Source organism: Pontibacillus sp. ABV4_188, from assembly GCF_056311905.1.
Map to the genome: position 1 here is coordinate 2,879,292 of NZ_CM149975.1, position 57,671 is coordinate 2,936,962.

Sequence of the window (57,671 nt, forward strand, 5' to 3'; positions counted from 1 at the left end):
TATCAACGTTACGCGTTACTTGTTCCACCGTTTCGTTTAAACGAGTTAGAATCCAGTGATCCGCTACTGATTTCTCACCTGTTAAGTCGATTTCCTCGTAGGTGATTCCGTCCATATTCATAAGAGCGAAACGAGATGCGTTCCATATTTTATTGGCAAAGTTCCAAGTAGACTCTACTTTTTCCCATTGGAAGCGTAGGTCCTGACCTGGTGTTGAGCCTGTTGCTAAGAAGTAACGCAGAGAATCAGCACCATATTTATCAATAACATCCATTGGATCAACACCATTTCCAAGGGACTTACTCATCTTACGGCCTTCAGCATCACGTACAAGACCATGAATCAATACGTCTTTGAATGGGCGACGTTCTGTGAACTCAATGGATTGGAAAATCATACGAGATACCCAGAAGAAGATAATGTCATACCCCGTAACGAGAACGTCGGTAGGGAAATAGCGTTTATAGTCTTCATTAGCCTCATCTGGCCAGCCCATTGTAGAGAATGGCCACAGCGCAGAGGAGAACCATGTATCTAATACATCGTTATCTTGTTCCCAATTCTCAATATCTTCTGGCTCTTCACGACCTACGAACAGTTCCCCTGTTTCTTTATGATACCAGGCCGGAATACGATGGCCCCACCATAGCTGACGTGAAATACACCAGTCACGAATGTTTTCCATCCAGTTCAAGTACGTTTTCTCAAAACGATCTGGAACGAAATTCACTTTGTCGTTTCCTTCTTGAAGCTTGATGGCTTCTTCTGCTAAAGGCTCCATATTCACGAACCATTGTGTAGAAAGATATGGTTCTACTACAGCACCACTGCGCTCTGAGTGTCCAACCGAATGCATGTGCTCTTCAATCTCGAATAAGATTCCTTCTTCTTGAAGATCCTTAACAAGTTGCTTGCGGCATTCGAAACGATCCATACCTTGATACTTGCCGGCATTCTCGTTCATCGTTCCATCTTCGTTCATAACTAGAATACGCTCTAAATCATGACGATTTCCAATTTCAAAGTCATTTGGATCGTGAGCAGGCGTGATCTTTACAGCACCGCTTCCAAATTCCATATCAACATAGTCATCGCCTATGATTTCAATTTCGCGACCAACGATAGGAAGGGTAACTCTCTTGCCAATCAAATGCTTATAACGATCATCTTCAGGGTGAACAGCAACAGCTGTATCTCCAAGCATCGTTTCAGGACGTGTTGTAGCAATTTCGATATGGCCTGATCCGTCCGCTAACGGATATGTCATATGATAGAAGTGCCCCTGAACATCATGATAGATGACTTCAATATCAGATAGAGCTGTTTTCGTGGTCGGATCCCAGTTAATAATGTATTCGCCACGGTAAATATAGTCTTTCTCATAAAGGGTTACGAACACTTCGCGAACTGCATCTGATAGACCATTATCTAATGTGAAACGCTCACGAGAATAATCTAAGCCTAAACCAAGCTTCTCCCATTGCTTACGAATAAAGGTCGCATATTCTTCTTTCCATTCCCATGATTTCTTAAGGAATTGTTCGCGGCCCAGGTCATAGCGAGAGGTACCTTGTTCTTTTAGCTTCGCTTCTACTTTCGCTTGAGTTGCAATACCAGCATGGTCCATACCCGGAAGCCATAATACATCATATCCTTGCATACGCTTCACACGTGTGATGATGTCTTGCAAGGTTGTATCCCAAGCGTGACCAAGGTGTAATTTACCTGTTACGTTTGGTGGCGGGATTACGACCGTAAACGGTTCTTTCGTTTTGTCATCTTTTGCTTCAAAAAATTTGCCATCTACCCAATAATCATAGCGACCTTTCTCAATCGCATTCGGGTCATATTTCGTTGGAAGAGATACTTCATGATTCTCCATACGAGTTCCTCCTTTATCGCCTATACCGGAAAGGGAATGAAAACAAAAAAATCCATTTCATCCTTAGAAAAGGACGAAATGGATTCGCGGTACCACCTTTATTTTACAGACGACTCCTGTCATCTATACACTTTCCTTACATAACGGAGCATTCTCCGGCCTCTTCTACTATCGGTTTCAAAGAGACAGCATCTGGGGCGACCTTCTGAGCGCAAGAGCCTGGAAATCTCACAGCGAATGATTCCCTCTCTGATAGGCTTGCGTTTCATACTCTTCCCCTTCACGGCATTTATCGATTTTCTTGTACTTGTATTTTATCCACATTCCCTCTGTTAAGTCAACCTATTTAAACAAGTTTTTCAGTCACACTGACAGCCTGTAAGGACATATACTAATAAAAAGCAATAAAGGAGGTTATGCCCTGTGGCACGATTTTACCGCTACAAGTTGCCACCCTGGTGTCGCCAATGGTTAATTGTCATTGAGCGTTGTGTATTGCCAATCGCTTGTTTCCAACTCGTTCGAACACTCCTATTTCCGACTACGTTCGATGTTTTTATACTAGGCATCTTAATTGGTCTATACTTTGCATTCCATCTAGAATGGATTTAACTATTCTCTGCTTGTTGTTCTTGGTAGACCCTTGCTTGTTCAATTTGTTCCTGAACATCCATCGCATGCCGCAAAACATAATAAGACCGTTCTAACTTTTGAACTAGAAAAGGTTGCCCGCTCGCCTGGGCGCCATCTACATAAGCTTCAACTTGATGAATATACGGTTCTGGATTTAAAAGGAATAAAGCGAGTAAACACCTTTCGCTATTTAGTAAAGGGAGTTGCTCTTCATAGTACGAGAAAGTTGATATCAGTTGATCTACTGGAGCATCATGATAACGTAATACATGATAAAAATACGTCGTGATGTCATAAACAGGATAATAAGTTTTGGCTCGCTCCCAATTTAGTAGATAGGGAGTTGAATCATCATATAGGAAATGAGTAGGCTTCACGTTACCATGAATAAGAGCTGTACGAATTTGTTTATCCTCTTCTAGATCATCTAAGAAGCGATCACACCATTCCATTCCCATTTCACAAACCTTGTCAAGATCACGGTAGTGCGTGCAAATTTGTAATTCAACAGGAGACATATAATGACGTTGTTCAAACGTAGTCACCCATTTAGCTAATACTTCCCTGTAGTTCTGCAATTGTGTCTTCCTATTGCTCATCAGGTCTTCGTAATCTTCCCGCTTCACCACTTTGGTGTGAAGTGAACGTTTGTGCATCTGGCCAATCGTTCTATACAATTGTTCAAACGGATAAGGAGGTGTATCACGATTAGGCGTCTCGATCCAAGGCATCACATAGTAGATCGCTCCTTGATGCTCTACAAAAAGCTCCCTTTCAGAAGTCATATATAATGGAACTACGTGCTGAAATCGATAGTTTTCTATTTTCCTATAAACTTCAATCCAATCTTGAATTGTTTGTCTATCTAAACTAGAACGCTTCACCGCTACAGGCCCTACAGGGGTGTAAGCTTTATATACCTTATCAGACTGTACTTCGACCTCGTAGGCAGACAGCTTGTATAAAGCTAATACATCCACCACCACTTGTTCCAAAGTATTCACTCCCCCCTCTTTTTTTAGTTTACTTGAATGCATTACATCACTTCCCTATATAAAATCCTGCAACGAAAGCCGTTGCAGGATATGTGGAGCAAGTTATGCTTTAGCAGGTATATAAAGGATTTGACCTGCACTCACATCTTCATCACCTAAATTATTTACTCGACTGAGGTGAGTGGGTGGAATTTTATACTTATGAGCAATAGACCCTAACGTATCATCTTCTTGAACAATGCACATCCTCATCTTTGCGTAAGATTCATCATGTCGCTCAAACATCGACGTTAAATAGCGAGCGTCCTGTGGCGTATCTTCTTCATCACGACTTTCTTCTGACGACTCTTCTGAAGATTCTTCAAACTCGAAGCCGTCCATGCCTTCCTCAGACTCAGATTCCTCATCCTGAGACTGTTCTTCAACTTTTCCGAAAAACTCAGAGAATGTCTGGGATTGCTTATATTTCCAGCGTCCCCCTTCTTGTTCTACAAGCTCTCCTTCATCTTGTTCTTCTTCCATTTCAGCGTCGATATCTTCTTCATCCTCAACGTGTCTATCTTCTGCTGTTTCCACCTCTTCTTGATACGTTACATCAAAATTAAACGGTTCTGGCTTTACCTCTTCAGGTGAAGGTAGATCCGCTACTTCTTCCCCTCGAGTTTCCTCACTCACTCCATGAATTGCGACAGTTGCATTTAACTTTAATTGCCCTTTCTCCGGGAGCTCATAGTCAAAGGAATCGATACTGACTGTCACATCATCCATTGATTGAATACGACTTTTTGGAATTGAAATCTCGACAGGGAAACGGTGATAAAACTCACTTACACCATCATCATGAAGATCTACATTTTCAATCGTTCGCTTCGAAGCATGATCTCGTAAAGATAGAATCTGATCCTCTTCTTCATCCACATCCTCAGAAGATCGGAAGTACTCCCCTCCAAGCTCAATTACACCTCGTATAGAAACAGAATCAACGTATTCCTGAATGGAAATATCCGGCTCAAGAGAGATGCCCATAAACTCTTCAACTTCCTGTCCTCTTTTAAACCAAAGTGATTCATTTAAATGAAAGCTAAACACATTTTGTTCTTCATATGTCAAGCGTTTCTCCTCCCTTCAATGTACACGCAAGACCTTACGAGCGCCTATGTCATTCTAGATATATGAGAGGGAAGAAAAAAATATGCCTAAACGTAAATCTATAGAAAAACCCCCTCATCTTAGTACATGATGAGGGGGTTCGTTTTATGCCTGTATAGCAGCAAAAGCTTTCTTAGTGGCTTTAATTGTTTTTTCAATGTCTTCATCTGTATGCTTGGTAGATAGGAACATTCCTTCAAATTGAGAAGGTGGTAAATAGATGCCTTCTTCAATCATAGCACGGTAGTACTGTGCAAAACGATCTGTGTTAGACTTTTTCGCTGTGTCGTAGTTTGTCACATCGCCTTCGTTAAAGAAGAAAGCAACCATTGATCCAGCACGATTCACCGTTAGAGGAATATTGTTTTCTTCAGCTGCTTCTTTGAATCCTTCTACTAAGCGATCAACTTTTTTATTGATTTCTTGGTAAGATGTTTCTGTTAGTGCATTTAACGTTTCATAACCTGCAGCCATTGCAAGTGGATTACCTGATAAAGTTCCTGCTTGGTAGATCGGACCAGTTGGAGCAATCATCTCCATGATCTCTTTCTTTCCACCATACGCGCCCACAGGAAGACCACCGCCAATAACTTTTCCTAAGCACGTTAAGTCTGGCGTCACTCCATAGTAGCCTTGAGCACAGTTGTAATCTACACGGAATCCTGTCATGACTTCATCAAAAATGAGCAACGAGCCGTGCTCTTCTGTTATTGTTCTTAGTTCTGATAGGAATCCGTCATTAGGTGGAACGACACCCATGTTTCCAGATACAGGTTCTACAATCACACCCGCAATGTCGTCACCATATTCATTAAACGCATATCGAAGGCTTTCTACATCATTATAAGGAACTGTAATGGTATTCATAGCAATTCCTTCTGGCACACCAGGTGAGTCAGGTAAGCCTAAAGTAGCCACACCAGAACCGGCTTTAATAAGCAAGGAGTCACCATGACCATGATAGTTACCTTCAAACTTAAGAATCTTATTCTTTCCTGTATATCCTCGAGCCAGACGAAGCGCACTCATAGTAGCTTCTGTACCAGAGTTCACCATACGTACCATTTCAATGGACGGCACACGATCGATTACAAGTTTAGCCAAGTCATTTTCTAACTTTGTAGGAGCACCAAAGCTTGTCCCAAGTTCTGTGACTTCCTTCAAACGGGAAACCACCTGATCATCAGCATGACCTAAAATTAATGGTCCGTAACTAAGGACATAATCGATATACTCATTGCCATCGATATCATAAATTTTAGACCCTTTCCCCTTCTCCATAAAGATTGGGTCCATTCCTACTGACTTAGAAGCACGCACAGGAGAGTTGACACCACCTGGCATATACTCAACTGCCTTCCGATAAGCTTCCTTTGATTGATTCATCTCACGCATGACGAACACTCCTTTTTCGATTTATTACTCAGATAAGTAACGAGCTACATCTTTAGCAAAATACGTAATAATTAAATCTGCTCCAGCTCGCTTCATAGAGGTTAGTTTCTCAAGTACAATTTCTCTTTCATTAACCCAGCCATTTTGAGCTGCTGCTTTAATCATCGAATACTCACCACTCACATTGTAGGCGACAATTGGAAGAGGATAACGATCTTTCATTTCTCTCATTATATCCAAGTACGCCAATGCGGGCTTCACAATAAGAAAGTCTGCCCCTTCTTCTACATCAGATTGGGCCTCACGAATGGCTTCAAGTCGATTGGCAGGGTCCATTTGATAGGCACGTCGATCCCCAAACTGCGGAGAACTATGAGCCGCATCGCGGAATGGTCCATAGAATGAAGAGGCGTACTTAACAGCATAGGACATAACAGGGGTATTCACAAATCCTGCCTCATCTAACCCGCGACGAATCGCTGCAACAAATCCATCCATCATATTAGATGGTGCGATGATATCCGCACCCGCTTTCGCCTGACTGACCGCTGTTTCTACAATAAGTTCTAGTGATTCATCGTTTACAATCTCTCCATCACGAACAACACCACAGTGTCCATGGTCCGTGTATTGGCAAAGACATGTATCCGCTATAACAGTTAAGCTTGGAACATCCTGCTTCACTTGACGTATTGCTCTTTGAACAATACCTGTTTCACAGTAGGCTTGTGTACCTTTCTCATCTTTTTCATGTGGCACTCCAAACAGAATGACAGAACGAATACCAAGGTCTTCTAACTCCTGCATTTCTGCCGTTAGCTGATCTAATGAAACTTGATACACTCCAGGCATTGAAGAAACTTCATTTTTTATGTTCTCCCCTTCTACTACAAATATCGGGAAAATTAAGTCCTCTTTATTTAAATGGGTCTCCCGCACAAGAGATCTCATTGATTCTGTTGTACGAAGGCGACGATGACGTTTAAATTGTAATTCGCTCATTGATCATCATTTCCTTTCTCGCGAAAATAGCTTCCTAACGCTTCACACATGCCCTCAACCGTTTCTTGATCTGGTATTACTCTATGAGTAAACCCAGCTTGCTCAGCTTCCTGTTCAGTTGTAGGTCCAATACACATACAAAGTGTGGATTGAATGTGTTCAAACAATGAAGGTTCGATAAGCTGTTTAAAAGCTTTGACAGTAGAAGGACTAGTAAAGGTTAAGGCATCTAATTGATTTTCTTGTAGTGCTCTATTAAAAACCTCTTTTATTTTAACATTTACATGCGTTTCATACATAATTGCTGTTTCGACGTTCATATAAGGTCGAATAATTTCTACAACTTTTTGCCTGGCGAGATTGCCTTGCACCACTAACACTGATCCATCGTATCGTTCATTCAAAAAAGCTTCCCCTAAAGCTTCTCCTGTATATGTATCAGGCATAAAGTTTGTTTGTATGTTGTAATAAGCTAATGTACTAGCCGTTTTTCGGCCAACTGCAGCCACAAATCGTTCTTTTATGACTGATAGAGGGATTTGGTAACGCTCACATAATTCCATAAAAAAATGAACGCCGTTTGAACTGGTAAAGATGATCCACTTAAAGGTGTTTAGGCGCTTAAGTATATCCATATTTTCTAGAGACGGAACGCTTTTAAAATAAAGAAGCGGAATTTCTACTGAAATCCCGCTCTGTTGTTCAATACATTTTGTAAAAGAAGCAGCTTGCTCAGCAGATCTTGTAACTAAGATCCGTTTCCCTCTTAAAGGAAACATTACTGATCGAGCTCCTCTCTCACAGCTTCAATAATTTCAGCTCCACCTCGAGCTTTTATCTTATCTGCCGCCTCACGTCCTACCTCATATGGATCTTGGCCACGTACTTCTTCTTTAAGAACCGTTTTACCATCAGGAGTACCAACCATAGCTGTCAGGATGATATCGTCTCCTTCTAAATAGGCATATCCTCCGATCGGAACCTGGCAACCACCATTTAGTAAATCTAAGAATGTGCGTTCTGCCATAACCGTGCGATGTGTATAAGCGTGGTTTAGCGTATCCATCAAATCACGAATTTCCTCATCGTCTTCGCGGCACTCAATTGCTAACGCGCCTTGCCCAACAGCTGGAACACATACTTCTGGTTCTAAATATTCTGTGATGACATCATCTGACCAGCCCATGCGCTTAAGACCAGCTGTTGCAAGGACAATCGCGTCAAAATCTTCTTCTTTTAATTTACGTAGACGCGTATCAATATTCCCACGTATTGATTTGATATTTAAGTCAGGTCTCGCTGCCAATACTTGCGCAGCACGGCGAAGACTGCTTGTACCCACGATAGCCCCTTTAGGAAGATCACGAAAGGCTACATTATCATTAGCGATGTATGCATCACGGTGGTCTTCACGAATCGGAATACATCCAATTGTTAACCCTTCAGGCGTTTCAGCCGGCATGTCTTTCATACTGTGTACAGCCATATCAATTTCTTTATCATACATAGCCTGCTCGATTTCTTTCACAAACAAGCCTTTTCCACCGACTTTTGAGAGTGTTACATCGAGGATTTGATCGCCTTTAGTCACAATCTTTTTCACTTCATATTCATTTTGTGGTGCAATTTCTTTCAGTTTCTCAATCACCCAATCCGTTTGGGTTAATGCCAATTGACTCTTTCTGCTTCCGATTATGATTTTGCGCATAACAGTTCCTCCTGACAACATTTAAAAGTGAAAATTTGATAGAGAGCTAAATAAAAAGAAGTTCACTAATAAGAATAGAAAAGCTCCTGTGTTATAAAAGGCCATGGTTCGCCCCTGGTACCCTTTAACAACACGTAGGAACAAATAGATTAAGTAAATGAGTAAGACAACAAACGAACCTAACGTTTTGGAGTCATACCAGTAAAACTCATCCCCTGAAGTATATCCCCACACGAGGCCTAAAATAATTGCAATTAAAAGGAGTGGGACCCCTAGTATAACAGCCACATATGAAAACGTATCCAATCTCCCCAAATCACCTAAGCGTAACAACCTTTTATTCCACTTCTTTTCCTTTAACAAACGATATTGGAATAAATACATAAACGAAAATATACAAGAAAATGTGAAGAATCCATATGAAATGATGGCTAATGTAATATGTGTAGCCAATAGTTCACTAACCAACCGCATTGCCTTTTCAGTAGCGTCATACTGAGCACGGGTGAAAATGTGAAGTATCATCATAAAGAACCCTAATACGTTTGTAAAGAATACAAAGAAATCTATACGGAAGAGACGGTTTAGGATAAGAGAAAAGGTTACTAAAATCCATGCATAAAAATAGAGACCATCATATATGGTAACAATCGGAAAATGGGATTCTAATAAGGTTTGTCCTAATAAAAAAAAGGTTTGTAAAACCCAAACCATAGAAAGTAACCAGAAGGCAGCGCGGTTTGCCTTCCGGTTATTTTGAATAAAATCTATAAAGTACCCGATTAAACTCAGGCAATATATTACAATGATCAGTTCATATAACCATTTAAGATCGAACATAAGGAAATTCCTCTCCTAAGAATTAGCTATATTCGATGCTGGTTGAAAGGAAAATTTCCCATCAGATTCAAGGATGGCTTGTCTGTTTTTCTCATTTTGTTTTTGTATTTCTTGTTGCACTTCTTCTTCGATTCCAAAGATTTGCATAAACATATCAAGACTTTGATCAGCATTAGGCTGAGCCGAATATTCTTTTGCTTGTAAGATCGGCTGCTTTAGCATCTGATTAATAATACTTTTCGTATGCTTACTTAAAACCTTCTTTTCTCGCTCTGTTAAATCAGGCATTTTCCGTTCAATACTTTCCATGGTATCTGCCTGTATGGTAAGAGCTTTTTGACGAAGAGCTGAGATTACAGGAACTACACCAAGGGTCTGCAACCATTCTTTGAAAGCTACAATCTCACCTTCAATCATTACTTCAATCGCTTCAGCTGCTTCCTTACGAGCTTCTAAGTTAGCATCCACAATCCCCTGTAGGTCATCAATGTCATATAAGAAGACACTATCAAGTTCATCGATAGCAGGGTCCAAATCACGCGGTACAGCTATGTCCACGAGGAATAAAGGAAGCCCTTTACGCTTTTTATGGGCCGCTTCTAGATGCTGCTTCGTTAGCACATAATCGTTGGCACCCGTTGAACTGATTAGAATATCCGCCTTTTCCAACACACTACTTAGCTCATTAATTGGTTTAGCTTGACCACGGAACTGCGCTGCTAGTTGTTCCGCTTTCTCAAACGTACGGTTCATAACCGTTACTTGCTTCACACCAGATCCGTGCAGGTTCTTCGCAGCTAGCTCGCCCATTTTTCCTGCACCTAGAATCACAACGTGCTTATTCATTAAGTCACCAAAGATTTTCTTAGCCAGTTCTACAGCAGCATAACTTACGGAAACCGCATTTTCTCCAATTTCTGTCTCGTTATGAGAACGCTTCGCTAGAGTAACCGCTTGCTTGAATAACTGATTAAAGATTGTACCGGTAGTCCCCGCTTCTTGAGCACGTAAAAATGCTTGTTTCATTTGCCCAAGTATTTGAGTCTCACCAAGAACCATTGAATCGAGTCCACACGTCACGCGATATAAGTGCTCAAGTGCTCCATCTGATTCATAAATAGAAAGAAATGGTGAAAATTCCTCTTTATCAATGTTGAACCACTGGGATAGAAATTGTTTGATGTAATAACGCCCTGTATGAAGTTGATCAACTACCGCGTAAATTTCCGTACGATTACACGTAGAAATGATCACATTCTCTAACACGCTTTTCTGTTGATTTAACGCTTCCATGGCTTTAGCCAATTCTTCTTCTGAGAAGGTTACTTTTTCACGTATTTCAACAGGGGCCGTTTTATAATTTAAACCTGCAACTAAAATATGCACACCTTCACCCCCAAAAAAAACTACAAAAATCTACGTCCATCTTTATACTCACTGCTTCTATTATAACACGAGAACCAAAGTCTCAATTCATAAAAATGTGAACAGTTATTGAATGGTTATGATACCATATATCTATATAAAACTGATTCGCAATTTGAAATAAATACCGTTAGTACCGTAACACAATGACCCTCAATTAGCAAGAAATGAGGGCTGTTTTCAGAGGAGGTAAACCTTAGTGAAACGACAAAATACATTCAGTGGCCTCTTATTAATCGGAATTGGCCTTTACTTTCTTTTAAGAGAATTCCAAATCCCATTACTCACCCAATTTTATTCTTGGCCTACAATCTTAATGATTACCGGAATTGCCCTACTTTTACATAGCTATATAGCAATGGAGTATGACACCCTATTTTCAGGTGGCGTTCTACTAGGGTTGGGAATCCACTTCCATGGCCTACGCAACTACTCTTTCTGGATTGACCATTGGGGGATCTTCCCTCTTATTATTGGGTTATCCTTTTTGTTAAGGTTCCAAAAAACACGAAAAGGGATTTTCCCTGCTATTATTCTTATTACCCTATCTCTATTTGTTATATTCGCTCCCAACAAACCAGGCTGGTTTTACTGGATTAACGTCATCGTACACTTCATCGAAACATTCTGGCCCCTACTCTTAGTCGGTTTTGGATTATACTTATTATGGTTTAAAAAGAAATAAGTTATACAATTAAAAGTGTAGGCGTGGTGACCAGGACCGTACGGACAAGACAGCTTTTTGGAAAAGGCGTTTAGCCTTTGTAAAAAAGATGACTTGTCTCGCTAGGTCCTCCACGCCGGAACTAGATAAGAGCCTAGGGGAGATAGGGTTTCCGTTTGCTTTAATTGAGCATAAGGTGGTTCGGGAAATCACTCGCTTTCCGCGGCGAGCTGGAAAGCGAGTTGTCCCCGAGCAAGCCCAAGCACTCATAAACGTTACGGCCCCTTCCAAATTAGATGTCTCAGCTTCGAGTCTTCCGTGTTCAATGTAATATTGCTTGTTCGTTGAACATAAACGATACAAAAGAAGTCCTCTACTTATGGTAGAGGACTTCTTTATTCTATTATTTTTTTAGATAAGGTTTTATAATACCCCATGCTTCATCTTTTCCTTCACCAGTTTCTGATGAGAATGGCAGAAGCGTATCTTCTTCTTCCATTTCAAGAACCTCGATGATGCGCTTAAGCTGTTTGGCACGTTGACCTTTTTTGATTTTGTCTAACTTCGTAGCTACTACAGTTACAGGAAGTTCATAGTGCTTTAAGAAGTCATACATCAATTGATCGTCTTCTGAAGGGTCATGGCGAATGTCAACAATTAGCATCGCCATACGCAAGCGTTCGCGTGTGGAAAAATACTCTTCCATCATCTTTCCCCACTTCGCTTTTTCCTTTTTAGAAACTTTTGCATACCCATATCCAGGCACGTCCACGAACATGAAGGATTCATTTATTCTATAGAAATTAAGCGTTTGGGTCTTCCCTGGCTTACCAGAAGTACGCGCTAATGCCTTTCGTTGAATCATCTTATTAATGAATGACGATTTCCCCACATTAGAACGTCCTGCTAGAGCGATCTCTGGCATGGGGTCTTCTGGATATTGTTGCTGACTAACGGCGCTTATAACAAGTTCCGCTTGATTAACTTTCATGAATTATTTCTCCTCTACTAGTGCATGTTCTAACACTTGATCCAGATGAGTAACTGGGATATAGGTTAACCCTTCACGCACACTCTCTGGAATATCTTCTAGGTCCTTTTCATTTTCTGCAGGCATAATGACGGTTGTCAACCCAGCACGATGAGCACTAAGAGATTTTTCTTTTAGACCACCGATAGGAAGAACGCGGCCCCTTAACGTAATTTCACCTGTCATGCCTACTTCTTTACGAACAGGGCGTTCTGTAAGGGCAGATACTAATGCAGTTGCCATTGTAATACCAGCTGACGGACCATCTTTAGGCGTAGCGCCTTCAGGTACGTGTATATGAATATCATTTTTGTCATGGAATTCAGGGTCGATGTTAAGCTCCTCAGCTCTTGAACGGATGTAACTAAAGGCTGCTTGCGCTGATTCCTTCATTACGTCTCCAAGCTTACCTGTGAGCGTTAACTTTCCTTTACCAGGATACAATGATACCTCTATAGCAAGAGTGTCGCCACCAGCAGAAGTATAAGCAAGACCTGTAGCTGTTCCAATTTGGTCTTCTTTCTCAGCTTGACCATATCGGAAAATTGGCTTTCCTAACAACTCTTCTAACTTTTTCTCGGTAACCACTACACGCTTCTTGTCTTCTGCTACCACAATCTTCGCAGCTTTACGACAAACAGCAGCAATTTGGCGTTCCAATCCACGAACCCCAGCCTCGCGGGTATACTGACGGACTAACTTAAGTAAGCCGTCCTCCCTGAACTGAAGCTGGCTTTTCTTTAAGCCATTCTCTTTTAACTGTTTAGGAAGTAGATGTTCTTTTGCAATATGCAGTTTTTCAACTTCTGTGTACCCCGCTATTGAGATCACTTCCATACGGTCTAAAAGAGGACCGGGTATGGTTTGCATATTATTTGCAGTGGCAATGAACAGAACGTTTGAAAGGTCATACGTCTCTTCAATGAAGTGGTCACTAAATGTACTGTTCTGCTCGGGATCAAGTACCTCAAGCATAGCAGAAGAAGGGTCACCACGAAAATCACTTGCCATTTTATCAATTTCATCTAATAAGAAAACAGGGTTAACGGTCTCCGCGCGCTTCATCCCCTGGATAATTCGCCCCGGCATAGCTCCGACATACGTACGACGGTGTCCCCGAATTTCTGCTTCATCACGCACTCCACCAAGGGAAGCCCGTACGAAATTGCGATCCATGGAACGTGCAATAGACTTAGCTAAAGATGTTTTACCAACACCAGGAGGGCCCACTAGGCAAAGAATAGGGCCTTTTATGCTGTTTGTAAGCTTCTGTACAGCTAAATACTCAATGATTCGTTCTTTCACCTTTTCTAAGCCATAGTGATCGGCATCAAGCACTTCTTCAGCGTGAGGAATATGCAGGTTATCTTCTGTTTGTTCGGTCCACGGGAGAGAAAGGATCCAGTCAATATAATTTCGGATTACTGAGCTTTCAGCTGAACTACTAGGAATTTTTTCATATCGATCTAATTCTTTTAAGGCAACTTTTTGAACTCTTTCCGGTAAATTGGCTTCTTCAAGCTTAGCTTTAAGCTCTTCAACTTCTCCTGATTTGCCATCCTTATCCCCTAGTTCTTTTTGGATAGCTTTCATTTGTTCACGAAGATAGTATTCTTTCTGCGTGCGCTCCATCGAACGTTTAACACGTTGACCAATTTTCTTCTCAAGTTGCATAACTTCTTTCTCATTATTGATAAGATCAATGATATGCTCAATTCGATCTGGAACATGGATCATTTCTAGTACTTGCTGTTTGTCTTTAATCTTCAAAGGAAGATGTGACGTTACAATATCAGCCAAGCGACCAGGGATATCTATATCTTGTACAGATGAAAGTGTCTCATCACTAACCTTCTTAGACACTTTTATGTACTGTTCGAACTGTTCTAGAAGCTTTCGCATGAGGGCTTGTTCTTCTAAGCTTTCCCCGTGCGTTTCCTCCATTTCCCTAATTTCAGCCATTAATAATTCTTCATCTTCATCATCCGTATGATTGACCAGCTCCGCACGATACAATCCCTCTACTAAGATTCTTATTGTACCATTAGGTAACTTAAGCATTTGCTTAATCTTAGCCATTGTTCCCACTTGATATATATCATTCTCGGTTGGTTCATCAATATTTGTTTCTTTCTGAGCAGCTAAGAAAATGGTATGGTCTTGAACCATAGCTTTCTCTACTGCGTTCACTGATTTATCGCGACCCACATCTAAATGCATGACCATTGATGGATAAACTAATAGTCCACGTAATGGAAGGAGGGGGATGTGAATGGTATTTTGCTTCGTCATTTTTCTTGCACCTCCATGAAATTCCATAATAAAAAAGAGAAAAGAGAGCCTGCCATATAGACAATGCTCTAAGACTCATCAAACATATGGTTCTTTAAAAGTATAATGAAAACCATTTTCTTTGTAAAATGTTTCATTTGTGCGATTGGTTTTAAGAAGATTGAGACGATCTCTTTTCGACGAATCGCTTGTCGTCCAATAACGATTGGACATCGCCATGTAAAGCCAGTGCCAGCGCTTCTTTTATGTGAGTAACAGGCACAATTTGAACACCTTCTATTTCATTGAACATCTCTTGATTATTTTCAGCAGGAATCAATACTTTCGTTGCACCAGCCCTTTTGGCCGCCTTGATCTTAGCCATTACTCCCCCAACCGGTTTTATATGACCATGAATACTAATCTCTCCCGTCATGGCGACATTGTATCGTACAGGAAGTTTGTGAATTGCAGAATATATCCCAAGAGCCATCGCCACGCCCGCTGATGGACCATCGACAGGAATCCCACCTGGGAAATTTACATGAATATCATATTCATGTGCTGGGACACCTAACGAACGAAGGACAGTAATAACATTTTCGATCGATCCTTTAGCCATGCTTTTTCTACGTATGGATTTACTTTGTGTACCTATACTTTCTTCTTCAGCAATTCCAGTAATGTTAATAGTTCCTTGTTTTGAAGTGGTTGGGAGAACGGTCACTTCAATCTCAAGCAGTGACCCTGAATTAGGCCCAAAAACGGCAAGTCCATTTACTATTCCAACTTGGTCTTGATCCCCTATCTTCTTATCATACCTAGGTGCTAGCTGTGAGGCATCTACAACCCATTCAATATCCGATTTCGAAATGACTGTTCTGCCTGCTTTTTTAGCAATACCTGTAGCAATTTGGATCATATTGACAGCTTCTCGTCCATTACGTGCATAACCCGCTAGAGTTTCTAAAGCATCTTGATCTGAAGTAAATGTAATCTTCTCTGCCGCTCTCTTAGCTACTTCAACAACCTCTTCATGCTCGAGTTCTCTAAAGAAGACCTCTAGACAGCGTGAACGAATTGCTGGTGGAATCTCCTCAGGTCTTCTAGTAGTGGCTCCAATTAAGCGGAAATCTGCAGGCAGCCCCTTCTTAAATATCTCGTGGATATGTAAAGGGATTTGCTGATTCTCTTCACTATAATACGCACTTTCAAAGTAAACCTTACGATCTTCTAGTACTTTAAGTAATTTATTCATTTGAATGGGATGTAATTCCCCAATTTCGTCAATAAAAAGAACACCACCATGTGCATTAGAAACTGCCCCTTGTTTAGGTTGAGGAATTCCAGCTTGCCCCATAGCGCCAGCTCCTTGATAGATCGGATCATGAACAGATCCTATTAAAGGGTCAGCAATTCCACGTTCATCAAATCTTGCTGTAGTTGCATCTAATTCAACGAATACAGCATCTTGACGAAACGGGGAATCTTTATATTGCTTTGCTTCTTCGAGCACAAGACGAGCCGCAGCCGTCTTCCCAACCCCTGGAGGGCCATATACAATAACATGTTGCGGATTTGCTCCACATATTGCTGCTCTTAATGCTTCAATTCCGTCCTTTTGACCAATAATATCTTGAAATGATTTAGGACGAACTTTCTCTGAAAGAGGCTCAGAAAGCGCAATTTGACGCATTTTTCCTAATTCAGCCATTTCTTTTTTTGATTCTCGATCAATGGTTACTTTTTGTGAACGTTGATTTTTTAAGAGATTCCAAAAGTAAAGTCCAATAACAATCCCAAAAAACAGTTGAACAAATAAGACGATACCCGCTAATGTCATAAAGATTCCTCCTGTACCATACATCTTTTATGTTATCAGCTAGTATCTCCTCAAATAGTCACATTAAACCCAATCATTAAATTCCAACTGACGAAAAAGCATGAACATATAATGGGGTTCAAACAAAAAGAATCCCGGCACATAGACCGAGATTTATGATGAAACAAGAGAGGCTCTCCGGGTAGGAGAAACCTCTCTTTTTAACTTATAATGAACGCGCTCTTCTTATTAATTAAGCACTCTCTTTTGGAGTTTCATTCTCGTCTTGTACTGTACCATCGTTAAAAACAAGCTTAGGACGACCGTTTTCTTTCGTAACGGTGTCAGCAGTAATAATACACTTATCAATGTCTTCACGAGATGGTAGTTCGTACATTACATCTAACATGATGCCTTCAATAATTGAACGCAGACCACGCGCACCTGTCTTACGTTCAATTGCCTTACGAGCGATCTCACGAAGCGCTTCATCTTCAAACTCAAGTTCTACATGGTCAATTTGGAATAGCTTCTGATATTGCTTCACTAAAGCATTCTTAGGCTTCGTAAGAATTTCAACTAACGCATCTTCATCAAGAGATTCTAGAGCGCCGATGACCGGTAGACGACCGATGAATTCTGGGATTAAACCATAACGTAACAAGTCTTCTGGAAGCACTTTAGTGAGTACTTCTTTCTTTTCCATATCTTCAGCGGTTTCTTGTTCTGAGCCAAATCCAATTACTTTCTTACCAAGACGACGCTTTACAATTTGGTCAATTCCATCAAATGCACCACCAACAATGAATAATACATTGCCCGTATCGATTTGAATAAATTCTTGATGAGGATGCTTACGTCCGCCTTGTGGAGGAACGCTTGCAACAGTTCCTTCAAGAATTTTTAGAAGGGCTTGCTGCACACCTTCACCAGAAACGTCGCGTGTAATGGATGGGTTTTCAGATTTACGTGCTACTTTATCAATCTCATCGATATAAATAATTCCTTTTTCAGCTTTCTCAACATCATAATCAGCTGCTTGAATCAATTTAAGAAGGATGTTCTCAACATCTTCCCCAACATACCCAGCCTCTGTTAGAGACGTAGCATCTGCAATTGCAAATGGTACATTTAAAATCCGAGCTAATGTTTGAGCAAGAAGTGTTTTACCACTACCAGTAGGTCCAAGCATTAAGATGTTACTTTTGGCAAGTTCTACATCATCAGCTTTTGTAGCAGCGTTAATACGCTTATAATGGTTATAAACCGCTACAGAAAGTGACTTCTTAGCGTAGTCCTGGCCGATTACATAATCATCTAGAATTTCATTGATTTCTTGAGGTTTCGGAACCTCTTTAAATTCAACTTCTTCTTCGTTACCTAGCTCTTCTTCTACAATTTCTGTGCACAATTCAATACACTCATCGCATATATAAACCCCAGGTCCAGCAACTAATTTGCGGACTTGATCTTGAGTCTTACCGCAGAAAGAACACTTCAGTTGTCCTTTCTCTTCGTTAAATTTAAACATGCATTTCACCTCACAAAGTATATGTCACACTAAATCTATAAATAAACCTTTACAACCATTGGTTAAACATCCAAAACCTTTCTTTACGACATCATACCAAATATCATGAGTCACTAAAAGTAAAAAAGCTTCCCGGTCGGAAGATTATCTCACTTCCATTTGTATTCATTATGTACGTGAGTGTATGAATAGTCAACATATGTGCAGTAATCCAAAAGTATGTGTGGGCTGGAAATAAAGATCCAATATACTACTGATTTAGTATATATGTATTTTTCCATAGTAGGACTGATTCCATACTCTAAAAAGGAATTTATTATATGTAAAAACAAGGCACGAACGAATCGCGCCTTGCTTTCATTAACTTAAACCGCTGAAAGTCAGAGAGACTTCCTTATGCCGTTTTGCTTTCAGAATCTAAGAAGTCAATCGCTTTCTTGATCTTAAGATCTTCTTCAACTGCTTCTGTGTTACCACCAAGCATTTGCTTAAGGTTTTCAACATCTGTCTGATACATAGAAGCCATGTTTTCAAGCTCTTGGTTGACATCTTCTTCTGTAACTTCAACATTCTCGGCAGTAGCAATTGCTTCAAGAACAAGGTTTGTCTTAACGCGCTTACCAGCATCTTCTTTCATTTGCTCTTTAAGTGCGTCTTGGTCTTGACCTGTGAATTGGAAGTACATATCTAGTGTCATGCCTTGCATTTGAAGGCGTTGTTCGAATTCTTTCATCATACGATCAAGTTCAGTCTCAACCATAGCGTCAGGAATTTCGATTTCTGCGTTATCAGTAGCTTTATTAACTAGCTCTTCACGCTTAGCATTCTCAGCTTCCTGTGCTTTTTCTTGTTGTAGACGCTCTTTTGTTTTCTTCTTAAGTTCATCCATAGATTCAACTTCTTCGTCGACATCTTTCGCGAACTCATCGTCTAATTCAGGAAGTTCTTTCGCTTTAATTTCGTGAACTTTTACTTTAAACGTTGCTTTTTTACCAGCAAGGTCTTCCGCGTGGTATTCTTCTGGGAACGTAACTTCTACTTCTGTTTCTTCTCCAGCAGATTTACCAACAAGTTGCTCTTCGAATCCTGGAATGAACTGTCCAGAACCGATTTCTAATGAATAGTTGTCAGCTTGACCGCCTTCGAATGCTTCGCCATCAACGAAACCTTCAAAGTCCATAACAACAGTGTCACCGTTTTCTACAGTGCCTTCTTCTTTAACAACTAATTCAGCTTGCTTTTCTTGTTGTTGCTTAAGTTCGTTTTCAACATCTTCGTCTGTAACAGTAGTATCTTGCGCTTCTACCTCAAGACCTTTGTACTCGCCAAGTGTTACTTCTGGCTTAACTGTTACTTTAGCAGTGAAGATTAAGTTTTTCCCTTTTTCGATTTGCTCAACATCTACTTCCGGACGATCAACTGGAGTAATTCCAGCTTCGTCAATTGCGTTAGAGTACGCTTCTGGAAGAATGATATCTAGCGCATCTTGATATAGAGACTCTACACCGAAACGCTGTTCAAAAATTGGACGAGGTACTTTCCCTTTACGGAAACCAGGTACCTGGATATCCTTAACTACTTTCGCGAATGCTTTGTCTAAGGCAACCTTAAATTCATCAGCATCAACTTCAACTGTAAGTTGGCCTTCGTTACCTTCTAATTTTTCCCATTTTGCAGACATGATTTTCCCTCCAACATCTATTTTTCATACATTAATCGTTCATTAAATGTTCTTAAGTTTTTGTAACAAAAGAGTGAATGCGTAATTTGCAACCACCTTATTATAACATAATCTATTGTGCTTTCAACAATCTTCTATTAGCTAGAAAAGCGTGTATACTTTACAGTTTATTCCTCATCCAACACAGCAAAATACTGACTCTCATAGTACATGATCTGTTCTTTCCAAGCCCCTACTTCTTCTTGCTCTATGTACTGGTGCAAAGGAAACTCATGATCCTCTAACTGAAGAGATGATGATCCTAGCTCATAAAAGGCTTTTGCCAACGCAGGTAATTCGTGATCTTCAGGCATGATAGGAAACCGAACATACATGTAGCGAAACACGAGCTGTTGAATGAACTCAAACAATGTCGGATTATCTTGTTCCACTCGTTCTAATAAGTATAACAATTGCCTTGCTGAAGTGTGCGAAAGGATATCAGGTAGCTCCACAGGATTGACCATAACTTCCGCTCCGAGCTTTTTTACCGCTACTTTCCGGTCCACTTTTTGCTCTTGCATCCATTGGACAAGCGCAGTCTTGATAACGGGCTCTATTTCTTCCTTCGTTAAATAAGGGGCTATTTCCGTCATAAAAGGCTGGATATCTTGTTTGCGAAGCATAGATAGAAGCTGCCATTGTTTTTTAACATTATGTGTATCTAAAGCGATAAGCAGTTCATCAACTGCCTCAATATTTTCTGTTCTCGTTTCATCTGTACGAAGGTTTTCAGTTATATCATATAGTTGCCAGAATTGTTTACGAAGGTCTTGTGGAATGTCTTCCGATTTAAACACTTCATCTAGCAAATCAAGTAATTCTTCATATTTTCCTGTTTGGAATAAAACCGTTAAATAAATATGTAAGTATTGAAAATAATGTTCCTCGTCATCTCTCATTAGTTTTTGGCACAGTTCTTCTACTTCTTCGTACTGCCCCAATTCCATTAGGCAAATTAGTTTGCCAGTCATAATCTCTGAATTTGCCGCTTCAAAATCAATGAGTTTATTAAAAGATTGGAGTGCTTCTTTATAATTCTTTTCTTTTAAAGCGGCTAATCCGTCTTGCTCTAATGAAGATTTCCATTTGGGAAATATGACGACATCAGCCTTTTCTTGAGTCATGATCCATCCTCCCTCTATTCGGTATCACTTATGTACGTTAACCAATCCTCTTCATTCGCTCCCTAGCCTGCTACCCTCTTCATTCGATATAAACAAAGAATCTCCTTTTATCTATTCTATCAGGGATCCCTTTATCTTCTTTAAGGATACTGAAGTATTTTCAAAAAATCTAGTTTGACGAATGAAGTTTTACGCTACAGTGTCTCCATCTTTCCCTCCTTGTATACATGAAAATACTTATCGTATATAAGGTTTGGGTATGTAAAAAAAAGACTCTAGGAAGATCCTAAAGTCTTTTTTGAAAAATTTTATGTCCCAGGAGGGATTCGAACCCCCGACCTACGGCTTAGAAGGCCGTTGCTCTATCCTACTGAGCTACTGGGACGTAATATGAGAAAAATCAAAAGATATTAACATATAAGATTTTTGAAATACAATTATGTAAATTGGAGCGGGTGATGGGAATCGAACCCACGACATCAGCTTGGAAGGCTGAGGTTTTACCACTAAACTACACCCGCACGGTTAATATTTTTGTTCCGTCTGTCGAAGCGAACAAAATTTATTATAAGGACTATAAAGAAATATGTCAATACATTTTAGGCAGAAGATTTAACTTCTGCCTAAAAAAGTTGTTTCATATGTTAAGTCCGGACTTACTTCTCCTTCATCGTTATAGAACTGAACTCGAACAGACTGCCCTTCATCCCAGTTTACTATCGCATACGTTTTCTCGGGATGGTTTCTTGGTAAACGAATACTGCCGGGATTAATAAATAATTTACCACCGACCATTTCAGCACCTGCTATATGAGAATGGCCGAAACAAACAATTTGAGCACCTCGTTCGTCAGCCCGATAGGATAAAGGCATTAATGTCGATTTAACACGAAATAGATGGCCGTGAGTGACAAAAAACGACATGTTTTGTATAGATTCTTGTACTTCATCCGGATACTCGTCATCAAAATCACAGTTACCCTTAACCTTAATATAAGATTCCATCTCTGCAGAAAGGTAATCTAATTCTGAGTCTCCACAATGAATCATGCCATCTACCTCATGCGCATGACGGTCTTTTAGAAGCTGAACTTCTTCAGTTAATCCATGGCTGTCGCTCACAATTAATACACTAGGCATGAATTATCTCTCCTTATGAGAATAATTGTTGTATGCTGTCTTCGATTTTAGCTAGCGCACGACTCCGGTGACTGATTTTATTTTTCTCATCTGCCCCTATCTCTGCCATGGTCGCTTTGTAACCATCTGGGATAAAGATAGGATCATAGCCAAAGCCACTTTCTCCATGAGGCTTTTCTGTGAGATGACCTTCACACGTCCCTCGTTTGAAGACTACATTTTGACCAGGTACACTAAGAGCCAATACGCATACAAAACGCGCTGTTCGATTCTTTTCCCCTTTTAGTTCAGATAAAACTTTTTCGAGGTTTCTTTGATCATCTTTTGGTTCCCCAGCATAACGCGCTGAATAGACACCTGGGCTACCATCCAAGGCGTCAACTACAAGACCTGAATCATCTGCAATAACCGGTACATTTAATAGAGAAGAAATAGTGCTCGCTTTTAATTCAGCATTCTCTTCAAATGTTTCCCCTGTCTCCTCAACTTCAGGCACGTTTTGATCAAGGTCATCGAGTGATAATGTTTCTATATCGTATTTCGAGAATAATTGACGAAACTCGCGAACTTTCCCCTCGTTATGCGTTGCAACAACTATTTTTTTCATAATGCCTCACCCCTTATGACTGGTTGCGATTTCGATCGATATGGGCGCTCCATTCACCAATAGCTTCTTTCTGTTGGTCAAATAGCTCCCCAATGCCTCCTTGAGCTAATTCAATCATTTTCTGCAGCTGTGGGTATGAGAATGTGGCTTCTTCCCCAGTTCCTTGAAGTTCGACAAATTCGCCATTACCGGTCATGACCACATTCATATCTACCTGAGCTTTTGAATCTTCTTCATAACAAAGGTCCAATATTTCTCCTCCAGTAGGTAGGACTCCAACAGATGTGGCAGCAAGGAAATCTTTAATAGGTAGCTTTTTAATTGTACCTTGTTTTACAAGTTTCCCAAAAGCAAGAACCATAGCTACATACGCTCCCGTAATAGAAGCTGTTCTCGTTCCTCCGTCAGCTTGAATGACATCACAGTCTACCCATAGCGTACGTTCTCCAAATTGCTCAAGATCCACCACAGCTCTTAAAGATCGACCGATCAATCGCTGTATCTCCATCGTGCGTCCAGTAACTTTTCCTTTAGACGATTCTCTTATATTTCTTGATTCGGTTGCTCGAGGTAACATAGCATACTCTGCTGTAACCCACCCCTTGCCTTGACCTCTCATGAAAGGAGGAACACGGTCTTCTATACTTGCATTACAAATTACTTTCGTTTCTCCTACTGTAATTAAGACAGATCCTTCTGGGTGCTTTACATAGCCTGTTTCAATATGTACCTGTCTTAGCTCATTTTCATTTCTTCCATCCGTTCTCATGTTTCGTCCTCCTTCACTTAATCCTAGCTCATCTTAACATATTTTGAAGCAAAAGTTTACTGTAGTACCATGTCTGTTGAAGACGTTTGTTGATTTTTTTATCTGTTCCATATAAGCCCATCGGGATACTCAAATTTGAGATATTTCAGCTGGAAGGGGCCGTTACGTTTATGAGTGCTTGGGCTTGCTCGGGGACAGCTCGCTTTCCTGCGGGGAGCTGGGAAGCCTCCTCGTTCGCTTGCGCTCTCTGTGGGGTCTTCCCTAGGCTCCTTTCCCCGCGGGAGTCTCGCAGTCCCCGAGCAAGCCCTGTCTTTCAACATACGAACGGCCCCGCCGTTCGTATAAGGGGGACTGATGTCACCCAAGATGACATATTTTCGTTGACTCTTATATGGCAAAGATATGCCACAAGAAAGCAAGTGGTCTCTAAGATCACCATACACTCAATTAAGGCAAGGGGATAAAAACATAGTTAATCAAACAATAACCACGAAAAAAGAGGCTTCTTTGGATGCCTCTTTTTTCGTTTTATAGTATATGCTAAATCAGCTTATTAAAATCGACCTGTATTTACCATTTCAGGGCGAGTTACTGGTTTTGTAAATGCATTTCCTTCTTCATCATATAACTCTTCAAAGTCTTTAACCTTTACAGACACGGCTTCTACATTCTCATCCTCAGTTAAAGATAAGACAAGGGAATCCATAACTTTCTTCGAAATAATCGACTGATCTTCAAAGTTACTTAAAACATTTTCATTGAATGTTAGAGTCAAAATACCATCTTTAACGGTAGGCTCTTCTGTTAACTGGACACCATCATTAAATACATTTAAAAGGTCTCCCTTATAACCTGGTCCATTCACAAGAGTTTGTATAATAGTTTCGTATTCACTCTCAGCTGCACCTTCTACACGTTTTGTAACAGGAACATAATAAAATTGGTCATCATGCTGGGCAGGATAATAAACAGTTACTGAACGGCTGTTGGAGATATCCGCTACATCCCCTGTTTCAAGATTTATCCCATTGGCTCGAGAATACCCGCTAGAAAGTGGAGTATTATTTACTGGCATAACTTCAGCATCATAACCGTTAATTTGAAGCTTGATCTTGTCTACGTTTTCAAACTGAGTGAGTGTGTAAGTCATAGATTGCAAGATCTTAAGCTCATCTTCTGGACGGTATTCTATAAATTCTTTAGATACATCCACAACTAAGGTACCATCTTCTAATAAATCAAGGCCGTTAACTTCTGTGCCTGAAGGAAGCACCGCCTGGAATCCGCTTGGCAAGAAGTCTGTAACAGGCCCACCTTTAACTAGATATTGAAGAACTTGTTTAGCAACATCGTTCGTTTCCGGTTTAGGAAGAGGGATCGTTTGAGGAACGACCATGCCATTTTCATCTAACAAATAGAGTTGGCGGGCCACTGTCTCAACTTTGATTACCTCCGTATTATCTGTTTGCCCCGCATCCACACTCTCCTCCGATACCGCGACCTCGCCTTCCGTATTTTCTTGTTGTGGCTGATCCATTTCTTTTAAAGATTGCTCCCCTTGAAAGACACATCCTGATAATAGAGCGACACTAGTGACAAGACTTCCGCATAATAAAGCAGCACGCTTCCGCATGTTTTCCCCTCCTATGATGGTTTGTACTACTATATATACGAGCTATCTAACAAATTAGACCAACAATTACGAAAGACCACCTAAACAAAAGGCTCCCCTTATGTTTGATGTCCTTCCATATATCCCTCTTATATGGAAGACTTGAAGTTTAGGCACTTTTGTGTAGTAAGGACGTTACGTTTGCTGAGTGCTTGGGGTGTCTGGGGAACGACTCGCTTTCCGCGGGCGAGCTGTCGAGCCTCCTCGGGGAAACCACCCTGCGGGGTCTCGTCGACCTCTTTCTCCCGCAGGAGGCTTCCCAGCTCGCCGCGGAAAGCGAGTGATTTCCCGAACCACCTCCCGCCTCTAACAACGCATACGGAAACATTCTCTCCATTTCAAGTCTTCAAGATTACTGCCCTAAAGAGAAAAAAATCAGTCTACCCTTTCTAAGGGTAGACTGATCATTTAATTACCAAGTGTAATGTTTCCTACATGGGAAATTCGTTCTTCAAACCAAGTATTGGCTATATCCCTAAATAAGTTTGCATCACCAGTGGTATAAAATTTATGGAGTGGTGGACGGTTACCTTCGTATAGTTTTCCATAATAGTCTAGTATTACACTTACTTCCTGAGCTGTTTCGTCTCCTGATGAAATAACGGTAATGTCATCTCCCATCACTTTTTGGATCGTTTCTCTTAATAAAGGATAATGGGTACATCCTAGTATTAAGGTGTCGATATGATTCGCTTTCTTCATAGGTTCTAGCGTCTCTCTTACAACATGTTCCGCTTGGTCTCCCTTAAACAACCCTTGCTCCACTAAAGGAACAAACGGAGGGCAGGATAGTGCATTAACCCTAATATCAGGGTTAATATGTTGAAGCGCATTCGTATAAGCTTTACTTTTAATTGTGCCTTCTGTTCCGATTACACCTATATGTAGGTTCTTAGATACTTTAATGGCAGATCGTGCACCTGGTTGGATTACACCAATGACTGGTATATCTAATTGTTCTTTTAGCTGTTGAAGTGTGAAGGCAGTAGCAGTATTACATGCAATCACTAGCATTTTAATTTTTTGTTGTTGCAAAAAACGAACCATTTCCCAGGTGAAGTTAACGACTTCCTCCTCAGGTCTCGGTCCGTAAGGGCATCTCTTTGTATCTCCTAAATAGACAAATTCTTCTTTAGGCAATTGGCGCATTAACTCCTTTGCTACAGTTAACCCGCCTACACCTGAATCTATAACCCCAATTGGTTGGTCCAAATTTATCGCCTCTATTCGTCGTTGTTGCTTTTTTCTTGCTGCTGAACATCCATCATCTCTGTATGCATACGTTGTAAAAACCCTTGCAAGCTATCAACTTCCTCATTAGAAAAACTACGAAGAACTTGATCTAAATATGCCTGTCTCTTATCAATTACTTCTTGAATTATGGATTCACCTTTATCAAGAAGGTGTATAAGGACAACACGGCGATCTTTCGGATTTCGCACTCGTTCTACGAGTTCATTTTTCTCCATTCGATCAATAAGATCTGTCGTAGTACTGCAAGCTAAGTACATTTTATTCGATAATTCACCAATCGTCATATCCCCAGATTCCAATAGCCATTGTAAAGCAATGAATTGAGGAGGGGTAATCGGGTAGTGATTTAATATTTCTCTTCCTGTTTGTTTAATGATCCCAGATATGTGACGCAATTTCTTTTCCACATCTGCAATCTTGACTTCTGTCGTCGTAACCTTGTCCAACTTGTTACCTCCCGAGAGTCCTAATGTAAATATCCTACGTTCATTGTTACGGTTTTCGAAAGAAATTGCAAGAATAAAAGCAGTGACGAAGGTATGACCTTCCCCATCACAAACTGAATGGAATCCAAAATAAATACCGACCTTCCGAAGAAAGTCGGCGAAATCTAGAGCTTAAGCTCCCCCATGCGAAGAAGCTCAATAACAGCCTGCGAACGCCCCTTAACGCCCAGCTTCTGCATTGCATTCGAAATGTGATTACGAACAGTCTTCTCTGAAATGAAGAGTTCCTGTGCAATATCCTTGGTGGTCTTGTCTTGTACTAGCAATTCGAAAACTTCCTTCTCGCGTTTCGTGAGTAATTGCTTCGGCTTATAGTCTTTTTCCTTCAAGCGCTAACCCCTCCTTGCTAACTTAGAGCTGCAGTTCGAAGGGTAGTTATTTAGTCTTTACATCCTATGAAAAAAAAGATAAAGCTGTGCCACACAGACATTCCACTTTTTACTTATTTTTTAACTCTCGGAGATTAACCCAAGCTCTTTTGCTCGAATTAAGGCTTCTGTACGAGAACGCACTTCTAATTTGCTAAAAATACCAGTCAATGTATACTCCACACTTCTTTGAGACATATGTAGGTTTTGAGCGATATGCTTGTTTGTCAGTCCTTTAGAAACCTCGTTTAGGATCTTCTGTTCCTTCTCGTTCAGGGACAGCGAACTGGCATCGCCATCTGTAGACATTTGCTGTGTTGTCGCTTCAGCTCTTCTTAACTGTTTAAATAAGTGAAGAGGAATAACCACTTCTTCCCGAAGCGCGCAATGTATGGCGGTTACTAGTTGATCTTTGGTAGCCGTTTTACTTACAAAACCAGATATATTGGATTCCACCAGAAGATTAAAATGCGTGTTAATGTCAAACCCTGTATATATTAAAACTTTCATGTCTGGGTAAGATGTCTTCACCCTTTTGGCGAGCTCTACACCATTCAACCCAGGCATGTATAAATCTAACAGTAATACATCATACGCATGTTCTTTAATTTTGTGTTCCGCACTCATACTATCAGATATAACTTCGACTTCCATATCTGCTTCTTGCTCTAGCATTGCTTTTGTCCCCATGCCTACTGCCGGGTGATCATCGACGATTAAAATATTAATCATATAACTCCTCCCCTTCGTGGTTTGCTGCATTGAAAAATGTAATGTACATTTGAAATCCTTGTTTAGGAGCAGATTGTATACTCATTTCACCATTAAGACCATTAACCCTTTGTTCAATCCCTGAAATCCCCATATGTGAATAGGTTTCAATTCGTTTATTCGGGTTAATTCCAACGCCGTTATCTTCATAAATTAACCTTATGTCGGATCCTTCTCTATACAGCATGATAAATACTTTATCGGCTCTTGAGTGTTTCATAGCGTTCGTCAATAGTTCTTGCACGATGCGATAGATCCCCAGTACGTACTGACTGTTTAACTCTATTTGGAAAGCTCTTGAATCAAACGTTACTGTATAATTGGAACGAAGTTGATATTGGTTAATCAAGTTTTGTAATGACGGAATGAGTCCTAACTCTTCTAAGAACGGAGGTCGCAATTGGTTACACGTTTCACGAATTAAATGGATGTTATCGAGTAACTGTTCCTTAAAGTTGAACATTGTGTTTTTTACCTCTGCACCCATCGACCGCTTCCGATTTACGAAATCATCCATTTGCCTATACAGGTATAACTGTTCTTGCAACACAGTGTCATGAAGGTCAATAGCAATTTGCTGTCGTTCATGCTCTGCTAGAGAAAACAGAAGCCTTGAAAGCCAAGCTGGGTAGTTTTGTTGACGGTCATTTTTCACATGTTGTAGCTCTTGGAATAAATCTTCAATAAGCAACAAGTTTTCATGAGCAATATTCGTGTTATAAGAGATGGTCTGCAAGTAGCCCCTCTCATCTAAGTTCAATTGGGTGCGGTTTGGCTTCTCTGAGATATAGAGATAAGTAACTTTGCTGACTGTGTGACCAATCACCAGTACATACCCCTCATGATCCTGTAGTTTCACTAAATTACCTACATCACCTAATACTGTTTTAGACCTCTCCACACATTCATTCATTAATGAAAGAGGAACTTCTTGATAAAGACAATAATAATTTGAAATGGTATTTTGCGAGAATATATAAACTTCCTTTAAATCTAATACATCAAGTAACTCACGCTTCAACCTTTTAAATAACCCAACCGCATCACGTTCTTTCTTCATTTCATGAACAAAGCGTTGCAGACTTTGGTGATAATTCTTCTTCTCAGAAAATAAATTTCTCTGAATTTGAAAATTGAAAATCTCTTTTACATAAAGAAACACGACCATTACAAGTAGTATGCCAATCCCCAACTGGATCAGATCTTGTATAGAAAAAGGAAAATCAATCGCAAACCCAACCAATGCTACAATTAACACAGTTGGAATCAAAGAAGAATAAGCATAATATCGAATACGCCCCATAACGAAGTCAATATCTAACAACCGTTTGGCTGTAATAAGATAAATAAAAGTAAGTGGCATGACAACAAGAAACAAAGCACTCGCTTCTCCTGACAAGATTTGAAACCCAAACAAATAGTTCGGAAGCAAATACAAGAAGATGAAAGGTGTAAACGACATGAACAAACCAACAAGCATATATTTCAATATAGGCGCATAAACAGTTTGGTTATATCGCTTATATCCTATGATAATTAAAGATAAAGCAATACAAGTGAAGGCTAGAAATACCATTGATATGAACTGCGGGTACCAATCAGGATAATAATGATTAAGTAAGCAAACCGTTTCAAACACTACAATAATACAAGCTGTAATTTTCATCAGATTGTATACTTTGGACGCATACCATCTGCTTTCCAACTCTTTGAAGTAACTATCTATAAAATGTAACAGTAATGCCGGACCCATCAGCAATGTAAAAGTACTCACTAAGGTTGATACTAAGTCTCCTCGGGAAGATCCACTTCCAGAAAGATAAGCCAGCCCTACAGTTAAAAAGAACAAAATTAGCCTGTTCCCTGATTCGTCTTTCTTTTTATGGAAAAGAATAAACAAAGAGAGAAATAGCATGATCAGCATAAATGAAGAAGGAAAGATAATATAAAATAGCCATTGATCCAGACTAACTTCCTCTTCTATATTAGAATAACTAATAGGCTTACTACCAGGAGCTTGAATGGTAATACTATCAGCCTTTTCTACATTCCCATAAATTTGAACGGTAGAATAGTTACCAGGATCCTTCTTCCCATTAATACTCAATATTCTGCTTCCTATCTTTATATCTTGGTTAGCCGCCCAACTATGCTTATCAACGTATGTAACCTTCAATTGTCCCATCTCGGTTTCTTCAACATTGATTCCTATGTATGGAATTTTTAAAATCACCATAATCAAGTAGATGGAGAGTAAGGTGAACAGAATTGGAAATATATATCGATATGTCCCTTTAAGAAGTCTATTTGTTTTCATATGGTACCCTCTAATATGTATAAATTTTCGGCCTAAACCATCGAAAAAATCGGCCTTTTTCCTCAGTTACCTTACCGAATATCATACAAATGAAATTACCCTTTTGCAACCGATACTTGATCTTCATAAGCTCTTTTTATTTCCCGGGGAATCGATATAGGTTTACCTGATTCGGCATCAATCTGCACAATTCGACCTCTACCCGTTAAACAAACGGCCCCCTCCTCATTTTTTACGAGGTAATGCAGATCATAAGACGTGCTTCCTACGTAATGAATTTTGACAGCGACAGACAAGACCTCGTCAAAGTAGATTTGCTTATGATAATCACATTGAAGGTCTGCTGCAACTGGAATCGTACCTGAGGAATCAGACTCTTTTTGAAAAGCATTTATAGATTTTAAAAATTCAATTCGAGCTTCCTCAAAATAGATGAACGGAACTGTATTGTTCATATGACCAAATAAATCTGTTTCTGAAAATCGCACCTTTGTTCTTATTGAAAAGGTGAATCCTTCTAACCACTTTTCGGGATCTTCTACATACGACACTTTTTTCATTTCAATTCCTCCTCTTATCGACTTACAACCATAATAAACTCCTGCAACTTAAACAGCTGCAGGAGTCTAAATTTCGTTCTTATCATTTCAATTAGTTTACTTCGTGGTCACTACCAAAGAAGCTCTTGAAAGAATGTAAGGCTGTTTCTCTATTCATTGAAGCAATAGAAGTTGTTAATGGAATACCTTTTGGACAAGACTGAACACAGTTCTGTGAGTTACCACACTCTGCAAGTCCACCTTCGCCCATTAAAGCCTCCAAACGTTCATTTTTATTCATAGCTCCCGTTGGATGAGAGTTAAATAAACGAACTTGCGAAATGGCAGCAGGACCTATAAAGTCTGATTTACTATTTACGTTTGGACATGCTTCTAAGCATACACCACATGTCATACATTTAGACAACTCATAAGCCCATTGACGCTTGTTCTCAGCCATACGCGGCCCTGGCCCTAAATCGTGCGTTCCATCGATCGGAACCCAAGCTTTGACCTTTTTAAGAGCATCAAACATACGGCTACGATCAACAGCAAGATCTCGCATAACAGGGAATGTCGACATTGGTTCAAGACGAATTGGTTGTTCTAACTGGTCCACAAGCGCTGTACAAGACTGGCGAGGCTTCCCATTAATTTTCATTGAGCAAGCACCACATACTTCCTCTAAACAACCCATATCCCAATAAACAGGTGTTGTATCTTCCCCTTTGGAATTAACAGGGTTACGACGAATTTCCATAAGTGCTGAAATTACGTTCATATTCTGGCGATAAGGTACATGGAATGTTTCTTCATAAGAAGATGACTCCGGGTCATCTTGACGTTTAACTATAAAGGTGATGTTTTCTGTTTCACTCATGTTTATTTACCCCCTTTACTTTTTGAGTAGTCCCTCTTACGTGGTTGAATATGAGAAATATCCACGTCTTCATAGCTGAATTCTGGGGCGTTCTTCTCTGCATTATAGCTTGCTTTCGTAGTCTTCAACCACTCTTCATCATTACGTTCTGGGAACTCAGGTTTATAGTGAGCTCCACGACTTTCATTACGATTCAAAGCGCCAATCGTAATAACTCGAGCTAATTGAAGCATGTTCTGGAGTTGACGGGTAAACATTGCTCCCTGGTTACTCCATCTTGTTGTGTCATTAATGTTGATATCATTGTAACGCTCTTGAAGCTCTTGAATTTTCTCGTCCGTTTTGCGAAGTTTTTCATTCTCTCGCACTACGGTAACGTTATCTGTCATCCATTCTCCAAGTTCTTTATGAATTTGATACGCATTTTCTGTACCCTTCATATTAAGAATGGCATCAAACTTCTCTTGTTCTTCTTTTAGCTTGTCATCGAATAATGTAGAGGACATATCTTCTGCAGTTTTATCCAGTCCACTGATATATTGAACAGCTTTCGGTCCTGCTTCCATACCTCCAAAAATCGAAGAAAGAAGTGAATTCGCTCCAAGACGGTTTCCACCGTGTTGAGTAAAGTCGCACTCACCAGCAGCAAATACACCAGGAATGGTCGTCATTTGATCATAATCAACGTAAAGCCCGCCCATTGAATAGTGAACAGCTGGGAATATTTTCATTGGCACTTTACGAGGATCATCTCCAACGAATTTCTCGTAAATTTCTATAATTCCACCTAACTTTACGTCCAACTCTTTTGGATCTTTATGGGAAAGGTCGAGGTAAACCATATTTTCGCCATTAATACCAAGCTTTTGATTCACACACACGTCGAATATTTCACGCGTTGCTATATCACGAGGTACAAGGTTCCCATAGGCAGGATATTTCTCTTCTAAGAAGTACCATGGCTCACCATCTTTATAAGTCCAAACACGGCCACCTTCACCACGCGCTGATTCACTCATTAAGCGTAACTTATCATCACCCGGAATTGCAGTTGGGTGAATTTGAATGAATTCTCCGTTTGCATAAACCGCGCCTTGCTGGTAAAGGGATCCAGCCGCAGAACCTGTATTGATTACAGAGTTCGTAGATTTACCAAAGATGATTCCAGGACCACCTGTAGCTACAATAGTGGCATCTGCTCTAAAGGCTTTAATTTCATGAGAGTTAAGATTCTGCGCCATAACTCCGCGACTCACACCAGAGTCATCGATGATCGAAGACAAGAATTCCCAACCTTCATACTTCGTTACAAGTCCCGCCACCTCATGACGGCGTACTTGTTCATCTAAAGCATATAATAACTGCTGACCTGTTGTAGCACCGGCATAAGCCGTACGGTGGTGTTGTGTACCTCCGAAACGACGGAAGTCTAGTAATCCCTCAGGAGTACGGTTAAACATAACCCCCATACGATCCAGCATATGGATAATGCTTGGAGCTGCGTCACACATTGCTTTAACTGGAGGCTGGTTAGCTAAGAAGTCTCCTCCATAAACCGTGTCATCAAAGTGTTCCCAAGGAGAATCGCCTTCCCCTTTAGTATTTACAGCACCATTAATTCCGCCTTGCGCACAAACAGAGTGAGAACGCTTAACAGGTACAAGGGAAAGCAAGTCCACGTGTACACCGGCTTCAGCGGCTTTGATTGTTGCCATTAGCCCGGCGAGTCCCCCGCCTACGACTACGATGTTTTGATTACTCATTTTTTAATGCTCACTCCCTTAAATTCTTTCAAAAACGTCTATATCGTACGTACATTTAAATAAACGCTAGAATAGCTGATACCCCTACATAACTTAATGCGACAAAAATCGCCAATGTTACATAAGTAGAAATACGCTGTGAACGCGGAGACATTGTAATCCCCCAACTTACTAAGAACGACCATAACCCATTCGCGAAGTGGAATGTAGTCGAAACCACACCGATTATGTAGAAAACAACCATAAACGGATTTGCTAATATATCTGCCATCATAGAAAAGTTCACATCTTCTCCTAGAGCAGCTTGAATTCTTGTCTCCCATACGTGCCACGTAACAAAGATTAGCGTAATAACCCCGGAAATACGCTGTAAATAAAACATCCAGTTACGGAAATACCCATATTGACTTACGTTATTTTTAGACGTAAAGGCAATATAAACCCCGTAAATGGCATGGAAGTAAAGAGGAATGAAGATAATGAATAGCTCTAATACAATGCGGAATGGAAGACTCTCCATAAAGTGAGCCGCATCGTTAAACGCTTGTTCCCCTCTTGTTGCGAAATGGTTCACAACTAAGTGTTGGATTAAGAACACCCCAACTGGAATAACCCCTAGTAATGAATGTAACCTGCGATAAAAAAACTCTCGATTGCCTGCCATGTGTGACGTTTACCCCCCTCGAATAGTATGTAACTTTATTTGCGCAAACTTTTCAGACAATAAAGCGCTTTACTAAACCCTTAAAAAAAGGAAACAAACTTTAGCTTCCCCCAATTTATCTGAAAAAAATGCACAATTTATGTCACGTTTATTGTACTTCTATCCATGGTAAGCGTCAAGAAAACAAGTTAATAAATTGGTTGATTGTGGTTTTTTGTTTTCATAATCAACTCTTAAATAACTTATCTTTACATTCTTTTCGGAAAGAAGATATTGCAGAGAACCTTGCCCCCTGCAATAATGAAAAGAGCAGAGAGGATGAACATAAATGAATGAACAAATCGCTAACTTATTCGATGAATACAGTGATGTACCCTCTTCTTTAATTGGTCATGAGGTACTGCGGAATCAACTTTTACCAGATTTGTTAGGTAAAGAAAAAGACACGATCTTATACTTTATGGGAAAAAGCTTGGCTCGAAAATACCCTTGCGAATCAATTGATGAGATCGGAACATTTTTTGGAGCAATGTCCTGGGGGGAGCTATACTTAGAGAAAGAAAAAAAGAAAGAGTACCAGTTTACTCTTTCTGGCGAACTAACTCAAAAAAGATTACAGTATAAGACCCCCTACAATTTTCGTTTAGAGGCTGGTTTCTTAGCAGAACAAATCACATTGCTATTGGGCACGACAGCTGAATGCGCTTATGAATGTCAAAGTAAAAAACAAACGATATCATTTACCGTTATGACGACTTAATCCATTTAAATAAAGTAATATCACTATAAATAGGGTCAAATATGTTATCAGAGTCAAATTGTTTAACAGGGATAAATGAGGACGTATCTACTCCTTGTTGAGAAAAACCACGAACAACTCGTTCTGTAACATAGACCGTTTTCCCATTTTCTCGTTGACTCCATGCATCTTGTTCAAAAAGGGCATACGTTTGGACCTTTTCAAATGCTTTAGATACTCCTACATACTTAAATACCCGCTCCTCTTCCCAAGTGTATATTTTCAAGGGTTCAGATTGTCGCTCTATGTATTGAGCCAACTGATAAGTAGCAGGTAACTCCGTTGCCTGCTTTTCTACGTATTGAATACTTAGGATGGTTTGAACAAGCAGGAGGATGGCACTAATCCAAAGAACTCCTCTACTTTTTGATTGAAGTGACCGTATAAGGACAACAGCTGTAAGTATAACCACAACTGGTAGAATATGCCTTGGCTTATCTACGTTCTGAGCAAAGAATGCCCAGATCGTATAAGCTAACAACAAACTCCACCATAGCTTATGATAAGAAAGGCTGAAAGATCGATAAGCATTATAAAAAACAAGTGTGCTATACAATAACAGAATGACAACAGTTTTGAGTGAAAGACCCACCCATAAAATATTTCCCCATAAAAACGTAAGTGCACGAATTAAGAAAGGGTCTTCTTCAGTCGCTATCGATCCACCCCATCCTGTAAAATGACCTTTCACAAACTCAGTAGCAATGTATTCAAAGCTCCCTATCCCCCCAACTGAAAAAACTAGAGGATAAACCCAAAAGAGTTGAAAGATTATAACTACCCCTGCTTGTTCTAAAACATGAGCCCCACCTTTTTCCTTACACCTTTTGTACCAAATAATCAAAATACCAATACTTAAAGGCAAATAAGAAAGCCTTACACCCATAAGGATGCTAAATAACAACAATGGGAGAAGGTCAAAACGATATCTCCCTTCCTCAAGTGCTAATACAAGACTCCATATGTACCACCACATCACTGTATAAGCCATCCCCTCAGACATCGGCGAGGCTATAATGATATTTAAAAATGGGACGGATTGTGACAATGCAACTGCCATAATCGCTCTACCTTTAGAAAGATACCGTTTGTAGATCAGCCACATTGGAATTATAGAGGATAAGGATAGAACGCTATTCCACAAGGATAGGGCGAGAGCGGGATCATTCACGAAATTCTTAAACAGCATTCCACCTAAGATAAAATACGGATAGCCCGGGAAATGAGGTTGCATATCAAGAAGGTTAAATGATTGCACACCTAGCGCGAAATCCACTGCATCCCAGCTTCTGGCAAATGCGCTACTATAATGAACACGTGCATACATAACCGCTAATAAGCCTATGGCTGCAATTCCTATTGTGCTGTTTTCTATAAACCGTAAAATTTTCTTCATGAACTTGTTTTCCCTTCCTGCAATTAGATACGAAAAAACCCGCACATATGGCGGGTTTCATAAAATTAAGTTTATAAGAGGAGAATAGACTTAAGCTACGGTTTGATCCACTGCTCTAGACTTCTTTCTTCTAAACAGTTTAAACTCCTTGGCATGTAACATATTGGCAACAATAATAAATGCAAAGTATAGCCAATATGCTGCGATTTGTTCAACACTAGGATTATGACTGTAGCCAAACATAGCAGCCATAAACAAACCAATCTGACCACTAACCATGACTTCATTACCTGTATCACGCTCATAATGCATCTCGTCTTGATAGTGCTCTGGCATAAATTCTACAATGTTATAAACTGGCTTAGGAGTACCTTGTACCGTCTCATATACAGACCCCATTTTCCCTAAGTCCTGAAGCATCCCGATTCCTTGTACCAATAGCCCGGCAGCAATAAACATGATTAATACGCCGGTAACTCGGAAGAAAGTTTTTAAAGAGAACTTCATCGTCCCAGTGAAGAAAAGATACCCTAATATTAATGCAAGCATTAAGCCGCTTAGAGCTCCATAGCTTGTAAAGACTTCCTGGATATCCCCACCACTTATTGCAGCAAAAAAGAAAACGGTTTCTACACCTTCACGTAGCACTATTAAGTACGTATGAAGAATAAGAGCTGTCACACTCCCCGCCGTAACGGCAGCATTGATTTTCTTTTGCATGTCTCCATTTACATTCTTGGATTCTTTCTTCATCCACATTACCATATGACTAAGCAAGATTACTGAAGCAAACAGAATACCTATTTTCAAGTATACTTCAGACCCAAAACTAGCAAAGCCAGTAAAAATGACTTGGAATAACAAAGCAACCCCAAAGCTACTTAATAGTGCAAAAAACACACCAGCGTACACCCAAGGATGGTATTTCTTCGCATCTAAGCGCGTTAAATAACTTAAGATTAACCCAACAATTAATATTGCTTCTAATGCTTCTCTAAGTGTAATCAGAAAGGCTTGAAAATCCATAGTTGTTCTCCCCCTATATGCCTATTCTCCTTTACGATTCTTCATTCTGTTAAAGACAATTAGTAAGATAAATAAAACGACAAGACCAATTGAGACCCATTTCCAAATGGGACTTGACTCTCCATCCTCTCCCCCAAACAGACCTAAGTTTTCCTCTGTTAAGTTTGCATCATTATCCTCTTGATCCGGAACTGGAAAAGCTTCTTTCAGAGAGGTGTTGATCGCTTCTATTTCACTATCAAACGTCTCTTGGTCACTTTGTTGATTGCCGATTCCAAATAGACCTGGATTGCCCAAGGATTGCAAGGCTTGATCAAAAGAGTCATAGATAGATTGAACTGCCTCTTCCCCTTGATCATCTTTAAAAGAGGGTTGTAAGACGTCAAATGTACCTCGTGCTTTGGCAAGTAGTAATTTTGCCTGACCGTAATCCTCAAACTGCTCCTGAGCAAAATGTAGACGACGCTCTACATTTAAACGTAATGCTGTACGATAACTCTCTAAAAGCAGCTCTTGGTTTTGATTTTCGAGCGCTTGCTCTATGTAAGGAACCGTTTGTTTAAAATATAAGTCAAATTCTTTATCGTATGTTTCAATAATTTGTTCAGCTTGATCCCAATCGTCAGTTTCAACGTACTGTTTCACTTCTTTATAAGCTTCGGCGAATTTTTCTTCACCAGGGTCCCCATAAGAATATGCAGCTGATTGGATTGGATTCATAATTTGTATACTTAGTGTAAGCGCTATAATGGAAATGATAATCTTTTTCATTTGAGACCTCCTACGATAATGATAATGATTATCACCGTCTGCGTCAAGCACAGTTCAGCTTTTTTACCTATTAGTAGCTTTTCTTTTAGCTAAACAATGTCAGAGGGCTAACTCGCTTCCAGCAGGAGCGATCAACACATGCTTCCTAATTTTCGAAGATCTATTGTTAAAAAAAGTGGCAAGGGAAACCTTTCGTTTCCCTTGCCACCGCACCGCTATACTAAGTCCACTCTTCATTGCGTTGAGATTTAGTGAAAGGTAGCGGTTTGCGTCTCATTTCACGATAAATCGCAGGTAATACAGAGCTCAAATAAGCTTTGAATTTAATAAAGGATTCACCTTTTTTTCGTACTTGATAATGGATCGGAATTTCTATCATCCTAAAGCCTTTTCTAACAATGTTAAGTGTGACAACCTGAGCATAATTATAGTCATGGATGATTTCAGCCTCTTGTAAAACCTCTTTAGAAAAAGCTCTCATGCCAGATTGACCATCATGAATCCACCTTTTCAATAGAATAGATTGAAGAAGGGTGAAAGCGTAGTTCCCAAGGCGTCGGTGTACCTTCATCCCATCAATCGTCCCTAGAAACCTTGATCCCATAACGTAATCAGCCTTGTCGTCCAAAATAGGCTGGATCACATCAGGAATTTGACGGCCAGGGTATTCCAAGTCAGCATCGATCATTACACCGATATCTGCACCTAGTTCTATACATCGTTGAAACCCTTGTCTGACAGCAGCGCCTAACCCCTGATTGGTTTCGTTTTGATAAACTGCGTCAACTCCTGCTCGATTCGCCAGCTCGACGGTTTTGTCTTTGGAACCATCATCAATGACAATGATCTTCACTTCCACATCGGGACTCATTGTACGAGGAATCGTTTGAATCATTTCGACTATACAATCTTCTTCGTTGTAGGCAGGTAAAAATACGACTACCTTTTTCATGATGACACGTCCTCCTTCTCCTGCTTCGTCAGTACTTCACCACGTGAATGGTCAGGGAAAGGTGCTCCAAGTAAATGTGCAATCGTTGGAGCCATAGACACAAGACTGTGCTTTTTCTCTATACGTTTCCCTTTCTCAATAGTTGGGCCCGTCATGAAGAAAGGAACGAAGCGCTCCCCTTCATCTAAGTGACCATGTCCACCTATTCCATCAGCTTGTCCATGATCGGCGCAAACCATTAGAGTTGTATTCTCCATAAACCCTTGGTCTGTTAACCAATCTACATAGTCTTTAACAAGCGTATCTGTTTCTTCAATTTTTTCAATATAATCATCGTATAACACGCCGCGACTATGTCCTGTTTGGTCTGTACTTATTAATTGCATAATAAATAGGTCAGGGTTTTCTGTTTCCATGATTTCCTTTCCTTTTTGCACAATCTTTTGATCCGCCACGTCGTTGTGCATCACAGCTGTTACTGTATCTACATCATCACCGAACGTATCAACAAGATGCGCAATGCCAAGTAATCGCCCCTTTTTATCTACTTTACGTAAAGAATCGAAAATACTTTCAGTTTGTGCCCCAAGCTTCCACACCATGTTACTTTGAATCTTATGTTCAAATGGATAGGTTCCAGTAAACATAGAAGTAAAACAAACAACCGTACGAGCAGGATATACGGTTTCCATTTGAGTATATTCCGTCCCTTGCTGTTTTAAAGAATCAAGGAAAGGTGTATGAGCGGCCTCGAAGCGGTCTTTTCTCATTCCATCAATAACAATTACAATGACTCGCTCATTTGTTGCTTCTTCTGCTTCACTGTAATGTTCTTTCGTGTAGGATTCATAGGGATTTGGCTTCCAATCAAATAGAAAATGGTGTAAAATCCATGTGAAAACCGCCACACCCGCGTAGAACAAGATGAGTTGATAAAGATTGGTGATACTTAGCCCACCCGTTTCTAAATGTTGAAAGGCATACTCCCATACTCCTAAAAGGAGAATGAATTTAGGTAGTTGCTCTTGTGCATTCCCACTTGTTGAGTCACTATTCTTTAGTACAAGTTTCCAAAATCGTGTGAAATTCCACCATGTTGTACCAATTCTCATATGATAATAAAACGTTCCCCAAAAGAACACAGTAAAGAAGAAATATAAACCAAGAGCTAACAGCCATAACGATAAATAGCTACTTTGGAAGATCATTAAAAATCCTACAACCGGAATCCATAAATAGGACCTTAATAATAATGGAAAATCAAAATAATAAAACAAGGCTAATAACGGTAAAACGTATATTACACTGATCGCTAACGACCCAGCTGATGTATACAAATCATTTAAGTGATACAATAGCATTGTGCCAATAACAAAAATAGGAGTGAAAGGTTTTCCTTCGTTTAATAAATTCCAGCCTCGTGCTGCTACTTTTTCAAATGATGAAGCTTGTTTCATTGTATTACCCCCTCCTCTTAAGCCATCTTTTAATAACGGTGCCTGATACGGGTGTCAGATAAAAACTTATTACCCCAGTTACATAAGCATACAAAAATTTAAATACATGTGTAATAATCGCAATTGTGTAACCCGTCTCAATCGGAACATCTATAAAGGTCAAGGCATAACTCTGTACACTCTCATAACCTGCAATGTTTCCAGGTGTGACCTGAAACACACCACTTACAACAGCTACAGATGTAGCCCAAACGGCTTCGAAGAATCCAATCCCTTCAATTGCAATCCTACCAACGCTATAAATCACAAACCCTTCAAGTACCCAACTTAGTAGAATTAGACCAAATAGTAGTAGCCCTTTTGTAGATAGCAATGTAGATGCAAAGTGTGTCATAGATTGAAAAACAGATTTCCTTAGTACATGCTTAGCACGAAAAGGTAGTACGATAATTAGTAAAACCACAGCAATCAAGGCGATCATTCCTACATAAAAAAACGTATCCATATATAAAAAAGTTCCAATACCAGCCAAAAGGACAAGCCCACCTAAATCAAGCACTCTCATTGCCACAACACTACTTACACTTTGCTCCCAGGATAAAGGTTTGGCCCCTTTAATTACACCTGCTCTTACAACATCACCCGTTTTAAAAGGAAGAATATGATTCATAAATAGAGCGTAATGTATACCAGACCAATAAGGAACAAAGCTCCCTGTTTCACCTATATAGCTCTGCCAAACATATGCTTTCACGCAAAAAGAAAGAGCATAAGTCGACATCATTATTCCTAGCCATAATGGGGAATAAATTAATTCCATCGAGACACGTGTAACCGTCTCTAAAGAAAAATAATGTACAGTTAGATATATAAATAAGCCTGATAATAGAAGACCAGTTATCCGAATGATCCAACTGACCTTTCCTTTACTTTTCATAACTCATAAACCATTGAACTGTTTTTCTAAGTCCTTCTTCAAACGTGTGTTTTGGCTCATACCCAATTAACTGCTTAGCTTTTGTCAAGTCAGCCCACGTTTGTTGAACATCACCTTTTCGAAATGGTGCATGATTAACTTTCAATTCAGGAAAAATTTCTTTTAATGACTCTACCAATGTTTCAATTGTCACTGGGTTACCTGAACCAATATTATATACGTGATTTCCCTTACTATATTGAAGCGCCAGGCGCATACCATCTACTATGTCATCTATATAAGTATAGTCACGAGCTGTACTGTTCCCGAACACGACAATTGGTTCACCTTTTAGACTGGCTTGAATGAATTTTGGTATCGCCATGTCCGGTCTTCCCCATGGTCCATACACTGTGAAGTAGCGGAAAACTGTTAACTGGAAGTCGTATACCTGCTGATACATGTGTGCATAGGTTTCTCCACTCACTTTAGCTGCTGCATAAGGTGAAGAGACATACTGAATAGGTAAATCTTCACTCATCTTCCCGGTTCTGTTTCCGTATACGGATGAAGAAGAACCAAATAATACGTGCGGTATTCCAGCTTCTCCAGCAAGGGTTAATACGTTGATGGTTGCTTTAATATCTTCATCCACGTATTCTAAAGGCTGTTCGAATGAATAAGGAACTCCCGGTAAAGCAGCCAAATGGACAACAGCTTCAAATGGCTGACCAAAAATGGTTGCGCAACTTTTCTTATCTAATAAATCTACCTCGTGAAATGTAAGGTTATCGTAACTAAAGAGTCGGTCTAACTGTTCCTTCTTTCGACTGTAGTCATAGTAAGGATGAAATTTATCAATAATGGTTACTTTATGGCCATCTTTTAATAGAGATTCAGCCAAATGCGAACCGATAAACCCAGCTCCACCGGTTAGTAGTATGTTCATATTCTCACCTCGTCAAGACATCTTGTTCATTTTATCACAACTAAATAGTGTTTCGAATAGCATATGTATAGTTAAAGAACCAATTAAAAAGATCCTATAACTTAGATTAAAGTTACAGGATCTTCTTTACCGTTTGATCTTTTCTAGAGAAGATTACTTCACAAGTTGATCTAATGTTGTAACAATCTCTTGACCAAGTTGCTCTGCATCTTCAGCATTCTCGTTACTTACTGCCTCTAACCAAGATTCTGCCTTTTGAAGAGTTTCCTTCGTTTGCTCTTCCCCAAGTGATTCTTTCATTGACATTTCAATTGCCTTAGTGAACATGTTCGCTTCAAGAGCTTCTGTTCGGGCTTTAGTAATGTTTCCGTTCTTTACTTCTTCAACTGATTCAGTATGATACCCTTTTATTTTCCCTACGAAAGCTTGAACAAATAAGTCATTTACTTCATCCGCTTTAATCGTATTTGGTTCTGTATGATCAAGGCTGAATAAAGTGTTAATCTGCTTAGCCGCTTCTTCGTCCCCTGAAGAAAGTGAACCTTTAATCGCTTGATAGAATCCCCATGCTTCCGCTTGTGCAGCAGCTAGCTCTTCATTAGAAGTACCTTCATTAGCAGCCTTTTCAATCTTTTCAGCATAAGACTGAGCAGCTAGGAAATAACTGCGATAAATTGATTTGTCCGTTATCTGTTTATACACACCAAAGTCATCTGCGTTCCCAGCTTGTAATGCTTCTTGCTGAGTCGTTAAGCCAGCATTAATGTTTTGCTCAAGACTTGAGTCCCCTTTTAATTCATAATAGCTGTCACGCTTCACAGCTGTAGGGATAAATACTTCGTTGGCTAGGAATTTAAGCTTATCGAACTGCTGTTGAGCTTTCTCTTTTGTTCCTTCTTCTAGCTCTTTAGCAATATCACTATGCATACCCTTTTGCTTTTGATAGAAGTATGATTGAGTGGTTTTATCAATGATTTGTCGAGCTGCATTTTGATCTAAAGAACCATCTTTCCCTGCAGATATTGCAGCTGTAATCGCTTGATCAAATTCCCCACTCACACTAGTTAAATCTTGTTGAAGTTCTGCTGTATATGTATCTTTAATCATGTCCCAGTCCACTTCTTGATCTTCTTTCATCTTATCCAATTCTTTTGTAATATCTTTATAAGCTTGAACTTGATCTTCAACGGAAGCCGTTTCAGCTGTTTCGTTTTGATCTTGTTCTTGCACTTCTTGTTCGTTATCCTGCACTTCTTCTTGCTGTTCAGAGTTTGCCCCTTCTGACTCTTCTTCCCCTTCACTCTCACCAGCACATCCTGCTAGAACAAGTGAAAACGATAACCCCGTGAATAGTAAAGTTTTCTTAAAACTAAATGGCATATGTAGTCCTCCCAAATGAAAATGATTTTCAATGATGTTCTGCTAAGTATTATATAGAGAACGATTCTCAATGTCAATGAGAACTTTTTTCATTTACAGCGTATAATACATCCTTTTATTTACACTTTGGATCATCGTTGCCTTATTCCAGATATGGACAGGATTGTTGAAGACTCCAAGATGAGAGAATGTTTCCGTTAACGTTAGTGTTGAGTAAGGTGGGCCGGGAAGCTACTCGCTTTCCGCGGGCGAGCTGTCGAGCCTCCTCACTCACTTCGTTCGCTCCGGGGTCTCGTCGACCTCTTTCTCCCGCAGGAGTCTCGCAGTTTCCCGGCCCACCTTTGCCATATATGAAGGAACGGAAACATGTCATCTAGGGAGAAATGAGCTTTTCTGTATATCATTTGAGGGGCCGTTTATCCCCTCTATGCAGGGCTTGCTCGGGGACGACGAGACTCCCACGGGAAAAGGAGCCTATCCAGTTCTGGAGTGGAGGACCTAGCGAGATAAGCCATCTTTTTTACAAAGGCTGATCGCCTTTTCCAAAAAGCTGACTTATCCGTACGGTCCTAGGCACCACTCCTGCACTTTAAATCTAGGGGAGACCCCGGAAAGCGCGTAGCGATTGAGGAGGCTTCCCAGCTCCCCGCAGGAAAGCGAGTTGTCCCCGAGCAAGCCCAACCGCTCACCAAACATAACGGCCCCTTCTTTCTGAAAATATCTTAACTTCGAGTCTTCCATAGATGGGGGCTTATATGGAAGAAATAACGCCTTCTCCTATATCTGGAGAAGGCGTTACAACACATACTATTCAAGAGTTTCTTCCTCAGGTTCCTCTTCTGCTGGTTGATTAAGATAATCGAGGATGGTTTGAGCGAGGGGGCTTGGTACACCGAGTTTAGTTAAATCTTCAACTTTTGATTCTCTAATGTGCTTAACCGATTGAAAATGACGTAACAGAAGTTTACGCCTTTTTTCTCCTACACCTGGGATTTTGTCAAGCTCGGACTGGATTGCACCTTTCCCTCGTAATTGACGATGGAATGATATAGCGAATCGGTGAACTTCATCTTGTACACGCTGTATTAAGTAGAACTCTTGAGACTGGCGATCCATTTCTACAACAGCAGGCGGGTCACCGTAAAGCAATTCACTGGTCCTATGCTTATCATCTTTGGCTAGTCCACAAAGAGGGATATCAAGACCCAATTCATTTTCTAAAACGTCTGTGGCAGCTGACATTTGCCCTTTACCACCATCTACTACAATTAAGTCAGGGAGTGGCAATCCATCTCGTATTACTCGCTTATAACGCCTCCGAATAACTTCACGCATTGTATCATAATCATCAGGGCCTTTAACGTCGCGAATTTTATATTTCCGGTATTCTTTCTTTTCCGGTCTGCCATCGATAAATACGACCATTGCCGAGACTGGATCAGCGCCTTGAATATTGGAATTATCAAAAGCTTCAATTCGATGAGGAATCTCAATATTTAACTTCTCACCGAGTTCTTCTACAGCCTTAATCGTTCTTTCTTCATTTCTCTCGATTAGTGAAAACTTCTCTTGTAACGCGATTTCAGCATTCTTCAGCGCTAATTCTACAAGTTCTTTCTTTCTACCTCTCATCGGTATCGTTACATCCACTTCTAACAATTCTTTAAGTACGTCACGATCTGCTCCCACAGGAATCAGTACTTGTTTAGGTTTTGGATGATTTTGATGAAGGTAGAAGCGACCAATAAAGCTTAAAAATGTTTCTTCTGCATCATCAAAAAACGGAAAAATTGACACGTCACGCTCTATAAGTTTACCTTGTCGTACAAAGAAAACTTGTACGCACATCCATCCCTTATCATAAGAATATCCGAATATATCTCGATCAATTTGATCATTTAAAGTCATCTTCTGTTGTTCCATGACCGATTCGATGTGCTGAATTTGATCACGTAACTCTTGGGCTCTTTCGAAGTCTAAATCCTCTGAGGCTTTGTACATCTTTGACTGAAGATCTTGCTTGATATCTTTGAAGCCCCCACTTAAAAAGCGTGCTATTTCATTTACAATGTCTTGATTCTGTTGCTTTGTGACTGTGTACTCACAAGGGCCGAGGCATTGATTCATATGATAATAAAGACACACTCGGTCAGGCATTGTATTGCATTTTCTTAACGGATACAGCCGGTCAAGAAGCCGCTTCGTCTCCCGAGCCGCGATTACGTTTGGATAAGGTCCAAAATACTTACCCTTATCCTTTTTCACTTTTCTTGTCACGATCAGACGGGGATGTCTTTCTGCAGTAATCTTTAAGTAGGGATATGTTTTATCATCTTTTAACAAGACGTTATATTTAGGATCATATTTCTTTATTAAATTCATTTCTAATATAAGCGCTTCTATTTCAGAGGAGGTTACAATGTATTCAAAATCGACAATTTCTTGCACGAGGCGTTGTGTTTTTGCGTCATTTGCTCCTGTAAAATAGGAGCGTACTCGGTTCTTTAACACTTTTGATTTACCAACATAAATTATTGTTCCATGTTTATCTTTCATTAAATAACATCCCGGCTGATCTGGAAGGACAGCGAGTTTTTCCTTGATGTTATCAGACACGTTTCATCACTCTCCCAAACTACAAAACGATATTTATAGCTCCTTTTCCCACTTCCAGCTTCTACGTAACACAACTAATGTGTTTCTAAGATGCCGAATACTACAAAAAATTGCTTATTATTGAAAAAACAGCCTGATGACTCAGGCTGTTTTCTTCAGTGCTTATGCGTGTTTGTTAACTAGTTCTACTAGTTGTTCTTTTGGTTGGAAACCAACTACTTGATCAACTACTTTACCGTCTTTGAAAAGAAGTAGTGTTGGGATACTCATAACACCGAATTTCCCAGCAGTTTCTTGGTTTTCGTCAACGTCTAATTTAACAATTTTTACTTGATCGTTCATTTCAGCATCCATTTCTTCAAGGACTGGAGCGATCATTTTACAAGGTCCGCACCAAGGCGCCCAGAAATCTGCTAAAACTAAACCTTCACCTGTTTCTTGTGCGAAGTTTTGATCAGTTGCATGTGTAATAGCCATGTGTATTCCTCCTCAATTGCATGTAAATCGAATATGGTTAAAGTATATCACTTCAACAATTCCCTGGCTAATAATCTGTTTATAACTAGCTTCCCCGTCAGTCTTCCGTTTATTCGTAACTAGCAGAGCTAAAAAGGGAAGAGGTGCTACAAAGAGCACCTCAGAGAATGTTTATGCATTTACTTTAATTTGTTTGATCTCTTCTGTCAATTTAGGTACAACATCAAAAAGGTCTCCGACTATTCCATAGTCCGCTACATTAAATATATTTGCTTCTGGATCTTTATTAATTGCTACGATAACTTTTGAATTCGACATTCCCGCTAAATGTTGAATTGCTCCTGATATACCGCACGCAATATAAAGGTCTGGTGTTACTACTTTACCAGTTTGACCAATTTGCAGTGAGTAGTCACAGTATTCAGCGTCACACGCTCCACGAGAAGCACCGACCGCACCGCCTAATACCTCAGCCAGTTCCTCTAACGGTTTAAACCCGTCTTCACTTTTAACCCCGCGACCTCCAGCAATGATGACATTGGCCTCTGATAGGTCGACTCCTTCAGTACTCTTACGGATAACATCTTTAATGACTGTCCGTAAATCTTTAATATCGACTTCTTTAGCTGTTACCTCACCAGAACGTCCTTCGTCACGATCAAGTGCCTTAATATTGTTAGGTCGAATGGTAGCAAAAATCAAGCCGTCTGTAATGATTTTCTTTTCGAAAGCCTTACCAGAATAAATTGGACGAGTAAAGACGATATTGTCACCCGTTTCTTCGATGTTTACGGCATCAGAAATGAGACCGGTTTCAATTTTGCTTGCAAGTTTCGGAGTAACATCTTTACCTATAGCCGTGTGTCCCATTACTATACCTTCCGGGCTCTCATCATCAACTACTGCCATAAGCGCCTGGCTATAACCTTCAGATGTGTAAGATGCTAATTGATCGCTTTGAACCGTAACTACGCGATCTGCTCCGTAATAAATCAACTCTTTACCCATATCTGTTAAATCTTCTGAACCACATAATACACCAACAATTTCCCCGCCATCACTCATTGTTTTTGCAGCTGCAATAGCCTCGAATGAAACGTTACGTAATGCCCCTTCACGAACTTCTCCGATCACTAACACTTTGCGACTCATACAGATTCCCCTTTCGTTGACAATGTTTTATAGTACTTTCGCTTCGTTTTGTAGTAAAGAAACAAGTTCTTTCACTTGGTCGTCTACTTCTCCTTCTAATACCTTTCCTGCTTCCTTTTCAGGAGGAAGGTAGATCTCAATTGTTTTTGTTTTCGCTTCTACGTCATCCTCTTCAAGGTCTAAATCATCTAATTCTAGCTCTTCTAAAGGTTTCTTTTTCGCCTTCATAATCCCTGGAAGAGAAGGATATCTAGGTTCGTTTAAACCTTGCTGACATGTAACAAGTAACGGTAGAGACGTTTCTAACTTCTCAACATCCCCTTCAACATCTCGCTCAATTTGAGCCTTATCGCCGTCTACTGTGATGCTTGTAATCGTTGTAGCACAAGCAAAGTTCAGACGTTCAGCTAGGCGTGGCCCTACTTGCCCACTTGCCTCATCAATCGCAACATTACCTGCTAGAATCAAATCCGCTTCTTTATCTTCAAAGAAAGCTTCTAAAATCTTAACCGTCGTATATTGATCTCCACTTTCAAGGTCGTCTTCTGTGTTAATAAGCACGGCTTTGTCTGCTCCCATTGCCAATGCTGTACGAAGTTGTTTCTCAGACTCTTCTTCACCTATTGTTACAACAGTTACTTCACCGCCATGTTCATCTCTTAATTGAATCGCTTCTTCAATTGCGTATTCATCATAAGGATTGATGATGAATTCTGCTCCTTCTTCCTCAATACGTCCTCCGTCAATCTGAATCTTCTCTTCAGTATCAAATGTACGCTTCATTAATACAAAAATGTTCATCATATAACCTCCTAAGACTATTGATCTTTAAAGTTTGGTTGACGCTTCTCAATAAAAGCCTGCACGCCTTCTTTGGCATCTTCATTTCCAAAGACTTTACCGAATTCTTTTGCTTCTTCTTGTTGACCATGTTCATAAGTAGAAGTAATGGTATGAGGGATGAGTCTCATAACAGCTTCAATGGAAGGGCCGCTCTTCGCAGCTACTTTTTTCGCTAGTTTCATAGCTTCTTCTTCCAAAGCATCGAATGTAACCGCTTTATTAGCGAGCCCAGCTGTATATGCTTCCTTCCCCGTAATTGGATCACCCGTTAGGATCATTTCGTAAGCTTTGGGACTACCAACATAACGTGGAAGTCGCTGTGTACCAGCAAAACCAGGGATAATGCCTAGTGACAATTCAGGCAATCCAAGCTTAGCATCTTCTGTCACAATTCTCATGTGACAAGACATGGCCAGTTCTAGCCCCCCACCTAATGCTGCTCCGTGGATAGCTGCAATAACAGGAGCCCTAAAATTCTCTATACGTTGAAAGAGCAACTGCCCTTCACGGCCTAAATTACTTAGATCCTCTTGACTCTGAAAGGACGTAAATTCTTTAATATCTGCCCCTGCTGAGAAGAACTTTCCCTCTCCCTTTAAAATGACAGCCTTTAAAGAACGATCTGCCTCAATCTCATCAAAAGCTGAAGCAAGATCTTTCAAAATGTAACTAGCTAACGCATTGGCGGGTGGACTTTGAATCGTTATGACTGCCACTCCTTCTTTTGCTTCTAACTGCAAGTAATCCATATACTCCCTCCCTAGTCTTGTTTAGCATGTATAGTAAGTCCATGTATTAAGAGTTCATGAACTTCCTCAGCTTGTTCAATAAGGCTATACTTCTGATCATTCATAACCCAGTTTGTTACCGTTTCGTCTAATGTACCAAATACCATTTGGCGGACGAGTCGCAAGTCAAGCGAATCATGAAAAAGACCTTCTGTTTTTCCTTCTTCTACGATGTGATCAATGACTAATAAGTAACGTTTTAATACATCATTGATCTTTAAACGTAAATCTTTATTTGATTGTCTTAATTCTAACTGTGTAACAATTGCTAAATGATGATCTTGCGACAATAATCCGTAATGAGTGTTAATCATTGCAAGAAGCTTCTCTTTAGCATTCGACTTTGTTTTTATATCTTCCTCTATTTTTTCGATAAATTGCCCCATTTTTTCTTGGAACAACGACACGAGGATGTCTTCTTTATTCTTAAAGTAAAGATAAATCGTACCATCAGCTACACCAGCTTTTTTGGCAATTTTAGATACTTGCGAGGAATGATAGCCATTTTCGGCGATGACCTCTACTGCTGCGTCGATAATCTGTTTATACTTTGGTCGATTTTTATTCATGTGGATCCCCTAACTATACGTTATAAAATGAATGACTATTCATTCATCTTTCATTCTACAAAAGGATCAAACTTCTGTCAATCTTAATATAGTAGGCATGTCTCTGTTCATTCCAAAGAAAAAGAGCCAAAGGCTCAACTAGTTGTTTTGTTAGACTGGGCAAGCTTTTCTTTCTCTTCATCTATGAGAGACCGCCTTAGAATCTTACCAACAGCTGTTTTTGGCAACTCTGTTCTGAATTCATAAATTCTAGGCACTTTATAGGCAGCAATGTGTTTACGGCTATATGCGTCCAATTCTTCCTCAGTAAGGGTTTTATTCTCTTTTAGGACAACATATGCTTTGACCGTTTCACCTCTATAAGGATCAGGCACTCCCGCTACTACAACTTCTTGAATAGCTTCATGCTCATACAACACTTCTTCGATCTCACGTGGATAGATATTGTAGCCTCCAGCAATTATCATATCTTTCTTACGATCAACAATATAGAAATATCCTTCTTCATCCATGTATCCTAAATCGCCTGTTAGTAACCATCCATCACGTAACACTTGATCTGTTTCTTCAGGCTTATTCCAATAGCCTTTCATAATTTGAGGACCAAAGACTGCTATTTCACCAATTTCACCAGGTTCAGCTTCTTCTGTTGTTTCAGGTTTAAATATTTTTGCATCTGTGTCGGGCCATGGTACACCAACACTCCCACTCACTCGTTTCTCCCAAACAAAATTCGAATGCGTAACAGGTGAAGATTCAGAAAGGCCATACCCTTCTACTAACTTTCCGCCGGTGACTCGCTCAAATTGTTCTTGTACTTCTGCCGGAAGTGGTGCAGAGCCACTAATACATGCTTCAATAGAAGATAAATCATATTTCTGTAGAGATGGATGGTTTAATAGTGCAATATAAATTGTTGGGGCACCAGGAAATAGCGTTGGACGCTGCTTTTGGATGGTCTTTAACACATCCTCTACTTCAAATTTAGGAAGCAAGACCATCTTATTCCCCAACATAATAGATAAGTTCATGACTGAGGTCATACCATAAACATGAAAGAAAGGGAGAATACCAAGGATCACTTCTTCACCTTTTTTAGCTTTGTACAACCATGCATCCGACATTTGGGTATTAGATACTAAGTTAAAGTGGGTGAGCATAACGCCTTTTGGAAAACCTGTTGTTCCACCTGTATATTGAAGAATCGCTACATCTTCTTTAGGGTCAATATCTATTTCATTGACAATTCCAGAAGCATCTAACATTAAATCTTCCCATATGTGTGTATCGCCCCCATGTTCTGGTTGAACGATGAGTCCATATTGCTTTTTTTGAATAAATGGATACAAAATATTTTTAGGAAATGGTAAGTAATCTTTTATCCCTGTAACGATGACATGCTCAAGATCAGTCTTTCCCTTAATAGTTGATACTCGAGGATAAAGGATATCTAAACAGACAATCATCTTTGCACCAGAGTCTTTCATTTGATACTCGAGCTCACGTTCAACATAAAGCGGGTTCGTTTGAACCACCACACCACCAGCTAGGAGAATCCCATAGTAAGCGACAACAGACTGAGGACAGTTCGGTAACATAATGGAAACTCGGTCCCCTTTATTTAACCCCAAATATTGCAGGTAGCTTGCAAATTGCTTCACCTCTGAATATAAAGACTCATACGACATTTCCTTCCCTAAAAAGTGAAGCGCTTTCTTTTTTGAGTATTCTTGAGCGCTTTCCTCTAAGAATTGATGGATTGGTTTTTCATCGTATTGAATAGACTTTGGAATCTCGCTTGGATAATGTTTTAACCATGGTCGTGAATCTACTTTCTGCAATTCACTCATACCGTACCCCCTCCAATAATAAAAAAATAGACTTCTTACCTATATTATAACGATAGTCCCACCAAAATTGAAAGATAATTTAGAAAATTTTAACCGAAAGGCTCCTCATTTACACGCTCAATTGGATAGTAATCGGAAACATTCTCTCAGCTTGTGTTTTCAACAGAAGGCACCATTGTTGCTCAAAACGAGATCCAAGATATAAAAAAGCTCCCACTGACTTATTAGGGTCAGCGGAAGCTTCAGGTTAAACGAAAAACACCATATAAATAATTCCCACGATGATAAAAGCGGCGGAAACGATGCCTAAAACTTTCGCTAAAGTTTCCATCTGATTCTCTCCCTTAATTTATGTTTGCTCCAATGACAAAGGATAATCCTACCGAAATGACCATTGAGATAAAACCGACAGCTCTATTATCCTGTTCGATCTCATCATCAATTCGGAAACTTGGGGTTAAGAATTCAAAAATAAAATAACCAAATAATAGCAACAAATACCCAAATAATCCCCAACCCATCATTTCTAAAAGAGAATCATTATGGAGAATAGAATACCGGAAGATATTCGATATCCCAAAGATCTTCCCGCCTGTAGCCATCGCTACTGAAAAGTTCCCCTTCTTAATTTGTTCCCAGTTGTTATATTTCGTTACGACTTCAAAGATCGCAAGGAATAAAACAGCGCAGAGAACAGCAACGCTATAGCGTGCTGCTGTCTCTACTAGGGCATGTTCCCAAAAGTTCATCATTCTCTCCCCTTAATCCTTTAACGTAGTTCAAAGACGGTAACCCCGCCTCCTCCTTCGTTCATACCACCTGAACGTGCACCTGCTATTGATCGATGTTGTTTAGCAAAGTTTTCGACTCCCTTACGAAGGGCGCCTGTCCCTTTTCCATGAATAATGTTCACGTTTTTATAACCTGCTAAAATAGCATCATCGACATATTTCTCTAAACGATGTAAAGCCTCTTCATATCGTTCACCCCGAAGATCGAGTTCTGGCTTAACGTGGTGACTTGATCCTTTAACTGTAGCCATTGGCTTTTGCTTCAAAGGTTCCTCACGTTTTACAAATTCAAGGTCTTTCGCCTTTACTTTCATCTTCATAATCCCTAACTGCACCTGAAATTCCTTTTCGTTAACCTTTTCAATGATATGTCCCTGTTGATTTAATGATAAGACATTCACTTCGTCACCAGGTTGTAAGGCAGGCTGGGCAGCTTTCTTCTTAGCAGGCTTTTCTTGTTTTTTCTTAGCCAGCTCTGGTTGAGCCTCATCAAGCATTTTCCGAGCTTCAATCCATTCGTGCTCCTTAAGCTCAGCTTGACTCTTCATATTACGCATTTCTGATACAATCTTTTCAGCTTCTTGTTTCGCTTTATCAACCGCTTTTTTAGCTTTCTCTTCTGCTTTTTGGTATAAGCCTTCTCGCTTATTCTCAAACTCAGACCATTTTCTCTCTAATTCATTACGTAGTTGGTGTGCTTCTTGCAACAATTCTTCCGCTTCTTCGTAATCACGATCTGCTCCACGTTTAGATTCTTCTAGTGAAGCGATCATGTTTTCAACGCTCTCAGAATCAGACCCCATATGTCCTTTAGCGGTTGTAATGATTTCCTCATCTAACCCCAATCTTCTTGAAATCTCAAACGCATTACTACGACCAGGTACCCCAATAAGCAAACGATAGGTTGGCCTTAATGTCTCTACATCAAACTCAACAGAAGCATTTACAACGCCATCTCTATTAAAACCATATGCTTTTAACTCAGGGTAGTGAGTTGTGGCTATTACTCTAGCCCCTCTTCCAACCACATCATCAAGTATGGACATAGCAAGTGCTGCACCTTCTTGAGGGTCAGTTCCTGCTCCTAGCTCATCAAAGAGGACCAACCCTTTGTGGTCGACTTTTTGTAAAATATCGACGATGTTCGTCATGTGAGAAGAAAAGGTACTTAACGACTGCTCGATGGATTGCTCATCACCAATGTCAGCAAAGATGTTCTCAAAGACAGTAAGCTCACAGCCATCTTGTGCAGGAATTTGCAAACCAGCTTGAGCCATTAATTGACAAAGGCCCACCATCTTAAGTGTTACGGTTTTACCACCAGTATTGGGGCCAGTAATTACAATTGATGTGAAATCTTCACCAAGTTCTACATCGTTTGGTACAACTTCATCTTCAGAGATTAACGGGTGACGCGCTTGCTTCATTTTAATGATCCCTTGATCGTTAATTGTAGGCTTAGCAGCTCTCATTGATTTACCAAAACGAGCTTTAGCAAACATAAAGTCAAGCTGAGCTAGTACATCAACATTTTGATACAAGTAATCCTCATCCGCTGCAATCCGTTCAGATAGTTCAATTAAAATCCGTTCAATTTCATGCTTTTCTTGTACCCTTGCTTCCTGAAGCTGATTATTTAATTCCACAACAGCTTGAGGTTCAACAAATAGGGTAGCACCTGAAGAAGATTGATCATGAACAATACCGCCAAAAGAACCCCTGTATTCTTGCTTCACAGGTAGTACATAGCGGTCATTACGAATTGTAATAATGGCATCTGAAAGCATCTTACTTTTAGATCTTGTCCATCCGTCCAATTTATCACGAACTTTGTTTTCCGTTGTTCGTATGCGAGAACGCAAGGTACGTAGCTTATCACTAGCTCCGTCCATCACTTTTCCGTGATCATCGATGCGGTTTCTGATCGATCGCTCTAAATCATTAAGAGGCACGATTTGTTCAGCCATCTCTTCTAAAATCGGAATCGATAACTCTTCGACATCCATGTCTTCAATGAACGTCTTCATTTGCTTACTCCCATAAAGGGTACTTGCGATATCAAGACACTCTTCTGGTTGTAACATGCCTCCGATACTAGCTCGTTTCACATGGGGACGAATATCAAAGACTCCCCCCAGAGGAGCATGTCCTTTTAATCGAAGCACATGAGCGGCTTCGTCCGTATCGGCTTGCCACTTACGAACCTCTTCAACATCAATTGATGGTTTAAGCTTCAGAATTTGCTCTTTCCCAAGGGAGGAAGATGCTTGTTCTGACAACTGTTCAATCATTTTATTATATTCTAAAACATGATAAATTCGTTCATTCATGGTTGTGAACCCCTTTTATTCATTACCTGTTTTCATTCATAAACGCTTTAAGTTGGTCAACAGTCCAGGTATTAAGCACTGTATCTTTCTTAAGCCAACCTTTACGACCAATTCCAACGCCCACTTCCATATCTTCTAACATAGAGTAGTTGTGTGCATCTGTATTTATAGCTATACGAACCCCTTCTTCTTGAGCCTTTCGTATATAAGAAGCCGCAAGGTCCAACCGATTCGGGTTCGCATTAAGCTCAAGAGCGGTGTTCGTTTCTTTAGCCCCTTTAATTAGTTGATCAATATCTACGTCATACCCATCTCTTCTTCCAATCAAGCGCCCTGTTGGGTGAGCGATTAAGTGAACATGAGGGGATTCAAGGGCCGTTTGCAGCCTTTTCATAATCGTTTCTTGAGGTTGGGTGAAATTAGAGTGAATCGAAGCTATGACAAAATCCATCTCTTTCAGAAAATCATCGGAGAAATCTAAAGATCCATCTGGTAAGATATCCATTTCAATACCTGCGAAGATATGAAAATCTTTCATTGCTTCATTTACTTTTTGTATTTCTTCCCTTTGTTTACGAAGGCGGTCTTCATCCAATCCATTTGCTACACGCAAATACTTGGAGTGATCGGTTATCGCGATAAACTCATAGCCTTTTTCCTTTGCTCTTTCGGCCATTTCCCAGATAGACTGTGCCCCATCACTCCACGCAGAGTGCATATGGAGGTCACCACGTATATCCTTGTGCTCTAGCAATGGTATAGATTCTTTAAAAGCTTCTACTTCACCTGTTTGCTCTCTTACTTCAGGAGGGATATAATTCAGATTGAAATGAGAAAAGAAATCTTGTTCAGTCTTAAAGGTCTTTACTTCTCCTGTTTCGCTGTTTTCTACACCGTACTCACTAATCTTCTCACCCTGGTCTTTCGCAAGTTGGCGCATAGCCACATTGTGATCTTTCGAGCCAGTAAAATGATGTAGTGTAGTGGCAAACTCTACAGGAGCAACAAGACGGAAGTCAACTGCAATATCATAACCTTCCGCTAAGAGAAGGGACACCTTCGTATCTCCTTTGGCAATAACTTCCTTAACATTATCGATTTCTAGGAGTTGATCACGAACCGCTGCATAATCGTTCGTAGCAATAATAAAGTCTAAATCCTTTATTGTTTCTCTCATTCTTCTTAAACTTCCAGCTCTTGAATACTGTTCAATGCTAGTCATAGTATCAAGATAGCCTTCAATCTTCTTTGCTAATGGTAGCATAATTGCAATTGGAAGTCGTTCAGGGCGCTTTGTAATATCTTCTAAAGCTTGAAGAATTTTTTCTTCTGTTTTCTTACCAAATCCGCTTAATTCTCGAACTTTACCTTCTTCGCACGCTGACTTTAAAGAGGTAGCATCGATTACGCCTAACTCTTGATAAAGTTTAGCCAGCTTTTTACCGCCAAGTCCTTGAAGCTGTAGCAACGGCACAAGACCAGCTGGAACTTCCTCTTGCAGCTGATTTAAAGTATCAGATTCACCTTTATCAATGAACTCGTCAATAACAGCAGCTGTCCCCTTGCCTATACCATTCATCTTTGTAAAGTCCTCAATCTCTGATAAAGAACGATCATCACTTTCTAAGGCTTGTGCTGCCTTGCGATAGGCGGAGATCTTAAAAGGATTTTCCCCTTTCAGTTCAAGGTATACAGCAATCTGCTCCAAGTTCTTAACTAGTTCTTTTTTATCTACTTTCATCGTTTCACCTGCTTTTTAGGATATCAATACAAAAGTCTTCATTGAGTAAATTCACCTATTCAACCATTCCGTAAAGAAAAAACTTCTCACATTAGAGAAGTTTTAAAGGTGCGGTGATACATGCTCAAACCACAAGGTCTTTATTTGACCAGAAAATAAAGGCGTATGTTCAACAATGGCTTGTGCAATAAATGAATCATCGATAGCACTTTGGATTATGTTAATTGGCACAAGAGCCGATATGTATAAAAAGATAAACAATATGAAATACATTTCTATAAATCCGAGTGCTGCTCCTAGTAATCCGTTCGCTGTATGAATAATAGGAAGGTCCGCTAAGAAATCTAACATTGAAGCAATAATTTGCATGACAATCTTTACGGAGAAAAATATCGCAGCAAAGGCTATAGCATGGTAGAATGCT

At 40.0% G+C, this 57,671-nt stretch carries 50 protein-coding genes, 2 tRNA genes and 1 other annotated feature (2 of these 53 cut by a window edge); of the genes, 3 read left to right on the forward strand and 49 right to left on the reverse strand.

Annotation, left to right across the window (positions count from 1 at the left end; all coding sequences use genetic code 11):
- Positions 1–1,882, reverse strand: the 5' portion of a protein-coding gene (locus tag ACYX4O_RS14875) for a valine--tRNA ligase (protein ID WP_476351801.1). It extends 761 nt beyond the left edge of the window; only the first 1,882 of its 2,643 coding nucleotides appear in the window; it begins with the start codon at positions 1,880–1,882; its stop codon lies off the left edge, out of view.
- A gap of 66 nt (positions 1,883–1,948) precedes the next feature.
- Positions 1,949–2,175, reverse strand: a binding site (T-box leader).
- A 130-nt stretch (positions 2,176–2,305) separates the two neighbouring features.
- On the opposite strand from ACYX4O_RS14875, the gene ACYX4O_RS14880 reads away from it, so the two are divergent.
- On the forward strand, positions 2,306–2,494 hold the full coding sequence (locus ACYX4O_RS14880) for a hypothetical protein (protein WP_188651248.1): 189 nt from the start codon (positions 2,306–2,308) through the stop codon (positions 2,492–2,494).
- On the opposite strand, the gene ACYX4O_RS14885 is transcribed toward ACYX4O_RS14880, so the two are convergent.
- The 8 genes from ACYX4O_RS14885 to hemA all read right to left on the reverse strand — a co-directional run bounded on the left by ACYX4O_RS14885 (position 2,491) and on the right by hemA (position 10,990).
- Entirely contained in the window at positions 2,491–3,501 is a 1,011-nt protein-coding gene (locus ACYX4O_RS14885; RefSeq protein ID WP_476357152.1) for a phosphotransferase, read from the reverse strand. The two genes, ACYX4O_RS14880 and ACYX4O_RS14885, sit on opposite strands and share 4 nt — an antisense overlap.
- A 111-nt stretch (positions 3,502–3,612) precedes the next feature.
- Positions 3,613–4,620, reverse strand: coding sequence for a stage VI sporulation protein D (gene spoVID, locus ACYX4O_RS14890; RefSeq protein ID WP_476351802.1), 1,008 nt, complete (start codon positions 4,618–4,620; stop codon positions 3,613–3,615).
- 144 nt (positions 4,621–4,764) lie between these two features.
- Positions 4,765–6,054: a glutamate-1-semialdehyde 2,1-aminomutase gene (gene hemL, locus ACYX4O_RS14895; RefSeq protein ID WP_476351803.1), complete on the reverse strand. Its 1,290-nt coding sequence runs from the start codon at positions 6,052–6,054 to the stop codon at positions 4,765–4,767.
- A gap of 24 nt (positions 6,055–6,078) precedes the next feature.
- Entirely contained in the window at positions 6,079–7,056 is a 978-nt protein-coding gene (gene hemB / locus ACYX4O_RS14900; RefSeq protein WP_476351804.1) for a porphobilinogen synthase, read from the reverse strand.
- Positions 7,053–7,835: a uroporphyrinogen-III synthase gene (locus ACYX4O_RS14905; protein WP_476351805.1), complete on the reverse strand. Its 783-nt coding sequence runs from the start codon at positions 7,833–7,835 to the stop codon at positions 7,053–7,055. Before ACYX4O_RS14905 ends, hemB begins: the two co-directional genes overlap by 4 nt.
- Positions 7,835–8,764, reverse strand: coding sequence for a hydroxymethylbilane synthase (gene hemC, locus ACYX4O_RS14910; protein ID WP_476351806.1), 930 nt, complete (start codon positions 8,762–8,764; stop codon positions 7,835–7,837). The genes ACYX4O_RS14905 and hemC overlap by 1 nt, the downstream gene beginning before the upstream one ends.
- Positions 8,765–8,785: 21 nt before the next feature.
- The gene (gene ccsA / locus ACYX4O_RS14915) at positions 8,786–9,604 is read right to left on the reverse strand and encodes a cytochrome c biogenesis protein CcsA (RefSeq protein WP_476351807.1); all 819 of its coding nucleotides are present in this window, start codon (positions 9,602–9,604) and stop codon (positions 8,786–8,788) included.
- A 15-nt stretch (positions 9,605–9,619) separates the two neighbouring features.
- Entirely contained in the window at positions 9,620–10,990 is a 1,371-nt protein-coding gene (gene hemA, locus ACYX4O_RS14920; RefSeq protein ID WP_476351808.1) for a glutamyl-tRNA reductase, read from the reverse strand.
- A 238-nt stretch (positions 10,991–11,228) separates the two neighbouring features.
- Here hemA and ACYX4O_RS14925 point away from each other — a divergent pair, with 238 nt between their 5' ends.
- Positions 11,229–11,714: a LiaI-LiaF-like domain-containing protein gene (locus tag ACYX4O_RS14925; RefSeq protein WP_476351809.1), complete on the forward strand. Its 486-nt coding sequence runs from the start codon at positions 11,229–11,231 to the stop codon at positions 11,712–11,714.
- A 382-nt stretch (positions 11,715–12,096) separates the two neighbouring features.
- On the opposite strand, the gene yihA is transcribed toward ACYX4O_RS14925, so the two are convergent.
- The 21 genes from yihA to ACYX4O_RS15030 all read right to left on the reverse strand — a co-directional run bounded on the left by yihA (position 12,097) and on the right by ACYX4O_RS15030 (position 34,444).
- Positions 12,097–12,684 (reverse strand): ribosome biogenesis GTP-binding protein YihA/YsxC, encoded by a 588-nt coding sequence (yihA, locus tag ACYX4O_RS14930; RefSeq protein ID WP_476351810.1) that lies wholly within the window; start codon positions 12,682–12,684, stop codon positions 12,097–12,099.
- Positions 12,685–12,687: 3 nt separating this feature from the next.
- Positions 12,688–15,015 (reverse strand): endopeptidase La, encoded by a 2,328-nt coding sequence (lon, locus tag ACYX4O_RS14935; RefSeq protein ID WP_476351811.1) that lies wholly within the window; start codon positions 15,013–15,015, stop codon positions 12,688–12,690.
- A gap of 151 nt (positions 15,016–15,166) precedes the next feature.
- A complete protein-coding gene (lonB, locus tag ACYX4O_RS14940; protein WP_476351812.1) occupies positions 15,167–16,837 on the reverse strand; it encodes an ATP-dependent protease LonB in 1,671 nt (556 codons plus the stop codon).
- A gap of 232 nt (positions 16,838–17,069) precedes the next feature.
- Positions 17,070–18,347 (reverse strand): ATP-dependent protease ATP-binding subunit ClpX, encoded by a 1,278-nt coding sequence (clpX, locus tag ACYX4O_RS14945; RefSeq protein WP_476351813.1) that lies wholly within the window; start codon positions 18,345–18,347, stop codon positions 17,070–17,072.
- A gap of 394 nt (positions 18,348–18,741) precedes the next feature.
- Positions 18,742–20,028, reverse strand: coding sequence for a trigger factor (gene tig / locus ACYX4O_RS14950; protein WP_476351814.1), 1,287 nt, complete (start codon positions 20,026–20,028; stop codon positions 18,742–18,744).
- Between the two features lie 167 nt (positions 20,029–20,195).
- On the reverse strand, positions 20,196–21,194 hold the full coding sequence (locus ACYX4O_RS14955; protein ID WP_476351815.1) for a tetratricopeptide repeat protein: 999 nt from the start codon (positions 21,192–21,194) through the stop codon (positions 20,196–20,198).
- 311 nt (positions 21,195–21,505) lie between these two features.
- Positions 21,506–21,579 (reverse strand) — tRNA-Arg (locus tag ACYX4O_RS14960).
- A gap of 62 nt (positions 21,580–21,641) precedes the next feature.
- Positions 21,642–21,715 (reverse strand) — tRNA-Gly (locus ACYX4O_RS14965).
- Positions 21,716–21,806: 91 nt separating this feature from the next.
- On the reverse strand, positions 21,807–22,334 hold the full coding sequence (locus tag ACYX4O_RS14970; protein ID WP_476351816.1) for a metallophosphoesterase: 528 nt from the start codon (positions 22,332–22,334) through the stop codon (positions 21,807–21,809).
- Positions 22,335–22,347: 13 nt separating this feature from the next.
- Entirely contained in the window at positions 22,348–22,941 is a 594-nt protein-coding gene (locus ACYX4O_RS14975) for an XTP/dITP diphosphatase (protein ID WP_476351817.1), read from the reverse strand.
- Between the two features lie 13 nt (positions 22,942–22,954).
- Positions 22,955–23,710, reverse strand: coding sequence for a ribonuclease PH (gene rph, locus ACYX4O_RS14980; protein WP_476351818.1), 756 nt, complete (start codon positions 23,708–23,710; stop codon positions 22,955–22,957).
- Between the two features lie 553 nt (positions 23,711–24,263).
- Positions 24,264–25,343, reverse strand: coding sequence for a GerMN domain-containing protein (locus ACYX4O_RS14985; RefSeq protein ID WP_476351819.1), 1,080 nt, complete (start codon positions 25,341–25,343; stop codon positions 24,264–24,266).
- 447 nt (positions 25,344–25,790) lie between these two features.
- On the reverse strand, positions 25,791–26,594 hold the full coding sequence (racE, locus tag ACYX4O_RS14990) for a glutamate racemase (protein ID WP_476351820.1): 804 nt from the start codon (positions 26,592–26,594) through the stop codon (positions 25,791–25,793).
- Between the two features lie 11 nt (positions 26,595–26,605).
- The gene (locus ACYX4O_RS14995) at positions 26,606–27,082 is read right to left on the reverse strand and encodes a MarR family winged helix-turn-helix transcriptional regulator (protein WP_476351821.1); all 477 of its coding nucleotides are present in this window, start codon (positions 27,080–27,082) and stop codon (positions 26,606–26,608) included.
- 164 nt (positions 27,083–27,246) lie between these two features.
- Positions 27,247–27,471, reverse strand: coding sequence for a helix-turn-helix domain-containing protein (locus ACYX4O_RS15000; protein WP_036784583.1), 225 nt, complete (start codon positions 27,469–27,471; stop codon positions 27,247–27,249).
- Positions 27,472–27,591: 120 nt separating this feature from the next.
- Positions 27,592–28,242 (reverse strand): response regulator transcription factor, encoded by a 651-nt coding sequence (locus ACYX4O_RS15005; protein ID WP_476351822.1) that lies wholly within the window; start codon positions 28,240–28,242, stop codon positions 27,592–27,594.
- The gene (locus ACYX4O_RS15010; protein ID WP_476351823.1) at positions 28,235–30,598 is read right to left on the reverse strand and encodes a sensor histidine kinase; all 2,364 of its coding nucleotides are present in this window, start codon (positions 30,596–30,598) and stop codon (positions 28,235–28,237) included. The genes ACYX4O_RS15005 and ACYX4O_RS15010 overlap by 8 nt, the downstream gene beginning before the upstream one ends.
- A 95-nt stretch (positions 30,599–30,693) precedes the next feature.
- The gene (locus ACYX4O_RS15015; RefSeq protein WP_476351824.1) at positions 30,694–31,158 is read right to left on the reverse strand and encodes an acyl-CoA thioesterase; all 465 of its coding nucleotides are present in this window, start codon (positions 31,156–31,158) and stop codon (positions 30,694–30,696) included.
- 91 nt (positions 31,159–31,249) lie between these two features.
- Positions 31,250–32,017, reverse strand: a complete 768-nt coding sequence (gene sdhB / locus ACYX4O_RS15020; protein ID WP_476351825.1) for a succinate dehydrogenase iron-sulfur subunit — start codon at positions 32,015–32,017, stop codon at positions 31,250–31,252.
- A gap of 2 nt (positions 32,018–32,019) precedes the next feature.
- On the reverse strand, positions 32,020–33,780 hold the full coding sequence (gene sdhA, locus ACYX4O_RS15025; RefSeq protein WP_476351826.1) for a succinate dehydrogenase flavoprotein subunit: 1,761 nt from the start codon (positions 33,778–33,780) through the stop codon (positions 32,020–32,022).
- 55 nt (positions 33,781–33,835) lie between these two features.
- Positions 33,836–34,444, reverse strand: coding sequence for a succinate dehydrogenase cytochrome b558 subunit (locus tag ACYX4O_RS15030; protein WP_476351828.1), 609 nt, complete (start codon positions 34,442–34,444; stop codon positions 33,836–33,838).
- 328 nt (positions 34,445–34,772) lie between these two features.
- On the opposite strand from ACYX4O_RS15030, the gene ACYX4O_RS15035 reads away from it, so the two are divergent.
- Positions 34,773–35,204 (forward strand): YslB family protein, encoded by a 432-nt coding sequence (locus ACYX4O_RS15035; protein WP_476351830.1) that lies wholly within the window; start codon positions 34,773–34,775, stop codon positions 35,202–35,204.
- Here ACYX4O_RS15035 and ACYX4O_RS15040 read toward each other — a convergent pair.
- The 19 genes from ACYX4O_RS15040 to ACYX4O_RS15130 form a co-directional block, all read right to left on the reverse strand.
- Complete coding sequence (locus ACYX4O_RS15040) at positions 35,191–36,639, reverse strand: glycosyltransferase family protein (RefSeq protein ID WP_476351832.1); 1,449 nt, start codon at positions 36,637–36,639, stop codon at positions 35,191–35,193. The two genes, ACYX4O_RS15035 and ACYX4O_RS15040, sit on opposite strands and share 14 nt — an antisense overlap.
- Before the next feature lie 90 nt (positions 36,640–36,729).
- On the reverse strand, positions 36,730–37,665 hold the full coding sequence (locus ACYX4O_RS15045; protein ID WP_476351834.1) for an FTR1 family iron permease: 936 nt from the start codon (positions 37,663–37,665) through the stop codon (positions 36,730–36,732).
- Between the two features lie 21 nt (positions 37,666–37,686).
- Positions 37,687–38,436: a hypothetical protein gene (locus ACYX4O_RS15050; RefSeq protein WP_476351836.1), complete on the reverse strand. Its 750-nt coding sequence runs from the start codon at positions 38,434–38,436 to the stop codon at positions 37,687–37,689.
- Positions 38,437–38,656: 220 nt separating this feature from the next.
- Complete coding sequence (locus tag ACYX4O_RS15055; RefSeq protein ID WP_476351838.1) at positions 38,657–39,388, reverse strand: glycosyltransferase family 2 protein; 732 nt, start codon at positions 39,386–39,388, stop codon at positions 38,657–38,659.
- Positions 39,385–40,845, reverse strand: a complete 1,461-nt coding sequence (locus tag ACYX4O_RS15060; RefSeq protein ID WP_476351840.1) for an alkaline phosphatase family protein — start codon at positions 40,843–40,845, stop codon at positions 39,385–39,387. The genes ACYX4O_RS15055 and ACYX4O_RS15060 overlap by 4 nt, the downstream gene beginning before the upstream one ends.
- 4 nt (positions 40,846–40,849) lie before the next feature.
- Positions 40,850–41,782 carry a lysylphosphatidylglycerol synthase transmembrane domain-containing protein gene (locus ACYX4O_RS15065; protein WP_476351842.1) on the reverse strand — a complete coding sequence of 311 codons (933 nt, stop codon included), beginning with the start codon at positions 41,780–41,782 and terminating at the stop codon, positions 40,850–40,852.
- Positions 41,772–42,710 carry an NAD-dependent epimerase/dehydratase family protein gene (locus ACYX4O_RS15070; RefSeq protein ID WP_476351844.1) on the reverse strand — a complete coding sequence of 313 codons (939 nt, stop codon included), beginning with the start codon at positions 42,708–42,710 and terminating at the stop codon, positions 41,772–41,774. Before ACYX4O_RS15070 ends, ACYX4O_RS15065 begins: the two co-directional genes overlap by 11 nt.
- A gap of 153 nt (positions 42,711–42,863) precedes the next feature.
- Complete coding sequence (locus ACYX4O_RS15075; RefSeq protein WP_476351846.1) at positions 42,864–44,090, reverse strand: hypothetical protein; 1,227 nt, start codon at positions 44,088–44,090, stop codon at positions 42,864–42,866.
- Positions 44,091–44,897: 807 nt separating this feature from the next.
- The gene (gene uvrC / locus ACYX4O_RS15080; protein WP_476351848.1) at positions 44,898–46,706 is read right to left on the reverse strand and encodes an excinuclease ABC subunit UvrC; all 1,809 of its coding nucleotides are present in this window, start codon (positions 46,704–46,706) and stop codon (positions 44,898–44,900) included.
- Between the two features lie 162 nt (positions 46,707–46,868).
- Positions 46,869–47,183: a thioredoxin gene (gene trxA / locus ACYX4O_RS15085; RefSeq protein WP_036784544.1), complete on the reverse strand. Its 315-nt coding sequence runs from the start codon at positions 47,181–47,183 to the stop codon at positions 46,869–46,871.
- Between the two features lie 171 nt (positions 47,184–47,354).
- Positions 47,355–48,335 (reverse strand): electron transfer flavoprotein subunit alpha/FixB family protein, encoded by a 981-nt coding sequence (locus ACYX4O_RS15090; protein WP_476351851.1) that lies wholly within the window; start codon positions 48,333–48,335, stop codon positions 47,355–47,357.
- A gap of 27 nt (positions 48,336–48,362) precedes the next feature.
- On the reverse strand, positions 48,363–49,136 hold the full coding sequence (locus ACYX4O_RS15095; RefSeq protein WP_476351852.1) for an electron transfer flavoprotein subunit beta/FixA family protein: 774 nt from the start codon (positions 49,134–49,136) through the stop codon (positions 48,363–48,365).
- A 17-nt stretch (positions 49,137–49,153) separates the two neighbouring features.
- Positions 49,154–49,927: an enoyl-CoA hydratase gene (locus tag ACYX4O_RS15100; protein WP_476351854.1), complete on the reverse strand. Its 774-nt coding sequence runs from the start codon at positions 49,925–49,927 to the stop codon at positions 49,154–49,156.
- A gap of 11 nt (positions 49,928–49,938) precedes the next feature.
- Positions 49,939–50,535 carry a TetR/AcrR family transcriptional regulator gene (locus ACYX4O_RS15105; RefSeq protein WP_476351856.1) on the reverse strand — a complete coding sequence of 199 codons (597 nt, stop codon included), beginning with the start codon at positions 50,533–50,535 and terminating at the stop codon, positions 49,939–49,941.
- A 134-nt stretch (positions 50,536–50,669) separates the two neighbouring features.
- A complete protein-coding gene (locus ACYX4O_RS15110) occupies positions 50,670–52,385 on the reverse strand; it encodes a long-chain-fatty-acid--CoA ligase (RefSeq protein ID WP_476351858.1) in 1,716 nt (571 codons plus the stop codon).
- A gap of 344 nt (positions 52,386–52,729) precedes the next feature.
- On the reverse strand, positions 52,730–53,137 hold the full coding sequence (locus ACYX4O_RS15115) for a DUF350 domain-containing protein (RefSeq protein ID WP_476351860.1): 408 nt from the start codon (positions 53,135–53,137) through the stop codon (positions 52,730–52,732).
- 17 nt (positions 53,138–53,154) lie between these two features.
- Positions 53,155–55,506: an endonuclease MutS2 gene (locus ACYX4O_RS15120; RefSeq protein ID WP_476351862.1), complete on the reverse strand. Its 2,352-nt coding sequence runs from the start codon at positions 55,504–55,506 to the stop codon at positions 53,155–53,157.
- Between the two features lie 22 nt (positions 55,507–55,528).
- Complete coding sequence (gene polX, locus ACYX4O_RS15125) at positions 55,529–57,247, reverse strand: DNA polymerase/3'-5' exonuclease PolX (RefSeq protein ID WP_476351864.1); 1,719 nt, start codon at positions 57,245–57,247, stop codon at positions 55,529–55,531.
- A gap of 102 nt (positions 57,248–57,349) precedes the next feature.
- Positions 57,350–57,671: the 3' portion of a CvpA family protein gene (locus ACYX4O_RS15130; RefSeq protein ID WP_476351866.1), read on the reverse strand. Its footprint extends 227 nt past the window's final position; only the last 322 of its 549 coding nucleotides appear in the window; its start codon lies beyond the right edge, outside the window; its stop codon occupies positions 57,350–57,352.

Excerpts from the sequence above, each read along its gene's own strand:
- hemL (WP_476351803.1), bottom strand. The coding sequence starts at position 6,054 with ATGCGTGAGATGAATCAATCAAAGGAAGCTTATCGGAAGGCAGTTGAG.
- hemB (WP_476351804.1), bottom strand. The coding sequence starts at position 7,056 with ATGAGCGAATTACAATTTAAACGTCATCGTCGCCTTCGTACAACAGAA.
- ACYX4O_RS14905 (WP_476351805.1), bottom strand. The coding sequence starts at position 7,835 with ATGTTTCCTTTAAGAGGGAAACGGATCTTAGTTACAAGATCTGCTGAG.
- hemC (WP_476351806.1), bottom strand. The coding sequence starts at position 8,764 with ATGCGCAAAATCATAATCGGAAGCAGAAAGAGTCAATTGGCATTAACC.
- ccsA (WP_476351807.1), bottom strand. The coding sequence starts at position 9,604 with ATGTTCGATCTTAAATGGTTATATGAACTGATCATTGTAATATATTGC.
- yihA (WP_476351810.1), bottom strand. The coding sequence starts at position 12,684 with ATGAAAGTTAATCAAGCGGAACTTGTTATAAGCGCCGTTAGTCAGCAA.
- lon (WP_476351811.1), bottom strand. The coding sequence starts at position 15,015 with ATGACGAAGCAAAATACCATTCACATCCCCCTCCTTCCATTACGTGGA.
- lonB (WP_476351812.1), bottom strand. The coding sequence starts at position 16,837 with ATGACATTAGCGGGTATCGTCTTATTTGTTCAACTGTTTTTTGGGATT.
- clpX (WP_476351813.1), bottom strand. The coding sequence starts at position 18,347 with ATGTTTAAATTTAACGAAGAGAAAGGACAACTGAAGTGTTCTTTCTGC.
- tig (WP_476351814.1), bottom strand. The coding sequence starts at position 20,028 with ATGTCTGCAAAATGGGAAAAATTAGAAGGTAACGAAGGCCAACTTACA.
- ACYX4O_RS14955 (WP_476351815.1), bottom strand. The coding sequence starts at position 21,194 with ATGACTCAAGAAAAGGCTGATGTCGTCATATTTCCCAAATGGAAATCT.
- ACYX4O_RS14970 (WP_476351816.1), bottom strand. The coding sequence starts at position 22,334 with ATGCCTAGTGTATTAATTGTGAGCGACAGCCATGGATTAACTGAAGAA.
- ACYX4O_RS14975 (WP_476351817.1), bottom strand. The coding sequence starts at position 22,941 with ATGAAAAAAATAGTTGTTGCAACGCATAACGAGGGGAAAGTTCGCGAG.
- rph (WP_476351818.1), bottom strand. The coding sequence starts at position 23,710 with ATGAGAACGGATGGAAGAAATGAAAATGAGCTAAGACAGGTACATATT.
- ACYX4O_RS14985 (WP_476351819.1), bottom strand. The coding sequence starts at position 25,343 with ATGCGGAAGCGTGCTGCTTTATTATGCGGAAGTCTTGTCACTAGTGTC.
- ACYX4O_RS15005 (WP_476351822.1), bottom strand. The coding sequence starts at position 28,242 with ATGATTAATATTTTAATCGTCGATGATCACCCGGCAGTAGGCATGGGG.
- ACYX4O_RS15010 (WP_476351823.1), bottom strand. The coding sequence starts at position 30,598 with ATGAAAACAAATAGACTTCTTAAAGGGACATATCGATATATATTTCCA.
- ACYX4O_RS15015 (WP_476351824.1), bottom strand. The coding sequence starts at position 31,158 with ATGAAAAAAGTGTCGTATGTAGAAGATCCCGAAAAGTGGTTAGAAGGA.
- sdhB (WP_476351825.1), bottom strand. The coding sequence starts at position 32,017 with ATGAGTGAAACAGAAAACATCACCTTTATAGTTAAACGTCAAGATGAC.
- sdhA (WP_476351826.1), bottom strand. The coding sequence starts at position 33,780 with ATGAGTAATCAAAACATCGTAGTCGTAGGCGGGGGACTCGCCGGGCTA.
- ACYX4O_RS15030 (WP_476351828.1), bottom strand. The coding sequence starts at position 34,444 with ATGGCAGGCAATCGAGAGTTTTTTTATCGCAGGTTACATTCATTACTA.
- ACYX4O_RS15035 (WP_476351830.1), top strand. The coding sequence starts at position 34,773 with ATGAATGAACAAATCGCTAACTTATTCGATGAATACAGTGATGTACCC.
- ACYX4O_RS15040 (WP_476351832.1), bottom strand. The coding sequence starts at position 36,639 with ATGAAGAAAATTTTACGGTTTATAGAAAACAGCACAATAGGAATTGCA.
- ACYX4O_RS15045 (WP_476351834.1), bottom strand. The coding sequence starts at position 37,665 with ATGGATTTTCAAGCCTTTCTGATTACACTTAGAGAAGCATTAGAAGCA.
- ACYX4O_RS15050 (WP_476351836.1), bottom strand. The coding sequence starts at position 38,436 with ATGAAAAAGATTATCATTTCCATTATAGCGCTTACACTAAGTATACAA.
- ACYX4O_RS15055 (WP_476351838.1), bottom strand. The coding sequence starts at position 39,388 with ATGAAAAAGGTAGTCGTATTTTTACCTGCCTACAACGAAGAAGATTGT.
- ACYX4O_RS15060 (WP_476351840.1), bottom strand. The coding sequence starts at position 40,845 with ATGAAACAAGCTTCATCATTTGAAAAAGTAGCAGCACGAGGCTGGAAT.
- ACYX4O_RS15065 (WP_476351842.1), bottom strand. The coding sequence starts at position 41,782 with ATGAAAAGTAAAGGAAAGGTCAGTTGGATCATTCGGATAACTGGTCTT.
- ACYX4O_RS15070 (WP_476351844.1), bottom strand. The coding sequence starts at position 42,710 with ATGAACATACTACTAACCGGTGGAGCTGGGTTTATCGGTTCGCATTTG.
- ACYX4O_RS15075 (WP_476351846.1), bottom strand. The coding sequence starts at position 44,090 with ATGCCATTTAGTTTTAAGAAAACTTTACTATTCACGGGGTTATCGTTT.
- trxA (WP_036784544.1), bottom strand. The coding sequence starts at position 47,183 with ATGGCTATTACACATGCAACTGATCAAAACTTCGCACAAGAAACAGGT.
- ACYX4O_RS15090 (WP_476351851.1), bottom strand. The coding sequence starts at position 48,335 with ATGAGTCGCAAAGTGTTAGTGATCGGAGAAGTTCGTGAAGGGGCATTA.
- ACYX4O_RS15095 (WP_476351852.1), bottom strand. The coding sequence starts at position 49,136 with ATGAACATTTTTGTATTAATGAAGCGTACATTTGATACTGAAGAGAAG.
- ACYX4O_RS15100 (WP_476351854.1), bottom strand. The coding sequence starts at position 49,927 with ATGGATTACTTGCAGTTAGAAGCAAAAGAAGGAGTGGCAGTCATAACG.
- ACYX4O_RS15105 (WP_476351856.1), bottom strand. The coding sequence starts at position 50,535 with ATGAATAAAAATCGACCAAAGTATAAACAGATTATCGACGCAGCAGTA.
- ACYX4O_RS15110 (WP_476351858.1), bottom strand. The coding sequence starts at position 52,385 with ATGAGTGAATTGCAGAAAGTAGATTCACGACCATGGTTAAAACATTAT.
- ACYX4O_RS15115 (WP_476351860.1), bottom strand. The coding sequence starts at position 53,137 with ATGATGAACTTTTGGGAACATGCCCTAGTAGAGACAGCAGCACGCTAT.
- ACYX4O_RS15120 (WP_476351862.1), bottom strand. The coding sequence starts at position 55,506 with ATGAATGAACGAATTTATCATGTTTTAGAATATAATAAAATGATTGAA.
- polX (WP_476351864.1), bottom strand. The coding sequence starts at position 57,247 with ATGAAAGTAGATAAAAAAGAACTAGTTAAGAACTTGGAGCAGATTGCT.